Annotated in this window: 61 protein-coding genes (2 of these 61 running past the window's edge); 38 read left to right on the forward strand and 23 right to left on the reverse strand. The window is 32.9% G+C overall.

Annotated features, from left to right (window positions below; genetic code table 11):
- From DMB68_RS12595 to DMB68_RS12635, 9 genes are all read left to right on the forward strand, one after another.
- Window positions 1–1,089: the 3' portion of an energy transducer TonB gene (locus DMB68_RS12595; RefSeq protein ID WP_110347002.1), read on the forward strand. Its footprint begins 1,053 nt before the window's first position; 1,089 of the gene's 2,142 nt are visible here — the last part of the coding sequence; its start codon lies beyond the left edge, outside the window; the stop codon is at window positions 1,087–1,089.
- 157 nt (window positions 1,090–1,246) lie between these two features.
- Window positions 1,247–2,149: a heme o synthase gene (gene cyoE, locus DMB68_RS12600; RefSeq protein WP_110347003.1), complete on the forward strand. Its 903-nt coding sequence runs from the start codon at window positions 1,247–1,249 to the stop codon at window positions 2,147–2,149.
- Between the two features lie 2 nt (window positions 2,150–2,151).
- Window positions 2,152–2,739, forward strand: coding sequence for a cytochrome c oxidase subunit 3 (locus DMB68_RS12605; RefSeq protein ID WP_110347004.1), 588 nt, complete (start codon window positions 2,152–2,154; stop codon window positions 2,737–2,739).
- 42 nt (window positions 2,740–2,781) lie between these two features.
- Window positions 2,782–3,768 carry a cytochrome c oxidase subunit 3 gene (locus DMB68_RS12610; protein WP_110347005.1) on the forward strand — a complete coding sequence of 329 codons (987 nt, stop codon included), beginning with the start codon at window positions 2,782–2,784 and terminating at the stop codon, window positions 3,766–3,768.
- Between the two features lie 18 nt (window positions 3,769–3,786).
- Complete coding sequence (locus DMB68_RS12615; RefSeq protein ID WP_110347006.1) at window positions 3,787–4,137, forward strand: cytochrome C oxidase subunit IV family protein; 351 nt, start codon at window positions 3,787–3,789, stop codon at window positions 4,135–4,137.
- A gap of 78 nt (window positions 4,138–4,215) precedes the next feature.
- Window positions 4,216–4,872 (forward strand): hypothetical protein, encoded by a 657-nt coding sequence (locus tag DMB68_RS12620; RefSeq protein WP_110347007.1) that lies wholly within the window; start codon window positions 4,216–4,218, stop codon window positions 4,870–4,872.
- A 12-nt stretch (window positions 4,873–4,884) separates the two neighbouring features.
- Window positions 4,885–5,574 (forward strand): SCO family protein, encoded by a 690-nt coding sequence (locus DMB68_RS12625; RefSeq protein WP_110347008.1) that lies wholly within the window; start codon window positions 4,885–4,887, stop codon window positions 5,572–5,574.
- Window position 5,575: 1 nt separating this feature from the next.
- The gene (locus DMB68_RS12630) at window positions 5,576–6,118 is read left to right on the forward strand and encodes a DUF420 domain-containing protein (protein ID WP_110347009.1); all 543 of its coding nucleotides are present in this window, start codon (window positions 5,576–5,578) and stop codon (window positions 6,116–6,118) included.
- Window positions 6,108–6,398 carry a hypothetical protein gene (locus DMB68_RS12635; protein ID WP_110347010.1) on the forward strand — a complete coding sequence of 97 codons (291 nt, stop codon included), beginning with the start codon at window positions 6,108–6,110 and terminating at the stop codon, window positions 6,396–6,398. Before DMB68_RS12630 ends, DMB68_RS12635 begins: the two co-directional genes overlap by 11 nt.
- Here DMB68_RS12635 and DMB68_RS12640 read toward each other — a convergent pair.
- Both DMB68_RS12640 and DMB68_RS12645 read right to left on the reverse strand, forming a co-directional pair.
- A complete protein-coding gene (locus DMB68_RS12640) occupies window positions 6,395–6,991 on the reverse strand; it encodes a hypothetical protein (RefSeq protein ID WP_110347011.1) in 597 nt (198 codons plus the stop codon). The two genes, DMB68_RS12635 and DMB68_RS12640, sit on opposite strands and share 4 nt — an antisense overlap.
- A gap of 33 nt (window positions 6,992–7,024) precedes the next feature.
- Window positions 7,025–8,431 carry a DUF4403 family protein gene (locus tag DMB68_RS12645; RefSeq protein WP_110347012.1) on the reverse strand — a complete coding sequence of 469 codons (1,407 nt, stop codon included), beginning with the start codon at window positions 8,429–8,431 and terminating at the stop codon, window positions 7,025–7,027.
- A 173-nt stretch (window positions 8,432–8,604) separates the two neighbouring features.
- Between DMB68_RS12645 and DMB68_RS12650 the strand changes: the two genes are divergently transcribed.
- The 7 genes from DMB68_RS12650 (at window position 8,605) to tsaB (ending at window position 16,689) form a co-directional block, all read left to right on the forward strand.
- Window positions 8,605–9,306 (forward strand): ABC transporter ATP-binding protein, encoded by a 702-nt coding sequence (locus DMB68_RS12650; protein ID WP_110347013.1) that lies wholly within the window; start codon window positions 8,605–8,607, stop codon window positions 9,304–9,306.
- Window positions 9,299–10,543, forward strand: coding sequence for an ABC transporter permease (locus DMB68_RS12655; protein ID WP_110347014.1), 1,245 nt, complete (start codon window positions 9,299–9,301; stop codon window positions 10,541–10,543). Before DMB68_RS12650 ends, DMB68_RS12655 begins: the two co-directional genes overlap by 8 nt.
- A 2-nt stretch (window positions 10,544–10,545) precedes the next feature.
- Window positions 10,546–11,811: an ABC transporter permease gene (locus DMB68_RS12660; protein ID WP_110347015.1), complete on the forward strand. Its 1,266-nt coding sequence runs from the start codon at window positions 10,546–10,548 to the stop codon at window positions 11,809–11,811.
- Between the two features lie 39 nt (window positions 11,812–11,850).
- On the forward strand, window positions 11,851–12,972 hold the full coding sequence (locus DMB68_RS12665) for an efflux RND transporter periplasmic adaptor subunit (protein WP_110347016.1): 1,122 nt from the start codon (window positions 11,851–11,853) through the stop codon (window positions 12,970–12,972).
- A gap of 83 nt (window positions 12,973–13,055) precedes the next feature.
- A complete protein-coding gene (locus DMB68_RS12670; protein WP_110347017.1) occupies window positions 13,056–14,438 on the forward strand; it encodes a TolC family protein in 1,383 nt (460 codons plus the stop codon).
- A 6-nt stretch (window positions 14,439–14,444) separates the two neighbouring features.
- Entirely contained in the window at window positions 14,445–15,737 is a 1,293-nt protein-coding gene (locus DMB68_RS12675) for an efflux RND transporter periplasmic adaptor subunit (protein WP_110347018.1), read from the forward strand.
- Window positions 15,738–16,017: 280 nt separating this feature from the next.
- Entirely contained in the window at window positions 16,018–16,689 is a 672-nt protein-coding gene (tsaB, locus tag DMB68_RS12680; RefSeq protein ID WP_110347019.1) for a tRNA (adenosine(37)-N6)-threonylcarbamoyltransferase complex dimerization subunit type 1 TsaB, read from the forward strand.
- Window positions 16,690–16,694: 5 nt separating this feature from the next.
- Here the strand turns inward: tsaB and DMB68_RS12685 are convergent, their stop codons facing one another.
- A complete protein-coding gene (locus DMB68_RS12685) occupies window positions 16,695–17,507 on the reverse strand; it encodes a mechanosensitive ion channel family protein (protein WP_110347020.1) in 813 nt (270 codons plus the stop codon).
- A gap of 209 nt (window positions 17,508–17,716) precedes the next feature.
- On the opposite strand from DMB68_RS12685, the gene DMB68_RS23670 reads away from it, so the two are divergent.
- Complete coding sequence (locus DMB68_RS23670; RefSeq protein ID WP_231131648.1) at window positions 17,717–17,920, forward strand: hypothetical protein; 204 nt, start codon at window positions 17,717–17,719, stop codon at window positions 17,918–17,920.
- A gap of 214 nt (window positions 17,921–18,134) precedes the next feature.
- Here DMB68_RS23670 and DMB68_RS12695 read toward each other — a convergent pair whose 3' ends face one another.
- A complete protein-coding gene (locus DMB68_RS12695) occupies window positions 18,135–19,034 on the reverse strand; it encodes a NifU family protein (RefSeq protein WP_110347021.1) in 900 nt (299 codons plus the stop codon).
- Window positions 19,035–19,168: 134 nt separating this feature from the next.
- Between DMB68_RS12695 and DMB68_RS12700 the strand changes: the two genes are divergently transcribed.
- Together DMB68_RS12700 and DMB68_RS12705 are read left to right on the forward strand one after the other, a co-directional pair.
- Window positions 19,169–20,158: a PorP/SprF family type IX secretion system membrane protein gene (locus tag DMB68_RS12700; RefSeq protein WP_110347022.1), complete on the forward strand. Its 990-nt coding sequence runs from the start codon at window positions 19,169–19,171 to the stop codon at window positions 20,156–20,158.
- A gap of 13 nt (window positions 20,159–20,171) precedes the next feature.
- Window positions 20,172–20,690 carry a gamma carbonic anhydrase family protein gene (locus tag DMB68_RS12705; RefSeq protein WP_110347023.1) on the forward strand — a complete coding sequence of 173 codons (519 nt, stop codon included), beginning with the start codon at window positions 20,172–20,174 and terminating at the stop codon, window positions 20,688–20,690.
- Between the two features lies 1 nt (window position 20,691).
- Here DMB68_RS12705 and DMB68_RS12710 read toward each other — a convergent pair whose 3' ends face one another.
- The 5 genes from DMB68_RS12710 to DMB68_RS12730 form a co-directional block, all read right to left on the reverse strand.
- Window positions 20,692–21,411, reverse strand: coding sequence for a LytR/AlgR family response regulator transcription factor (locus DMB68_RS12710; RefSeq protein ID WP_110347024.1), 720 nt, complete (start codon window positions 21,409–21,411; stop codon window positions 20,692–20,694).
- Between the two features lie 114 nt (window positions 21,412–21,525).
- Window positions 21,526–22,638 (reverse strand): sensor histidine kinase, encoded by a 1,113-nt coding sequence (locus DMB68_RS12715; protein ID WP_110347025.1) that lies wholly within the window; start codon window positions 22,636–22,638, stop codon window positions 21,526–21,528.
- Window positions 22,639–22,974, reverse strand: a complete 336-nt coding sequence (locus DMB68_RS12720; RefSeq protein ID WP_110347026.1) for a DUF4907 domain-containing protein — start codon at window positions 22,972–22,974, stop codon at window positions 22,639–22,641.
- Window positions 22,964–23,971 carry a Kelch repeat-containing protein gene (locus DMB68_RS12725; protein WP_110347027.1) on the reverse strand — a complete coding sequence of 336 codons (1,008 nt, stop codon included), beginning with the start codon at window positions 23,969–23,971 and terminating at the stop codon, window positions 22,964–22,966. Before DMB68_RS12725 ends, DMB68_RS12720 begins: the two co-directional genes overlap by 11 nt.
- A gap of 16 nt (window positions 23,972–23,987) precedes the next feature.
- Window positions 23,988–24,827, reverse strand: a complete 840-nt coding sequence (locus DMB68_RS12730) for a hypothetical protein (RefSeq protein WP_110347028.1) — start codon at window positions 24,825–24,827, stop codon at window positions 23,988–23,990.
- Between the two features lie 232 nt (window positions 24,828–25,059).
- Between DMB68_RS12730 and DMB68_RS12735 the strand changes: the two genes are divergently transcribed.
- Entirely contained in the window at window positions 25,060–26,379 is a 1,320-nt protein-coding gene (locus DMB68_RS12735; protein WP_231131649.1) for a DUF4270 family protein, read from the forward strand.
- Window positions 26,380–27,615 (forward strand): PorV/PorQ family protein, encoded by a 1,236-nt coding sequence (locus DMB68_RS12740; RefSeq protein WP_110347030.1) that lies wholly within the window; start codon window positions 26,380–26,382, stop codon window positions 27,613–27,615.
- 3 nt (window positions 27,616–27,618) lie between these two features.
- Here DMB68_RS12740 and murI read toward each other — a convergent pair whose 3' ends face one another.
- The 8 genes from murI to DMB68_RS12780 all read right to left on the reverse strand — a co-directional run bounded on the left by murI (window position 27,619) and on the right by DMB68_RS12780 (window position 36,206).
- Complete coding sequence (murI, locus tag DMB68_RS12745; protein WP_110347031.1) at window positions 27,619–28,395, reverse strand: glutamate racemase; 777 nt, start codon at window positions 28,393–28,395, stop codon at window positions 27,619–27,621.
- Window positions 28,396–28,746: 351 nt separating this feature from the next.
- Entirely contained in the window at window positions 28,747–29,250 is a 504-nt protein-coding gene (locus DMB68_RS12750) for an OmpH family outer membrane protein (protein ID WP_196783703.1), read from the reverse strand.
- A gap of 14 nt (window positions 29,251–29,264) precedes the next feature.
- The gene (locus DMB68_RS12755; protein ID WP_110347033.1) at window positions 29,265–30,266 is read right to left on the reverse strand and encodes an OmpH family outer membrane protein; all 1,002 of its coding nucleotides are present in this window, start codon (window positions 30,264–30,266) and stop codon (window positions 29,265–29,267) included.
- A 40-nt stretch (window positions 30,267–30,306) separates the two neighbouring features.
- Window positions 30,307–33,042 (reverse strand): outer membrane protein assembly factor BamA, encoded by a 2,736-nt coding sequence (bamA, locus tag DMB68_RS12760; RefSeq protein WP_110347034.1) that lies wholly within the window; start codon window positions 33,040–33,042, stop codon window positions 30,307–30,309.
- Window positions 32,975–33,715: an isoprenyl transferase gene (locus tag DMB68_RS12765; RefSeq protein ID WP_110347035.1), complete on the reverse strand. Its 741-nt coding sequence runs from the start codon at window positions 33,713–33,715 to the stop codon at window positions 32,975–32,977. The genes bamA and DMB68_RS12765 overlap by 68 nt, the downstream gene beginning before the upstream one ends.
- A 1-nt stretch (window position 33,716) precedes the next feature.
- Window positions 33,717–34,400 carry a type IX secretion system protein PorG gene (gene porG, locus DMB68_RS12770; RefSeq protein WP_110347036.1) on the reverse strand — a complete coding sequence of 228 codons (684 nt, stop codon included), beginning with the start codon at window positions 34,398–34,400 and terminating at the stop codon, window positions 33,717–33,719.
- A 173-nt stretch (window positions 34,401–34,573) separates the two neighbouring features.
- On the reverse strand, window positions 34,574–35,461 hold the full coding sequence (locus tag DMB68_RS12775) for an NAD kinase (RefSeq protein ID WP_110347037.1): 888 nt from the start codon (window positions 35,459–35,461) through the stop codon (window positions 34,574–34,576).
- Window positions 35,462–35,546: 85 nt separating this feature from the next.
- Window positions 35,547–36,206 (reverse strand): CBS domain-containing protein, encoded by a 660-nt coding sequence (locus DMB68_RS12780; protein ID WP_110347038.1) that lies wholly within the window; start codon window positions 36,204–36,206, stop codon window positions 35,547–35,549.
- Between the two features lie 116 nt (window positions 36,207–36,322).
- Here DMB68_RS12780 and DMB68_RS12785 point away from each other — a divergent pair, with 116 nt between their 5' ends.
- From DMB68_RS12785 to DMB68_RS12815, 7 genes are all read left to right on the forward strand, one after another.
- Window positions 36,323–37,036, forward strand: coding sequence for a pyridoxine 5'-phosphate synthase (locus DMB68_RS12785; RefSeq protein WP_110347039.1), 714 nt, complete (start codon window positions 36,323–36,325; stop codon window positions 37,034–37,036).
- A gap of 128 nt (window positions 37,037–37,164) precedes the next feature.
- Window positions 37,165–37,929 (forward strand): alpha/beta fold hydrolase, encoded by a 765-nt coding sequence (locus tag DMB68_RS12790; RefSeq protein ID WP_110347040.1) that lies wholly within the window; start codon window positions 37,165–37,167, stop codon window positions 37,927–37,929.
- Window positions 37,930–37,982: 53 nt separating this feature from the next.
- Entirely contained in the window at window positions 37,983–38,330 is a 348-nt protein-coding gene (locus DMB68_RS12795; RefSeq protein WP_110347041.1) for a phage holin family protein, read from the forward strand.
- Window positions 38,331–38,437: 107 nt separating this feature from the next.
- Window positions 38,438–39,763 carry a trigger factor gene (locus tag DMB68_RS12800; RefSeq protein WP_110347042.1) on the forward strand — a complete coding sequence of 442 codons (1,326 nt, stop codon included), beginning with the start codon at window positions 38,438–38,440 and terminating at the stop codon, window positions 39,761–39,763.
- Window positions 39,764–40,121: 358 nt separating this feature from the next.
- Window positions 40,122–40,796 carry an ATP-dependent Clp endopeptidase proteolytic subunit ClpP gene (gene clpP, locus DMB68_RS12805; protein WP_065452078.1) on the forward strand — a complete coding sequence of 225 codons (675 nt, stop codon included), beginning with the start codon at window positions 40,122–40,124 and terminating at the stop codon, window positions 40,794–40,796.
- Window positions 40,797–40,978: 182 nt separating this feature from the next.
- Window positions 40,979–42,211 carry an ATP-dependent Clp protease ATP-binding subunit ClpX gene (gene clpX, locus DMB68_RS12810; protein ID WP_110347043.1) on the forward strand — a complete coding sequence of 411 codons (1,233 nt, stop codon included), beginning with the start codon at window positions 40,979–40,981 and terminating at the stop codon, window positions 42,209–42,211.
- Between the two features lie 73 nt (window positions 42,212–42,284).
- Window positions 42,285–42,938 carry a murein L,D-transpeptidase catalytic domain-containing protein gene (locus tag DMB68_RS12815; RefSeq protein ID WP_110347044.1) on the forward strand — a complete coding sequence of 218 codons (654 nt, stop codon included), beginning with the start codon at window positions 42,285–42,287 and terminating at the stop codon, window positions 42,936–42,938.
- A gap of 140 nt (window positions 42,939–43,078) precedes the next feature.
- Here DMB68_RS12815 and DMB68_RS12820 read toward each other — a convergent pair whose 3' ends face one another.
- Complete coding sequence (locus DMB68_RS12820; protein ID WP_110347045.1) at window positions 43,079–44,044, reverse strand: GlxA family transcriptional regulator; 966 nt, start codon at window positions 44,042–44,044, stop codon at window positions 43,079–43,081.
- Between the two features lie 130 nt (window positions 44,045–44,174).
- Between DMB68_RS12820 and DMB68_RS12825 the strand changes: the two genes are divergently transcribed.
- From DMB68_RS12825 to serB, 8 genes are all read left to right on the forward strand, one after another.
- Window positions 44,175–44,585 carry a VOC family protein gene (locus DMB68_RS12825; protein ID WP_110347046.1) on the forward strand — a complete coding sequence of 137 codons (411 nt, stop codon included), beginning with the start codon at window positions 44,175–44,177 and terminating at the stop codon, window positions 44,583–44,585.
- Between the two features lie 21 nt (window positions 44,586–44,606).
- Window positions 44,607–45,011 carry an SRPBCC domain-containing protein gene (locus tag DMB68_RS12830; protein ID WP_110347047.1) on the forward strand — a complete coding sequence of 135 codons (405 nt, stop codon included), beginning with the start codon at window positions 44,607–44,609 and terminating at the stop codon, window positions 45,009–45,011.
- Window positions 45,012–45,419, forward strand: a complete 408-nt coding sequence (locus DMB68_RS12835; protein WP_110347048.1) for a DUF1801 domain-containing protein — start codon at window positions 45,012–45,014, stop codon at window positions 45,417–45,419.
- Between the two features lie 21 nt (window positions 45,420–45,440).
- Window positions 45,441–45,845, forward strand: coding sequence for an SRPBCC family protein (locus DMB68_RS12840; RefSeq protein WP_110347049.1), 405 nt, complete (start codon window positions 45,441–45,443; stop codon window positions 45,843–45,845).
- 226 nt (window positions 45,846–46,071) lie between these two features.
- Window positions 46,072–46,479, forward strand: coding sequence for a VOC family protein (locus DMB68_RS12845; RefSeq protein WP_110347050.1), 408 nt, complete (start codon window positions 46,072–46,074; stop codon window positions 46,477–46,479).
- Between the two features lie 2 nt (window positions 46,480–46,481).
- On the forward strand, window positions 46,482–46,919 hold the full coding sequence (locus tag DMB68_RS12850) for an SRPBCC family protein (protein ID WP_110347051.1): 438 nt from the start codon (window positions 46,482–46,484) through the stop codon (window positions 46,917–46,919).
- Between the two features lie 75 nt (window positions 46,920–46,994).
- Window positions 46,995–47,441, forward strand: a complete 447-nt coding sequence (locus DMB68_RS12855) for a VOC family protein (RefSeq protein WP_110347052.1) — start codon at window positions 46,995–46,997, stop codon at window positions 47,439–47,441.
- 145 nt (window positions 47,442–47,586) lie between these two features.
- Window positions 47,587–48,816 carry a phosphoserine phosphatase SerB gene (gene serB / locus DMB68_RS12860; RefSeq protein WP_110347053.1) on the forward strand — a complete coding sequence of 410 codons (1,230 nt, stop codon included), beginning with the start codon at window positions 47,587–47,589 and terminating at the stop codon, window positions 48,814–48,816.
- A gap of 335 nt (window positions 48,817–49,151) precedes the next feature.
- Here serB and DMB68_RS12865 read toward each other — a convergent pair whose 3' ends face one another.
- Complete coding sequence (locus DMB68_RS12865) at window positions 49,152–49,667, reverse strand: hypothetical protein (protein WP_110347054.1); 516 nt, start codon at window positions 49,665–49,667, stop codon at window positions 49,152–49,154.
- Window positions 49,668–49,720: 53 nt separating this feature from the next.
- Window positions 49,721–51,229, reverse strand: coding sequence for a GH3 auxin-responsive promoter family protein (locus DMB68_RS12870; protein ID WP_110347055.1), 1,509 nt, complete (start codon window positions 51,227–51,229; stop codon window positions 49,721–49,723).
- A gap of 236 nt (window positions 51,230–51,465) precedes the next feature.
- Here DMB68_RS12870 and DMB68_RS12875 point away from each other — a divergent pair, with 236 nt between their 5' ends.
- Window positions 51,466–52,260: a DUF2797 domain-containing protein gene (locus tag DMB68_RS12875; protein WP_110347056.1), complete on the forward strand. Its 795-nt coding sequence runs from the start codon at window positions 51,466–51,468 to the stop codon at window positions 52,258–52,260.
- Window positions 52,261–52,495: 235 nt separating this feature from the next.
- On the forward strand, window positions 52,496–53,575 hold the full coding sequence (locus tag DMB68_RS12880) for a glycosyltransferase family 9 protein (RefSeq protein WP_110347057.1): 1,080 nt from the start codon (window positions 52,496–52,498) through the stop codon (window positions 53,573–53,575).
- Between the two features lie 45 nt (window positions 53,576–53,620).
- On the opposite strand, the gene DMB68_RS12885 is transcribed toward DMB68_RS12880, so the two are convergent.
- From DMB68_RS12885 to sppA, 3 genes are all read right to left on the reverse strand, one after another.
- Complete coding sequence (locus DMB68_RS12885) at window positions 53,621–56,251, reverse strand: AsmA-like C-terminal region-containing protein (protein WP_110347058.1); 2,631 nt, start codon at window positions 56,249–56,251, stop codon at window positions 53,621–53,623.
- Between the two features lie 165 nt (window positions 56,252–56,416).
- Window positions 56,417–57,364, reverse strand: coding sequence for an alpha/beta hydrolase family protein (locus DMB68_RS12890; protein ID WP_110347059.1), 948 nt, complete (start codon window positions 57,362–57,364; stop codon window positions 56,417–56,419).
- A 7-nt stretch (window positions 57,365–57,371) separates the two neighbouring features.
- Window positions 57,372–57,671 carry the end of a signal peptide peptidase SppA gene (sppA, locus tag DMB68_RS12895; protein WP_110347098.1) on the reverse strand. Its footprint extends 1,458 nt past the window's final position, so 300 of the gene's 1,758 nt are visible here — the last part of the coding sequence; its start codon lies off the right edge, out of view; the stop codon is at window positions 57,372–57,374.

Genomic DNA, 57,671 nt, shown 5'->3' on the forward strand with positions numbered 1-57,671 from the left:
TATGATTTTCCTTTAGCCGAAGCGAACATAACCTATACTCCAAGTAAATTTTTTGATTTTCAATTAGGGTATGGGAGAAATTTTATTGGTGATGGATATCGGTCTTTATTAGAAAGTGATGGAGCAAGTCCGTATCCATATTTTAAAATCAATACTACTTTTTGGAAAATAAAGTATACCAATACATATATGTGGCTTAAAGATGTTCGTCCTGATGTTACGGTTGATAAGACCTATGCTTCAAAATATATGGCAAATCATTATCTGAGTTGGAATGTATCAAACAAACTGAACTTAGGTTTCTTCGAATCAGTAGTCTGGACCGATACCAATAACAGAGGGTTTGATGTGAATTTTGTCAATCCAATTATTTTTTATCGTTCTGTAGAATTTTCGTCGTCCTCTAAAAGTGGAAATGCTCTTTTAGGAATCACATCTAAATTTAAATGGAATAATAATGTGAATTTATATGGTCAGTTTTTAATTGACGAGTTTTCATTTGGAGATATAAAGGCAGGTGATAATAGCTGGAAAAATAAATTAGGATACCAGTTAGGAGCTAAATATTTTAATGCTTTTAAAATTAAGGATTTGCTTCTTCAGTTAGAATACAATCATGTTCGTCCTTATGTGTATTCCCATAGTGCGGTTATTACTAATTATGCCCATAATAATCAGAGTATAGGACACCAGTGGGGCGGTAATTTTGAGGAGTTCGTTGCTATCGGACGTTATCATAAAGGCCGTTATTTTGCAGATGCGAAGCTTACTGTTGGGAAAAGAGGTCTCGATTTTGATACAGCAGAAGATTCCTTTAATTACGGAGGAAATATTTACAAAAGTTATGATCAAAACAGACCTTATGATGCTGGTGTAAAAGTAGGTCAGGGCAACAAAACAAATATTTTTATTGCTGATATTCAGGGTGGCTATTTGATAAATCCAATGACAAATTTGAAGCTTTTTGGAAGTTTTATCTATAGAAATTTCGATCCGATGCAAAATACGACAACCACTTTTAAGCAAAGTACGACATGGTTTACAATTGGATTGCGTTCGGATGTCTTTAATTGGTATTTTGATTATTAATATTTAATAAGATTTTTCAAGGTAATTGTGTTAAAGATTGCCAAGTCCTTATTTTGCAAAGGTTTTATTGAAAAAATCTAATTTTATAGTCCAGAATTCTATAATCTAATTTGTACATTTGCACCACTCAAAAAAAAATAGACAAACACTTACCGTATTGAACGCTACTAAAAATACAGTTTCACTTAAATCAATATTTCTGGATTTCAAAGAAATTACTAAGGCTGGTTTGGCTATAAGTGTTTTGTTTTCATCTATCGCAGGTTATTTGTTAGGTGTAAACAATGAAAATCCTTTTGAATGGAGTGTTTTAGCTGTTTTAATGGTTGGAGGATATTGCATGGTTGGGGCTTCAAATGCTTTTAATCAGGTAATCGAAAAAGATATTGATTCTTTAATGGATCGTACCAAAAACCGTCCGGTTCCTTCAGGGCGTATGTCTCCAAAAGTGGCTTTGCTGGTTGCCGGTGTACTGACAGTTATTGGTATTGCTTTATTGTATACGATAAATGCAAAATCGGCGATGTTTGCGGCAATTTCAATATTTTTATATACAAGCATTTACACACCTTTAAAAACGGTGACCTCATTATCAGTTTTTGTAGGGGCTTTTCCTGGTGCAATACCTTTTATGTTAGGGTGGGTTGCAGCAACAGGAGAATTTGGGATAGAAGCAGGTACGTTATTTTTAATTCAGTTTTTCTGGCAGTTTCCTCATTTTTGGGCTATTGGCTGGTTTTTATATGAAGATTATGAAAAGGCTGGTATTTTTATGCTTCCAACAGGAAAGAAGGATAAAGGGACAGCTTTACAGGTTATGTTATATACGATTTGGCTCATTATAGCGTCATTATTGCCTGTTTTAGGATACACAGGACAATTGTTTATTTCGCCAATCGCAGCAGTTTTAGTTTTTTTGCTTGGTTTGTGGATGTTGTTTTATGCGGTACGTTTGTATCAATTAAGAACGGCAAAGTCTGCAAGAACCTTAATGCTGGTTAGTGTTTCGTATATTTCTTTATTGCAGATTGTGTATATAGTAGATAAATTTTTAAGATAGTTATGGAAATGACAATGAAAATAAGTGATGAACAAGTGCAAAAATCAAAATCTGCAAAATTGATTTTGTTATTCGCAATGGTGAGTATGACCATGATGTTTGCAGGGCTTACAAGTGCATTTGTAGTAAGTAAATCGAGAGCAGACTGGTTGAAGGATTTTCAGATACCAACTGCATTTTATTTTAGTACAGTAGTTATTATTGGTTGTAGTGTTACTTTTTATTTAGCAAAAAAAGCAATTGAAAAAGGAAATAGAAATGCAACTTCTACGTTTCTTTTAGGGACATTTGCTTTGGGAATTGCTTTTGTGGTTTTACAATTTAGAGGTTTTGGACAAATCATTGAAAGTGGTTTTTATATGACAGGACAAGGTAGTTCAATTACTACAACTTTTCTTTATGTAATTGCGCTAATGCACCTATTACACTTAGCTGGCGGATTAATTTCACTTTTAATTATAATTTATAATCATTTTAAACAAAAATACAATCCGACCCAAACTCTTGGAATAGAACTAGGTGCGATGTATTGGCACTTTTTGGACTTATTGTGGGTATTATTATTTTTATTTTTATATTTCTTTAAATAAGAAAAAAACGTAAATTTGGGAACTTTTTAACGAATATCTTTTATGGGAGCGACAGTTACTACTGCAAATAACAACGAAAAAACTTGGGGAGGCGGAGAAGACATCCAGCCATTAGGAGCAAGTTATGGTAAAATGATGATGTGGTTTTTTATCGTATCAGATGCTTTAACATTCTCTGGATTCCTTGCGGCTTATGGTTTTTCTAGATTTAAATTTATTGAAACATGGCCATTGGCTGACGAAGTGTTTACTCACTTTCCTTTTATGCACGGTGTTTCGGCTCCGATGTATTATGTAGCCTTAATGACTTTTATTTTGATTTTTTCATCTGTAACAATGGTTTTAGCTGTTGATGCAGGTCATCAATTAAAGAAAACAAAAGTTGCCATATACATGTTCTTAACTATTATTGGAGGTTTTATTTTCGTAGGTTCACAAGCCTGGGAGTGGAAAAACTTTATTAAAGGAGAATATGGTGCAGTAGAAACATCAGGAGGGAGTTTGTTGCAGTTTGTTGATGCAAGTGGTAAAAGAGTAGCTTTGGCAGATTTTGCAGTGAAATTACCGGAGCAAAGAGAAGCTTTGACAAGAAGCCACTCAACTTGGTTTGTTGAAGACGCTGAAACACAACCAACATATACAGTTGCAGAAGTTCAGGCTGGTTTTAAAGCACATCCTGAATTATTAATAAGAACAGAACAGCTTACTGCTAAAAAGAAAAAAACAGTATTGACAAGAGCAGAATCTGAGTCTCGTTTAGGTACTGCAAAATATGTTGTAGAAGGAGCAAACCTGACAAGAAATGAATATGGAAGTAAATTGTTTGCTGATTTCTTTTTCTTTATTACAGGATTCCACGGTTTCCACGTATTTTCCGGAGTTATCATTAATATCATTATATTCTTTAATGTATTATTAGGAACTTACGAAAAGAGAAGAAGCTACGAAATGGTAGAGAAAGTTGGGTTATACTGGCACTTTGTCGACCTTGTTTGGGTATTTGTATTTACAGTTTTCTACTTAGTTTAATTTTAGATTTTAATTATTATGTCACACGAGCACGTATCAAATACAAAAAGAATCTGGTTTGTTTTTGCATTACTATCAGTAGTAACTACAGTAGAGGTTATCCTTGGTATTTTAAAACCTGAATCATTAGAGTTTAATTTCTTTATAGGTTTGAATTTGTTAAACTGGATTTTCTATATCCTGACAATTTTCAAAGCGTATTATATTGTATGGGCATTTATGCACATGGAAGGTGAGAAAAGTAGCCTTAGATGGTCTGTTGTTTCGCCTGTTATTTTCCTGGTTTTATATTTATTGTTTATTCTACTTACAGAAGGACATTATATTTATGGGGTTTTTAAAGATTCTACTATTAAATGGAATTTTTAACATGATATTAATTCGAAAAGAGGCTCCGTTTAACGGAGCTTTTTTTATTTTTGTACTTCAATAACTTTTGTACTTATAATGAAAAAAAATATAGTTCTCTTTGTACTTTTTGTTTTGCCAATTGTAGCCTATTTATTTTTTGCTTCGGGTGTCAATAGTTTTACAACATTACCTGTTATTACACCAAAAATTGCTGATTTTGGTAATTGGAAATCTCTAAATAGCAAAAAAGTTTCACTTGATAAAAAGATAACTGTTTTAGGTTTTTCTGGCTCTGATATTTTGAATAACAGGGGGAATTATTTCAATTTAAATGAAAAAATTTACAAGCGTTATAATGGTTTCGAAGATCTTCAGTTTGTAGTTTTATGCCCAATTGGAACTGAGAAAGAAGCTCAGAAAATCATAGATGCCTTATCACCTTTTACAGATGTGAAAAACTGGAATTTTGTTTTTGCATCAAATGAAGATATTCAAAAGTTTTATGATCAATTGCATTTAAAAGGAAAACTGGATAAAAACCTTGGTACTTCTAATGTTTATATTGTAGATAAAGAAAGAAATTTAAGAGGTAGAAAAGGTGTTGCCAAAGATCAAAAAGAAGAATATAAAGAAGGTTATAATACCTTTCATCCTTCTGAATTGAGCAACGAGATGTTAGATGACTTTAAGATTATTTTGTATGAATATCGTGCAGCTCTTAAAAAGAATCATAATGCTACTAAACAACTTTAAATTGAAATTATAATGTTTAAAAATAAATCATATATCGGAATTTCGTTTATCATTTTAATTTTTGGAATTTATGCTGTGCCTAAAATTGTTGACAGAATAAAAAATGGTGATGTTGTCAAAGGAAATCGTCTTGATAATGTAGGTTTAAAAGAATCTAAATCAGATGCAAAATTAGTAACAATAGGACCAGCTCCTAAGTTTGAATTGACTAATCAGGACAATCTGAAAATTTCTAATGAAAGCTATAAGGGAAAAGTATATGTATTGGAATTTTTCTTTACTACCTGTCCTTCAATTTGCCCAAAAATGAATTTGAGTATGTTGGAGATTGAAAAAACTTTTTTTGGAAATCCAAACTTCGGAATCGTTTCAATCACAATCGATCCTGCACATGATACTCCTGATGTGCTAAATGATCATAGAAAATTGTTAGGTGTCAAATCTTCAACATGGAACTTCCTGACTGGAGATAAAGAAACTATTATGGATTTGTCCAACGAAGGATTTAATTTGTATGCAGGAGAAAATGCAAAAGTAAACGGTGGTTTTGAGCATTCCGGACTATTTGCATTAATTGATAAAGAAGGAAATATTCGTTGTAGAAAAGACGAATTTGGAAATCCGATTTTATATTATGACGGATTAGAAAAAAAAGGTGTTAGAGACATTCAGGAGGATATTAAAATATTATTAGAGGAATAAAATGGAAGATCATTCATTAGAAAAAAAATACAACAAGTTTATTATCGCTGTTTCAATTGTTATTCCTGTTGTGGTGGCCATTTTATTTGGTGTAAAACTTAAAGATTTTGGGTATAATGTTGAGCCACTTTCATTTTTGCCTCCTATATATGCTACAACAAACGGCATTACAGCGATTGTTTTAATTTTGGCTGTAATTGCTATTAAAAAAGGAAATCAGAAACTACACGAAGGTTTAATGACGACTGCCATTGCATTGTCTGTTGCTTTTTTGGTTATGTATGTAGCTTATCATATGACTGCTGATTCTACTAAATTTGGAGGAGAAGGCGCTATAAAATTGATTTACTTATTTATTTTATTAACTCATATTGTATTATCAATTGCGATTATACCTTTGGTTTTAATTACTTATGTAAGAGCATTGGCACAACGTTTTGACAAACACAGAAAAATAGCAAAAATCACTTTTCCTCTTTGGCTGTATGTTGCTGTAACTGGTGTAATAGTTTATTTAATGATTTCTCCTTATTATGCACACTAAAAATAATAATATTCAAAACGTAAAATCCAAATTGCTTCGCCAGTTCGCTAATGCTCGTGTCCAGACTTTTGTTTTTGGAGTTTTACTTTTCCTTATGACAGTTTCTTCAAATGCTCAGTGTGCGATGTGCCGTGCTGCGCTTTCCGGTGAATCAAATATAAAAAGAGCTGAAGCTGTAAATGATGGAATCGTTTATTTGATGGTAATTCCTTATTTGCTTGTAGGTATAATTGGAGTTTTAATTTATAGAATGTATCAATCAAAAAAGAAAGAAGCTTAGTTTGTGTCATCTTCGGTTTCGCCACAATAATCATTGTAGTAATAAACCATTTCGGGAATATTTTTTTTGTTAAACTTCCCGTTATTAATTTTTTCAATTATTTTTTCGCAATCTGCAAAATATATTTTTGAACGAAATTTAAAACTAAAAGAAATATCTGTTGCTAATTCAGCATTTTTTCTTTTTACATAAAAAGTTTCTTTTAAATCCTCAGATGAAGAACTGTAAATAGTTAAGCCATTTTGAAATATACCTCCGTTATTTCTATAGACTGATTTAGAATACTTGTATAAAGTCAGTTTTCCTTCTTCGACAACTTCCATTATTTTTGGATTTGTATTTTTGTCAAATTTGACATATTCATATTTTTCAGAATAGCCATATCCCGAAAAAAGTAATCCTTTAGTGATGTCATAGCTCCATTTACTTGGATTGTCTTCTTGCTTGACCTTAAAATAAATAGTGTTGTTTCTAATTTCTCCAAAACCTTTCACAGAACTACTGTCATTAAAGAGAATGGTAGCTTCTCTGTAATCTTGACTAAAGGTAAAATTAATGAAAAATAAAAATAAAAGTTGAAGTAGTAGTTTCATGTAAAAAAAGATGATTTTGTTTTTGCTTATAATTTACTTCAAACCATCAACGGCAACATTTACTGTTCCGTTTATTTTGATAAAAGCAATAATAGCCTGATTAGTTAATTGAATTTTATCAAATTGAATATCTTCCATTTTTCCATTAATAAAAACACCAGGCATTGGTGAATAATTTTTAAGGTAAGCTGCCATGTTTTTTTTGCCTTCTTCTAAATTTGGTTGTATAGAATATCGGCAATTTTGTTCCATTTTTTTCAAAATCATACCCTGTGCCAACCAATTTGCAGCTCGCATTAATTTACTTTTTGTGTCTAAAACATAATCGAGCTTGTCAAAATAAATTTCTTTTGTCTGAGGATTATATTGAGGAAATCCATTTAAGTAAATAGTTCCGTTAACAGACCCTAAAACATCAAGTGCAATAACCATTTTTCCGTCTTTGTGCCAGATTTCAACATTCTTTACGGTAATCTTTTTATTTCCGGATCCAAATTCCTGTCCTGCAAAATTTTTGGTCATGATTTTTGAAGCGTCAACATAACTTGAAATTGCGGCAATATTGGCTGTAATCTGATTTGGGATTTTAGTTACGGGTTTTAAGACAATTTTGGAGGCATTAAACTTAGATTCTGGCTGTTTTCCAACAATAGTTTCCATATTGCACTTTATTCCCATATCAAGCAAAAACAAATCATTTTTGAGTTTTGCATTTGTTGAATATACTTCTAAAGGAACAATTCGTAACCAGCTTTCATAAGTGTCACTCATTTGAAAAGGAGTGCATATTTTTTCTAAAGCGGATAAAACATTTGGTTTAAAATCCATTGATTTTTCTATAGCTTCATCTATGCTTTTTTCAATTTTTGATTTGAAAACAGAGATTGCCGGGTTGGCTAAATAGGTTATAGGCATGTTTTTTCCTAAAACGGTCATCGTTGGACTTTCATTCCAGTCAAGAGATTTGAATTCCGTTTTTGTATTGAGTTTCCAATTCGTTAAAGCAACCTCGCTCGATAAAGTAATTATGCCGTTCAGGTTAAACTCACGGGTATCATAAAGTTCAACACCAAGTTTTTTAGTACCAATTCTATATTTGACATTTACTTTTAAGGGTAAAATGGTTTTTATCCTTTTATCAGTATTTGTCGGATCATTTTGAATTTTTATTGGAGCTTGTTTCCAAATTTTCATTTCAATGTCGTCATCTACAATATTATTATCTTCGTAAATCAATCCGTTTAAAAGAGTGTTCGTTTGATTTTCAACATCTTTTAATTTTACAGTGATTGGCAAATTAATGAACGAAGGGCTGCTGTCGTAAATTAACGGACTTGCGTCATCCGGTTCAGGTTTTAAAGTAGTCAGCTTTTGAGAAGTAGAACAGCTAACCAAGAATGTTAAGATTATGGAAAGAACTAAAAAAGAAAGAAATTTCATTTGAACGGTTTTTAATGAGGTAAAATTAAGAAAACAATTATATTCTTTGAAAAAAGTGTAACAATTAATGAATAAAGTAGTCTTATTCTAAAAGTCAGACAAAATTTATTAACTTTTTCTTACCATAAATACGTAATTAAAATGTTATTATTGTCTTAAAATTCATCGGTATTATGATTGAAATCAAAGATTTGCATAAGTCCTATAAAATGGGGAGTTCAGAATTACATGTGTTAAAAGGTATAAATTTTAATATAGAAGAAGGAGAACTTGTTGCCATAATGGGATCTTCAGGATCCGGAAAATCGACACTTCTTAATATTTTAGGTATTCTGGATGAAGCAGATTCAGGAAGTTATATATTAGATAAAACTCCGATAAAAAAACTTAACGAAACGATTGCTTCAAAATATCGAAATAAGTTTTTGGGATTTGTCTTTCAGTCTTTCAATTTAATAAATTATAAGACAGCATTAGATAATGTTGCAATGCCCTTGTATTATCAGGGGATCAAGAGAAAAGAACGTTATGAAATTGCGATGAAATATCTCGAGAAGGTTGGTTTAGGATCCCATTCACATCATTTGCCAAACGAACTTTCGGGGGGGCAAAAACAACGTGTGGCAATTGCAAGAGCTTTGGCATCCAATCCCAAAGTTTTATTGGCAGATGAGCCAACCGGAGCTTTAGATACTAAAACTTCATATGAAGTCATGGAACTTATTCAGGGAATTAATGATGAGGGAAAAACAATTTTGATTGTTACTCACGAACCTGATATTGCCGCAATGTGCAAAAGAAATGTAGTCCTGAAAGACGGATTAATCATTGACGATAAAAAAGTAGAACAAGTTAGAGCTTCATCTTATGTTTAATATTGAGCGTTGGCAGGAAATTTTTGAAGCAATCTCGAAAAACAGGTTAAGGACATTCCTTACCGGGGTTTCTGTAGCATCAGGGATATTTATTTTAGTGATTTTGCTTGGTGCGGGAAAAGGGCTTCAAAATGGAATTGAAAGACAATTCGAGAACGATGCTGAAGGAATAATTGAAGTTTGGTCTAATGTAACAACAAAAGAATATAAAGGTTTAAATCCAGGAAGGCAAATTCAGCTAAGAAATAGTGATTATGAACTTCCTTCAAAAAAATATAACGAAGAGATTAACAAAAAATCATCTACGCGAAATACCTGGGGCGGGACTATTACGTATGGAAAAGAATCTGGCAATTACCAATTCAGAGGTGTTGGGCCTGATTATTTAGCTATTGAAAATGCAACAATTATTAAGGGACGTTTTTTAAATGACAATGATTTAAAGAATAATGAAAAGGTGGTTGCGATTGGTTTAAAAGTCAAACAGGATTTATTTAAAGAGAGTGATCCTATTGGGAAAGTAATTTTAGTGAACGATGTTAATTTCAAGGTAATTGGTGTGTTTACAGATCCTTCAGGAGAAAGAGAAGAATCGAGGGTATATATGCCAATGACTACTAATCAACGTGCTTTTGGTGCTGGAGATAAAATCAGCGGAATGATGTTCGTTTTAAATAAAAAAGCGAATTATGACGAGGCTTTGGCTCAATCTAAAAAATTTACAGAAGGGATAAAAGAATTGTTAAAAAGTAAAAATATTATTGCTCCTAATGATGACAGCGCAATAGGAGTTTATAATTCTGTTGAAGAAGCCAAACAATTTTATGATCTGAACCTTTACATAAGATTGTTCTTTTGGTGGGTTGGTATTTGTACAATTATTGCCGGTGTAGTTGGGGTAAGTAATATCATGCTCATTATTGTGAAAGAAAGGACTAAAGAAATTGGAATCAGGAAAGCGTTAGGTGCATCGCCATTTTCTATTATTTCTATGATACTTCACGAATCTATTTTTATTACCACTATTGCGGGTTTTACAGGGCTACTGGCTAGTTTGCTATTGCTCGAATTTGTTGGTCCGATGGTGCAAAGCGAATATTTTAGAAATCCTGAAGTCGATTTTAGTGTCGCTTTGACAACACTTGTTTTACTTGTATTTGCAGGGGCAATAGCCGGGTTTTTCCCCGCATACAGAGCTGCGAAAATAAGACCTATTGTAGCACTTAGAGATGAATAGTTATGTTTAAAAAAGATAATTGGGACGAGATTTTACAGGCTTTGACGGCCAATGTGTTCAGGACAATTCTGACTGCATTTGGGGTGTTTTGGGGAATTTTTATTTTGGTAATATTACTTGCTGCAGGAAATGGTCTGGAAAATGGTGTTAAAAAAGGTTTTGACGGGATAGCTACAAACACGATGTTTATGTGGAGTCAAACCACATCAAAAGCCTATAAAGGTTTGCCAAAAGTGCGTCGTTATGATTTTAGAAATAGTGATGTAGCGTCTTTAAAAGAAGCTTTTCCGGATTTGTTATATGTTTCACCACGAAATCAATTAGGTGATTTTAATGGGACAAATAATGTGGTTCGGGGAACAAAAACTTCGGCATTTACTATTTATGGTGATTATCCTGAATTGATTAAGCAGCAGCCAATGGATATTATTAAAGGACGTTTTTTAAATCAGCAGGATATTCAGGAAAGAAGAAAAGTTGCAGTCATTGGAAAAGGTGTTATCACAGAACTTTATGGAAAAGAAGAAGAAGCTGTTGGAACCTATGTAAAAATCAACGGGATTAATTTTATGGTTGTCGGGGTTTATAATTCTAAACAACAAGGAGGAAATGCTGAGCAGGAACAAAAAAATATCTTTATTCCTTTTACAACCTTTCAGCAGGCCTTTAATTATGGGGATAAAGTAGGGTGGATGGCGTTAACGGCAAAAGATGAAACATCTATTACAGATTTAAAACCAAAGATTTTAGAGAAAATAAAGGCGCTTCATTCTGTAAATCCTGCAGATGAAAGAGCGGTGGGTAATTTTGATTTATACGAACAGTTCAATAAAGTACAAAGTCTTTTTAATATTTTAAAAATCATTGCTTATTTTGTAGGAACTTTGGTTTTGATTTCAGGTGTAATTGGTATTTCGAATATTATGCTCATTGTAGTTAAAGAACGTACCAAAGAAATAGGCATTCGTAGGGCTTTAGGTGCTACTCCTGCTGCTATTAGAGGTCAGATTTTGTCAGAATCTATATTTTTAACAATCATTTCAGGGATGTTGGGTATCGCCGTTGCTACGGGAATTATTGCACTATTAAATATGGCTTTAGATTCAATGCCTCCAAACAGTAATACAATGTTTGCAAATCCTAGTGTTGATTTAGGAGTTGTATTTGTCGCTTTATTAATATTAGTAGGATCAGGGTTACTGGCTGGGTTAATACCGGCACAAACCGCAATTAATGTAAAGCCAATTGACGCTTTACGAACAGAATAAATTATCAGTCAAAATATAATCGAATTAAACAAAATCAAAATGAAAAAAGGAGTAACCGTAACCATTTTAATCTTTATAGCTATAGTTTTCTTTGGTGCACTTTACTATTTGTATGCAAAGAATCAGGAGTCGCCAGTTGTTTTCAAAACTGAAAAAGCTGAAATTAAAACGATTGTTAAAAACACTATTGCAACCGGAAATATTCAGCCCGATGAAGAGGTATTAATCAAACCAAACATTTCAGGGATTATTGAAGCAGTTTACATTAAAGCCGGTGAAAAAATCAAAGCCGGAGACATGATTGCGAAAATCAAAGTTGTTGCAAATGTATCTAACGTGAGCAGTACTCAAAATCAGGTTCAGACAGCTAAAATTGCGTTAGATAATCAGGAAAAAATTTATCAAAGACAAAAAACATTATTTGATAAAGATGTAATTTCTGCAAATGATTTTGATGCAGCCCAATTGGCTTACAAACAGGCAAAACAAAATTACCAATCAGCAAAACAAAGTCTGGATATTGTAAAAACAGGAACAACATCATCATTAGGAAGTTATGCAAACACGCTGATTCGTTCTACGGTAAACGGAATGATATTAGATGTTCCCGTGAAAGTTGGAAATCAGGTTATAGAAAGTAATAATTTTAATGAAGGAACTACAATAGCAAGTGTTGCTGATGTAGGAAGAATGATTTTTGTTGGGAAAATTGATGAATCAGAAGTAGGTAAAATAAAAGAAAAAATGCCAATTGAGATTACAGTCGGAGCTATAGAAAATAAAAAATTTACAGCAGTTTTAACCTATATAGCTCCAAAAGGGGTGGTTGAAAACGGAGCGATTCAGTTTGAGATTAAAGCTTCTTTGGAGAATAAAGATGCTACTTTTATCAGAGCAGGTTTAAGTGCAAATGCTTCTATTATTTTAGAAAAAGCAAATAAAGTTTTAGCAATTAAAGAGTCATTGGTTCAGTTTGATAAAAAAACTCAAAAGCCTTATGTTGAAATTGAAACAACTCCTCAAAAGTTTCAAAGAAGAGATGTAGTTTTGGGAGTAAGTGACGGGATTTATGTTCAGGTAAAAAGCGGTGTTAAAGCTTCTGATAAAATTAAAATCTGGAATCAGGGATTGATTAGCGAAGGAGAAGGTGAAAAGAAATAATTTGATTGTTTAAAGAGATTTGGGTTTATAAAAATGTTAAATTTGCACAGTGTTTTTTTTGCTGTGCTTTCATTTCAAAATGTATGAAAATAAATAAATATAATAGTCTTATTTTTGCTATCCTTTTTGGGTTTGGATTATCAGCTCAGGCGCAAACAAAAGTATGGACACTGGAAGAATGTGTACGATATGCACTGGATAATAACATCACAATAAAATTATCGGAATTAGATGTTAAAAATGCAGCAATTGATAAAAAAGATGCCTTCGGAAATTATCTTCCTTCTGTAAATGGAAATGCTCAGCACTCGTGGAATATTGGCCGAAATACCAATCCTATTACCAATGCTAATACAACAGAGACCACACAGTATACTCAATTAGGAGTCAGTGCAGGTGTAGATATCTACAAAGGTTTGCAAAATCAAAATATTTACAGGAGAACAAAGCTTTCTATTATAGCATCTCAATACCAATTGGTTAAGATGCAGGAGGATGTTTCACTAAATGTGGCTAATGCGTTTTTGGAAATTCTGTTTAATAAGGAAAATTTAAAAGTAAGAAAAGAACAATTAGCGATTGACGAAAAACGCTTTACACGCTCTGAAGAAATGGTTAATGCTGGAACCATACCGCGTGGAGATTTATTCGATTTAAAGGCTACAGTTGCAACCGATAAACAAAATATTATTGTTGCTGAAAATACGCTGTTAATTTCTAAATTGAGTTTGGCTCAGTTGTTACAATTGAAGGATTTTACAAATTTTGATGTTGTTGATGATACAAATGTTAAGGATGAAAACGGAATCTTGTTGCAAAATCCAGTTGATATTTATAATAAGGCTAAAGAAATAAGAACAGATTTAAAAATAGCACAAACCAATCTGGAAATTGCTGAAAAAAATGTTGTTATTGCAAAAGGAGCTTACCAGCCTACACTTTCAGGTTTTTATGGTTTTAATACAAGAGCCGGCTATAGTGATCAGGTTAAATTCGATGAAAACAACATTCCCTATACTACTGGCCCTGATCCGGTATTTCAACAATTTAGTGACAATAAAGGTCACAACTTTGGGCTTCAGTTAAATGTCCCGATTTTTAATGGGTTTTCAGTTAGAAATAACGTAGAGCGCAATAAAGTAAGTTTAGAAAAATCTAAAATAGATCTGGAGCAAAAAAGCTTAGATTTACAGCGTAATGTTTATACTGCTTTTACGGATGCCAAAGGGGCATTAAATGCATACGAATCTTCAACTGTCACTTTAGAAGCAAGACAACAATCCTATAATTATGCTAAAGAAAAGTACGATGTAGGTTTAATGAATTCATTTGATTTTACTCAAGCACAGACACTGTTAACAAATGCGCAATCAGATGTTATCAGAGCGAAATACGATTATATGTTCAAAATAAAAATACTTGAATTCTACTTCGGAATTCCAATTGTTCCAATTATCAAAAACTAATTTATTATGTCAAAAAAAACAATTTATTTCTTAATTGGTGGTGCGTTAATTATAATTGCAGCCTTAGTAGGACTTTCGAAATCGGGAGTGATAGGAAATAAGGACGAAGGCAAAGAAGTAGAAATATCAAAAGTAGTAGCCTCCACAATTGTTGAAACGGTTTCGGCTACAGGGAAAATTCAACCTGAAATAGAAGTTAAAATTTCACCGGAGGTTTCGGGCGAAATTATTTTATTAAATGTAAAAGAAGGGCAGGTAGTTAAAAAAGGTGATTTATTGGTAAAAATAAATCCGGATTTATATACCTCAAGTTATAATCGTTCTGTTTCTAATTTATCAGGAACTAAAGCTGGCCTGACACAATCTGAGGCTAGTTTTAAAGAGGCAAAAGCGAATTATGAGCGTAATAAGACGCTGTATGATAAAGGTGTAATTTCAAAATCAGACTGGGATAAGGCAATTGCTTCTTTTGAAGTGGCTAAAGCGACCAGACAAAGTTCTTACTATAATGTTCAAAGCGCTTCTGCATCTGTAAATGAAGCAAAAGACAATTTAGGACGTACTACTATTTATGCTCCTGCTGATGGAACTATTTCAGTGTTAAATGTAGAATTGGGAGAACGTGTTTTAGGAACGCAACAAATGGCTGGAACCGAACTTTTGAGAGTTGCAAACCTAAATAACATGGAAGTTGAGGTTGATGTAAATGAAAATGATATCGTTAAAATAAAAATTGGAGATGAAGCCAATGTTGAAGTTGATGCTTATCTAAAAAAGAAATTTAAAGGTGTTGTAACCAGTATTTCTAATTCTGCCAGTACAGCCTTGACATCAGATCAGGTGACTAATTTTAAGGTAAAAGTTCGTATTTTAAAAGAATCATATCAGGATTTATTGGAAGGTAAACCAACTACGTATTCGCCTTTCAGACCTGGAATGACCGCAACAGTTGATATTATTACAACTACTAAAACTAATGTTTTGGCTGTACCAATCAGTTCTGTTGTAGTAAAATCAGATACAACAGCTGTTAAAGATTTTAAGGTTGAGGATCCGAACGAAGATAAAAAAGCAACGCCAAAAAGCGATAAAAAATTCGAATGTGTTTTTGTAAAAGTGGGTGACAAAGCAAAAATCAGAATTATCAAAACCGGAATTCAGGATGATACTAACATCGAAGTAATGTCAGGATTAAAACCGGGTGATGTTGTTATCACAGGACCTTACACGACTGTCTCTAAAGAATTAAATTCCGGAGATAAGGTAAAACTTAAAAAAGCTGAAGTTGCCAAAAAATAAAATAGTTATATGATTTCACTATGTGGAAGCCCTCCGGCAGGTTTTATGATGGCATTTATTATCGGACTTATTCTGACTGTAATCTTCCTCTTTATTAGTCATTATAAAGTGTATAATAGTCAATATTATAAAGAAGAGTATGTTTATTTTTCCGTCTCTAAGAAAGTAGTGCTCTATGTGAGTTTTCTGGCGATTAATGTATGTATTTTGCCGTTTTTACTTTTTATATGTGTTTTTCTTTTTTCGTGATTTTATCAAATAATAATTAAAATAAAAAATTTTGTCTTTTATTCTCAATATCGAAACCGCTACCAAAAACTGTTCAGTATCAATTGCTAAAGAAGGTAAAACTATTATCTTCAAAGAAATTGCGGAAGAAGGTTATTCGCATGCCGAAAAACTGCATGTTTTTATTGAAGAAATAATCGCCGAATCCGGGATTTCTGTTCATGATTTAGTGGCAGTTGCTGTAAGTCAGGGCCCTGGTTCTTATACGGGATTACGTATTGGGGTTTCAGCAGCAAAGGGATTGTGTTTTGCTTTAAATATTCCATTGATTGCAGTAGATACTTTACAAACTTTAGCATCTCAGGCTAAAGTTTCTGACGGCAAAATAATTCCAATGCTGGATGCAAGAAGAATGGAGGTTTACAGCGCAATTTTCAGTGCTGACTTAAAAACTGAAAGATCAATTCTCGCAGAAGTAATTGATGAAAATTCATTCATAGATTTTACAGAAACGCTATATTTTGTTGGTGATTGTGCAGAAAAGTGCAAGACAGTTTTAACTAAAGAGAATTTTGTGTTTTTAGAAGATGTCAAATATCCTTCGGCTGACGCAATGAGTACAATCAGTTACGATAAATATCAAATAAGCGACACTGTAGATGTCGCTTATTTTGAACCTTATTATTTAAAAGATTTTATGATTGCTCCTCCAAAAAAGCAATAATTTTTTTATTTCTGCAGCGTGTAAGGCTGAATTGCAATGCCTGCTTCGTCTAATGCTGTTTTGCAATTCTCTAAAGTTTCAGAAAAAACAGCTCCATAGTTTTCATTTTTCGCCCATGGTCTTACTGCGAATTCTACAGAACTTGCTGTTAGATTTTTCACAAATACTTCAGGTGCCGGAGTTTTAAGGACTTTTGGATTCTTAATTAAAACATCCAACAATATATCCTTCGTTTTTTTAATATCTGAATCATAAGAAACTGCAAAAGTCAAATCAGCTTTTCGTTCACCCTGCATTGAATAATTGATTATATTACCATTAGATAAGGCTCCATTTGGTATAAAAACAGTTTGATTATTGCCCGTAAGTAATTTTGTAACAAAAATTTGAATCTCTGCAACTGTAGCAATAACACCTTGTGCTTCGATTGTATCCCCTACTTTAAAAGGCTTAAAAAGAATAATTAGCATTCCGCCAGCAAAGTTTGAAAGCGAACCTTGTAGTGATAAACCCACAGCTAATCCCATTGCTCCTAAAATAGCAACAAATGATGAGGTCGGTACCCCGAGATTTGAAATAACTGTTATAAATAATAAAATTCGTAAAGCCCAGAGTAATATATCAGCAAGAAATTTAGATAAGGTGGGGTCTAAATTTCTTTTTATCATTACTTTTCTAATGATCCTGTTTGTCAGTCTAATAGCGTAAAGACCGATAAATAAAATTAAAAAAGCAGAAATTAATTTTGGAGAATAATCAAATAATAAATCAATAAATCGGGTAGCGTAATTACTGAGTTGAGCTGAGTTAACGTTCATGTTTTAAAAATAAAAAACCTTCTCATTGAGAAGGTGTATTAGTTTTGCAAATATAAAAAATTGCCATAACAAAAAATAGTTTTTAATGGTTATAAAGATATAACTGTTATGAGTCAGTTTCGGTTATTGCTTTCTCACTAATATCTACTACGGTATCATAAACCATTGGCTGAGTATCATCAGCTTCTACACTCTCTTTCACTGAATCAATGATGTCATTTATAGAGTCTGTTGCTTTTTCTACATACTCGCTTATTATATCTTTTGCCTTGCCGGCATATTCAGATGCATCTTCAAATATGGGTTCAGATGCTTCTTTAACTTTACTTAATGTTTCCTCGACAAAAATTTCTGCTTTTTCAATTTATGCTGTTGTGGTTTCTTCGATTTCCGCACCGATGTTTTCTGTTTGATTCAGATCTGCATTGGAATCTTTAGTTTTGCTTAGTAGATTTTTTAAAAACGATGATAATCCCATGTTTGTAAAATGAATTAGTTAGGATACAATATTAATTATTTTACTTAAATATTAGATGGTTTTTTTGATAAATTATTGAAAATAAGAAAGGTATAAAATTAAAAAAAGCGCCATTAATGACGCTTTAGAAATATAAATTAATTGTTTTTTTAAGCGTTTAAAGCTTCTACAGTAATTTTATCATCATTTAACATGCTTTTTAGCATATTTTCAATACCACTTTTTAAAGTAAATGTTGAAGATGGACAACCGCTGCAGGCTCCCTGCAAAATTACTTTTACAACTTTATTATCTTCATTATAAGAATCAAAAGCAATATTTCCGCCATCTGCAGCAACAGCCGGTTTTACATATTCTTCCAGTATGTTAATGATTTGTTGAGAAGTGACATCTAATTTGTCAAACGCTTCGTCTTTGGTTATATCATTTTTAGTGGCAGTTTCAATTAAACTTTCGTCTAAAACAGTTCCTCCATTTTCAATAAATTGTTTAATAAAAGTCCTCACTTCTAATGTGATTTCCTGCCAGTCATTAATATCATATTTTGTAACCGAAATGTAATTTTCATCAATAAAAATTTCTTTAACATACGGAAATTTGAATAATTCTTTCGCTAAAGGAGAAGAAGCAGTCTGGTCGATATTTTTGTATTCAACAGCATTTCGGGTAAGCATTCTGCTTACAACAAATTTCAGCGCTGCCGGATTAGGTGTTGTTTCCCCATAAACAGTAATAGGCTGTTTTTTAGGTTTATTTTCATCAATATTTATAATTGTGCCACCTTTAGCCAAAAAAGCTTCAATTTGGTCTGCAACTGCATCCTGGACATCTTCCCATTCTACAATACTGAATCTTTCGATAGCAATAAAATTCCCTGAAATATAAACTGTTTTCACAAATGGCAGGTAAAATAATTGTTGTGCCAATGGTGATGATTTTGCTTCATCGATATTCTTGAATTCAAAATTTTGATTTTGAGTAATGAAATCATCAAATTCAAATTTTATGATTGTAGGGTTTTGAGTTTCTTTTATAGTGATTTTTGCCATGTCTGTATATTTTTTGTAAATTTAATAAAGTTATTTTCTACTAATGGCTATATTTGGTTTTTTAATAAAATAATTAAGATTCTTTTTGTAGTCAATCTTGTTAAAATCTAAAAAGCATCTAACATACTTCTTGCATGAAATTGAAAATCAGAATCTTATTTATTTGTGTGCTTACTTCACTTTATTCTTATTCACAGGAAGGAATTCCGGTATATTCGGACTATTTGTCGGATAATTATTATTTGATTCATCCCTCTATGGCTGGTGCTGCAAATTGTGCTAAAATAAGACTGACAGCCAGAAAGCAATGGTTTGGACAGGATGATGCCCCGTCTTTGCAGACCTTAAGCTTCAATGGAAGAATAGGTGAAAGATCAGGTGCAGGTATCATTGTTTTTAATGATAAAAACGGTTATCATTCACAAAAAGGTGCAAAACTTACTTACGCTCATCACATTATGTTTTCAAGAAGTGAACTCGATTTAAACCAGCTCTCTTTTGGTATTAGCGGAGGTGTAATTCAGAGTCAGCTGGATGAAACATCGTTTGGAGGGGTATACGACCCAATCGTTTTTAATTCAATTCAATCAGATTCTTACTTTAATGTTGATGTAGGAGCTTCGTATAATTTTTTGGATTTTTATGCTCACGCAACTGTTCAGGGACTTATCGAAACCAGAAGAAAATTATATACGGATTATGAGAGTGATAATTTGAGAAAGTTTCTTTTGAGTACAGGTTACGTTTTTGGAAAAAGTGAAAATATTACCTGGGAGCCCTCGATTTTATTTCAGTATTTTGATCAGACGAAAGAAAAATCTATTGACCTGAATTTAAAAGCTTACAAAAATATGGACTTCGGAAGTATATGGGCTGCATTGTCTTATAGAAGAAGTTTTGATGGTTCAAGGTATAATACTGGAACCGGAGTCAGTGATCAAAAATTACAGTATATAACTCCAATTATTGGCCTTAATTATAAAAAATTCATGTTTGCCTATACGTACTCAAATGTTACAGGAGATGTGAAATTTGATACTGGTGGATATCACCAGATTACGCTGGGAATTAATTTGTTCTGTACCAGAGAGCGTTACGATTGTAAATGCCCGGCTGTTAATTAAATTTAAAAATAGTATGTTGATAAAGGCTGTAAACGGTAAATCTCCCGTTATTCCTGAGGATTGTTATGTTGCCGAAAATGCAACTATTGTTGGAGATGTAGTTTTTGGAGATTCATGCAGTGTCTGGTTTAATGCTGTGATCCGCGGAGATGTTAATTTTATTAAAATTGGCAATAAGGTCAATATTCAGGATGGGGCGATTATACATTGTACGTATCAAAAACATCCCACAATTATTGGCAATAATGTTTCAATTGGACACAATGCTATTGTACATGGCTGTACTATTCAGGATAATGTTTTGATTGGAATGGGAGCGATTGTAATGGACAATTGCGTGGTAGAAAGTAATTCGATTATTGCTGCCGGTGCGGTTTTAACACAAAATACAGTTGTAACTTCGGGAAGTATTTATGCTGGTGTCCCTGCCAAAAAAGTGAAAGATATTGATCAGTCAGATTTTGCAGGAGAAATCGAGCGCATCTCCAATAATTACGTCATGTATTCTGGCTGGTTCAAAGACCAAGAATAAATTATAAATTGATTCTTTCGAAAAAAGCATTTTTATAGCTTTCGCTAATTGGAATTCGTTTATCACTAATCAAAACCTTATTTTTTTGTATTGATTTTACATGTTTGATATTGATGATATAGGATCTGTGAATTCTAGAAAATCCTTTGCTGAAAAGTAAATTTTCTAATTTTATCAAACTAATTAGGGTCAGGGTAAATTTATTATCTGTAGTGTAAATTTTCACATAATCTTTTAAACCTTCAATAAATAAAATATCTGAAAAATTCATTTTCACATTTTCATATTCAGCTCTCACAAACATAAAATCCTGTTCTAATTCAGGAACAGTTGTGTTTTCAGAAATAGTCTGAACTGCAACAGTTTGGGGGGCTAAAATTTGTTGTGCTCTTACTACCGATTTTAGAAACCGGTGAAAAGGAATTGGTTTTACCAAATAATCTACTGCACCCAGGTTAAAACCTTCGACAGCATAATCAGAATAAGCTGTTGTAAAAATAATTAAAGGTTTTTTTTCGATAGTATTTAAAAACTCAATCCCTGAAAAATGGGGCATTTGAATGTCAAGAAAAATTAAATCTACATTGTTTTGATTAATAAAAGATACTGCATCAATAGCATTGTTGAAAGTGCTGATTAATTCTAATGAATCAACTTTGTTAACAAAATCTTTTAGCAAATCTACTGCTAAAGGTTCATCATCTATAATTACACATTTCATCTCTTTAGTTTTTAAATTTTAATAAATAGTAGGTCAAAAGTAGCTTTAAACGAAAGACTTACATTTTAAAATTTAGTTAAAATATTGAGTAAGTCTATTGGTTTGATACTGATTTTAATGAATATCAGTCTGAATTTTATCTAATTTCAAATTTAGATGTACACGATAATACTGACCGTCCTGTTTTATTGTCAATTCATGTGCATTTGGGTATAATAAATCAAGTCTGTTTTGAATGTTTGCCAATCCGATACCCGAATTTTCAGGATCTTTTACATAGTTTTCGATTGTATTTTCTATCCAAAAATCGAGATTATTATCAAGAATAATAATCTTAATTTTCACATGAGTAGCTCCTTTATAATCTGTTCCGTATTTAAAAGCATTTTCAATAAATGAAATTAATAATAAAGGCTCGATAAATTTATTTTTAGTATCGCCGTGAACATTTATAACTATGTCTTCAATATTGTTGAGCCTTAATTTTTGTAATTCAATATAATTTTGGATATAATTGATTTCTTTTTCTAAAGCCACCGTTTTATTATCTGTTTCATAAAGCATATACCGCATTAGTTCAGATAATGTCACGATGGCATCAGGGACCAAATCAGATTTTTTGTGAGCCAGTGAATAGATACTGTTAAGGGAATTAAACAGAAAATGTGGATTAGTCTGTTTTCGTAAATAATTCAGCTCTGTATTTGTTCTGTGTGTTTCGGCAATTAATTTATTTTGCTGATTTTGATAAAATTCCGTTAAGGTTCTGATAATAGCACTAATGGCAGTGATTAAAAGATAGAAAAATGAAGGGCCTATTTTAAAAAAAAGTGGTTGTCTTGCTCTTATTACTTTTATGTTTCGGCCATCTTTAATAAAATCAGCATTAGGCGGCAACATCTTAGGCGACATCATATTATGTGTCCGTAAATGATTAAATTCAGGAATAAAATAATTAATCCTGATTATCATAAAAAGGAAAATCAGTGTCAGAACAAAAATGAAATAAAGCCAGTATTTTTTTTCTAAAAGTAAAGCAGGTACCAGATAAAAATAGTTCAGATAAAACAAAATGATCCCAGTTCCCCATTGTACATAAAAATCATTGTTGATTTTAAAAGGGCTTTCGTAAAATTGAATCAATGATGTCAATATAAAGAAAGTCCATATAGTAACATGGAATAAGACTTTATTTGAATTTGTATTTTTTAGAGCACCGATATTCATTTACATTTTTATTTTTAATAAAATTAAATCATTTTTGGTTACCGATGGAGATATGTTTTGATTGAGTTTTTCGACTACTAAACCAGCGACTTTTAATGCATCATCTTCAGAACTAAAACTTTTAGTTTTACTAATTGCAGGAATCATAGTCTGTTTGATTAAAATTTTATCTTTATATGAAATTGTATAGCCCCAGCCGGATGTTGTTTTTATAGATTCGGTTTGAAGAATTTCTTTTTTTGAACAAGATGATAACCACAGGAAAAATGAAATAAAAAATAAATTCTTCCAGAATAATTTCTGGAAGAATTTGGGATTTGGGGTATTAATTGTCATCGTCATTTTGTTCTTCAAGAGGTTTAAATTCCCAGGAATCATCAAAATAAGCAGAACCTATTCTGCCCAGCATTAAAAACCCTCTGTTATTAATTGCAAAGCCTACAGCATCAGTTCTTGCAGCTCCTTCAAGAGCTGTTCTCTCAACCCAGATATCTGTTGAAGGATTATATTCCCATACCGTTTTAAGGCCTTCACCACCTACAACATAACCCAATCCGTTTAAGCTGAAACTGGATGCATTTGTACGGGTTATTGCATAGTCATTGTTCCAACTGTAATCATCATCATCGTCCTGATCAATATCACGTTTTCTGGTCCATACATCTGTTGACGGATCAAATTCCCAAAAATCTACCTGATTGGTTCCGTTGTTGACACCAGTTCCTAAATAGGCTTTGTCATTGATAACAAAAACAGTGGCATGACGTCTTTTGTTTCCGCTAAATCCGCTAACAAGTGTCCATGTGTTGTCTGTATCGTTATATTGATAAAAATCTTTCAGATAGTTTCCATCATAACCTGTTCCAAAATAGGCTTTTCCGCCCACCTGAAAGCCAACTGCTCCGTAACGTCCTGTGCCTCCAAAGTCGGCCTTCACTTCCCAGCTATTGCTCACAGGATCATATTGATAGAAATCTTTAAGTTTGTTAGTTCCATCATATCCAAGACCAATGTATCCTTTGCCATTAAGTTCAAAACTTGATGCAGAACTTCTCCCTATTCCTGTGAAATCCGCTTTTTGTTCCCAGTAATCTCCATTGGAATTGTAAGCCCATAAATCTTTTAAATATTCGTCTCCAGTATAACCTGTTGTAATATAAGCATAATCTCCAATAACAAAGCTGGCGGCACTTGATCTGGCTGGCCCGTCAAATGCAGATTTTTTAATCCAGTTCCCTATTAATTCATCCTCTTCATCGTCGTTGCTACAGCCTGTAAAAAACAGACCGGAAAACAGAGCCGCGAATAATATTCCTTTTTTTAAATTATTCATAGTGTATTAAATTTATTTATTGTTTGTATTTGATCCCAATGCTTAAAATATACCCGTTACCGGTATTAAAATCGTATAGTTTGTGGTTGTTATCGTCCAGGAGATTGTATTTTTTGTCAAAATCATAACCTGCTTTAAAGTTTATAAACCAGTTTTTATCCATGTTTCTTTCATATTCAAATGCAGTTGTCATTTGCGATATCCTAATTTTTGCTGCGTTGCTATATAAATCAGTTGATTGATCCAAGTTGTAAAAACTACCGTTGAAACTATTGCCCAGACTAAATTTGTTTCGCTCATTATTTGAATAAGATATTTTTGAGTCTGGAAAACCTATTAAAATATTCATCTGATTTGTTTTACAGGAAAATGATACTATAGGAATGAATTTAGGTAAACCAAATACTGTTGATCTTTCGAATCCAATGTTTAAATCTGTTCCAGAAGTTAATTTATGAGAGAACTGAAAACGTCCTAAAATGCTCATGTCCGAGATATCTAAATTTTGTTGAAAATTGACTGTCGGTGTAAGTGCTAAACTTAATTTGACAGCATCAGAAATTTTATGTGAAACTTCAAATTTGTTTTGAATTAGATTAAACTGATTCTGATTTTCAAAATTTTCATAAGCTCCTGCTTCATACTTTATTTTAAGATTTGTGTATGTTGTTGTGTTTGTAATTTCATTTTTATTGTTTATTTTTTTTGTAACAGATATGTATGTGCTAGCTTCATTGAAGCTAATTTCCTTTGTTGGTCCAGTCTTTAAATTAAAATCTACAGAAAGCTTTTCCTGGGCTCTCATCGCAAAAGTGAAAACTAAAAACACCAACCAAACTAAAACCTTTATTTTCATTATTTATTTAATTGATTCAAAAGTAGGGGGCAGACCTTTTTAAAAAAAAGAAGATATATGTATGGAGGTTTCTGATAGACTAAATGGCGATTTTACAGGTTTAATGGAATATTGATCTTCCATTATCGATTGTAGATGAATTTATGCTGTCTATAGGTTAAAAATGCTGAATTGTATATGTTATAGTGTTCTCCAGAAATGTGCCTTTTATATTTGTCCAAAAAATTGGATTATGTATAAATATATATTGATGTTGTTTTTTACCCTTGCAATGTTTTCATGTGGTACAGATACAGATGCCGGAGAGTTTGTAGTTGGATCTGATTATTTATCAGTAAACAATAAGGTGATTTTAATTGATACTGTTACAGTAGAAATGTCTACCATAAATTTCGACTCTCTTATAACATCTAATCAAAGTAAGATCCTGGTTGGAAACTATGATGATCCTCTTTTGGGCAAGGTAAAATCAAACAGTTATTTTCAATTGGCATCAGATTCGTATTCATTAATCAGTACTACAGATACAGAATCGGCAAACTATGTTTTCGATTCTATTTCCATGATTTTAAAATATGATAATTATTATTATGGGGATACTACTAAATTACAGACATTTAATATTCATCGATTACTTCAGAAGGTAAAACCAAATACAGATGATGATTTCTTTTATAATAATTCGGCTTTGAGTTACAGTTCTGAGAGTTTGGGGACTATTTCATATAAACCGAGACCTGTAGAAAAAGATTCTATCAATATTAAAATGGATGCTGCTTTTGGGCAGGCACTTTTTCAAAGATTTAAGCAAAGGGATATTACAGATTTCGATAATTTCACAGAATATTTAAAAGGATTGGTACTTGTTCCGTCAACTGAAAATTCTTCAAGTATTATTGGTTTTGGATTAACAAGTAAGGTGCGGCTTTATTATTCAAAATACCTCGGAGATGATATCGATTCCTATGTGAAAGACTTTACTATTGTAGATGCGACTAAGCAATTTAATGCTATATCATTGGACAAGACAGGTACGTTGATTCAAAATTTACCTGCTTCTAATAGTAAATTATCCAGTTTATTGACAAATAATCAGAGTTATATACAATCGGGAACGGGAGTAGCGTGCCGAATTGATTTTCCAAACATAAAACAGCTTAAATATATATCGGATAAAGGTGCTATTGTTGATGCTCAATTGATTTTAAAACCGGTTAATAACACATATTCTGAGAAATTTCCTTTGTCTGATTCGTTACGTGTGTATGTTGCTGATAAACTGAACAGGATTAGCGGTACCTTGAATACAACATCGGGTACTCCCTTATATGCTCTGTTAAACAAACAAAGCGATGAATTCAATGAAAATGTTGGGTATTCATTGTCAGTTGGTGGCTTTCTGCAAAAGGAAATGCTAAAACAATCAGATTCCAGGTCTTCGCTGGTTTTTGTTTTGCCAAATATTTACAAGGCAGTTAACAGGCTTGTTTTGGGTGATCAGAAACATCTGAATAATAAAATTCAATTGAAAATTTATTACCTCTCTTATTAAATGAAAAATAAAATCGCCTTTTTAAGTTGCTTCATTTTAATGTATGTAACCTCTTTTTCGCAAAGTATTTCCAGCTCTCCTTATTCATTGTATGGTTTAGGGAGTTTATATGATGCTGATTATGGTTCAATTCCTTCTATTGGTTCTTCCGGAATCGCCCTTCCTTCAGATACTTTTATCAATAATCTGAATCCGGCTTCATTAGGTTATGTACCATTGAATCATTTTATGTTTGAAGTAGGTGGTAAGGCGATTGGAACAACTTTTCAGAGCAGTTCTAAAACTGAAAAACGCAATAATTTTCAGTTTTCACATATTGCGTTTGCATTTCCGGTGACTAAAAATTCGGCATTTAGTATAGCTTTACGACCATATTCAAGTGCTTCGTTTAAAATTTCAGATTTAAAATTGCCTATTTCGAATACTTCAGAATATTATACTTTAAATGCAGAGGGATCGGGAGGATTAAATAATTTTGATTTTTCATACGGGTATCGTGTTAGCAAAAAACTATCACTTGGAGCTACGGGAACCGTATTGTTTGGAAATACTACTGATGAAAGAAGTTATATAATTTCAAATTCACTTACCACTATTAATAAAAAAACAACTTATAGTGGTTTACGGGCAACTTTGGGAACTCAGTATAAAATTGATTCGACCTTTACCGTTGCATCAACGATTAAATTGCCTACTCAGGTGAAGGCTTCTAAGGTTCAGTCAGTAGAGAATATTAATAATTCAAATGAGAGTATTATAGAGTCAGATGTGGCTTCTGATACGGATGATTATTACATGCCTTTAGAAATAGGTTTTGGTATTAGTAAACGATTCAAAAACAATTTGACCATGACCCTGGATTATGAAAAAAGTTTTTGGAACGACACGAATCAATCAGAATTATATGGCGATTTTGTTAATCAGGATCGATTTGCTATGGGGTTTAGTTTTAGAAAAAATAAAAATATCAGAAGTTATTGGGATGGTGTTCAATATGGTGCAGGATTAAATTTTGATACCGGTTATCTCGAAGTAGATGGAAAGAGGGTCAATAATGCCGCAGTTTCTATTGGAGTTTCCTTGCCGGTTGATAATACTTTTTCGGTTCTTAATGTTTCATATTCTTATGGACAAAAAGGCAAAATTGGAGAAGGATTAATAAAAGAAAATTACCATAAATTATCTCTTAATTTATCATTGGACGGAATTTGGTTCGTCAAGCGAAAAATAGAATGATGGTTAAAATTCCTTTTGAATAACGTCGTATTTATTATTTAAAATTGATTTTAAAACAAAAGGGTTTGAATTGACATAAAAGACAGGTTCGCTTTTTTCAGCATCAGAAAAACCTACTTTTTCACGTAAAATGTTTTTGGTTTGTCTGGCTACTGCTTCTCCCGAATCAATTATTTGAATATGTTCAGGTAATATTTTTTGAATCTGCGGAATTAAATAGGGATAATGACTGCATCCTAAAACCAGATAATCAATATTGGCATCGATCATAGGTTGTAAGTACGATTCTAATAATTGTGTCATTTCCGGAGAATTCAGATTTCCATCTTCAATAAGCTGAACTAATCCATAGCCCACTTGCTCTATGATTTTTGTATCATGAAACATTTCAGCAGTTTTGTTAAACAGTTCACTATTTAGGGTTCCTTTCGTGGCTAAAATACCTATTACCTGTGTTTTCGAATTATGAGCGGCTGGTTTAATAGCCGGTTCAATCCCGATAAATGGAATGTCATAATTAGCTCGAAGTTCCTGAATAGCATTTGTAGTAGCTGTATTACACGCAACAACAATTAATTTACAATTATTCTCTATTAAAAAATCTACGTTTTTTTTGCTTAAAGCAACAATTTCTTCCTTAGATTTTTGACCATACGGAGCATTTTTACTATCCGCTAAATAAATGGTTTTTTCGTTTGGAAGCAATTCGTGAATGGCGTTCCATATTGAAGTTCCTCCAATTCCCGAATCAAAAACGCCTATAGGATTGTTGTTTGTCATAAAACAAATTTACATTTTTTTCAAAATCTAAATTCGTACTTTTTATTGAATTTTTGAGTTAAATAAATTAGAAATTTATTCGGATGTAGTGTCTATTTTAAACCAATCTTGTAATATTTCGATATATTTATCATGAAATCAAATTGGCTTTTGTTTTTTAATTTACCTATATGATTGTGATTGATTGGAGAAGATAATTATGAAAGAGTAGTTAAATGTCCTCCTCATAACGAACCAGCCTTTGGTGGTGTTTGTAATCATACCGATGAGATTTTAATTAAGATAATAAAATTATAAAACAAAAATGGCTCAACTTAAGTTGAGCCATTTTTTGTATAAGAAATTTGTTTCTTAGAATCCTAAATCTTTTTTAACATCAGCAGTAATGTTTGGACCATCAGCTAATAAAAGAGTTGAACCGTCTAACACGTATTGGAAACCTTTTGCTTTTCCAATTTTTTGGATAGAAGCTCTTACTTTTTCCATTAATGGTTTTACTAAATCAGTTTCTTTTTGCTGTAATTCTTTTTGAGCATTGTCTCTGTAATCCCCAATTCTTTTTTGCATATCCTGAACTTCTTTAGCACGCTCAGTATTTACTGCTTCAGTTGCTGTTGCAGATTCAGCATCATACTTTTTGATTTTTGTTTGATATTCTTCAATCATTTTTTTGTATTCAGCATCGTATGTTCCGCTTAATTTTTGTAATTGAGTTTGAGCATCAAGCATAGCAGGCATCTTCGACATAATCTCGCTAACATCAACATGAGCTGTTTTAGCCTGCGCATTCATTGTATTGTTTGCAGTTAAAATAAGCACTGCAGCAATTACTAAAGTTTTGATTTGTTTCATCATTTTAAAAATATTAATTAATTATTGGTCGTATTTGATTTTTGTGTTTCGGCTTCTTTAGCTTTTTTAGCCGCTTCTCTTTCTTCTAAGATTTTCTTCCTTTTTTCTTCTAATTCTTTTTTACGCTGATCATAAAGTTTCTGCCGTTCTTCGGCCTTATTAACTATAGGTTCAGCTGTTGTTTTAGTTTCTGTCGTTGTTGGAGTTGTAGCAGGCACAGCCGTTGTACCCTCTGTTGTTTTTGCAGTTTCAGAAACCGTGCCATTTTTTTTGGCAGCTTTTTCAGCAGCTATGGCATTTCTTTTATCTTCGTATTCTTTTCTTTTAGCTTCTTGTTCTAATTTTCTGTCGGCAACTAGTTTTTCTCTTGCAGCTTTTCTTGCATCCAGGGCTTTTTGTCTGTCTGCCATTGCCGGATTTTCATCGATTTCATTTTCGCGATTTTCTTTGGCCTCTTGTTCTTTTAATTGTTTTTTCGTGAGCTGTTCTCTCTTGTCTGTTCTATTTAGAATGCGAATGACCTGATCACTTATATCAAATCTCTTTGCTGAAAAAAGCATGGTTAAATCAGATGATTTATCAAAAATAAAATCATAATTTTTTGCTTCTGCTATATCCTGAACAGCGGTAAAAACCTGATCTTGTATAGGTTTTGCGAGAGTTGCTTTTTGATGCATTAAATTCCCGTCAACTCCAAATTGTTTTTGCTGATATTCCAGCATTTCATTTTCCAGAAATTTAATTTCTGTTTCCCTTTCCTCGATAAGCTCTTTTGTTAGTAAAGCCTTTTCAGTTTTTAGATTTTCTTTTAATTTATTTATTTCTAATTTTTTGGTTTCAATTTCCTGCTTCCATTTAGTAGCTTTTAAGTCTAATTGAGATTTGGCTTCTTTGTAATCAGAAACATTTTCTAAAATATATTCCATGTCAATGTAGCCAATTCTGGTAGATCTTGTCTGTGCCTCACTTGTATTTGCTACAATCAGGGCTAAAAATATAAATAAAAATTGTTTTCTCATACCATTGATTTATTTCTAATTTTAACCAAATATCATATTTTTAAAACTGTTGTCCAATAATAAAGTGTATTTCCTGACCATGTGCTTTGGTTTCACCTGGCTGTGCATCAAATCCATAACCAAAATCTATACCCAATAATCCAAATGCAGGCATGAATACACGTAAGCCAAAACCAGCTGAACGATATAGGTCAAAAGGATTGTAGTTTTTAAATCCATCATATGCAGCACCTGCCTCTAAAAAGGTTAAGGCATAAATAGATGCTGATGGTTTAAGCGTAATTGGATAACGTAATTCCATAGAGAATTTATTGTAAATCGTAGCTCCAACTTGTTGTCCGTATCTTAGATCGTCTTTATCTTCTATGATTGGAGTCAAAGAGTTATTTTCATATCCTCTTAATCCCACTGTTTCTCTACCATCCATTGAGTAGTTAGCCATACCGTCACCACCTAAATAAAAACGTTCAAAAGGAACAATACCTCTATCCTGATTATAAGCCCCCATGAAACCAAATTCAGTTAATGTTCTTAAAACTAATTTACCATATACTTTATTATACCAGTCTGCTTTAAATTTAATTTTATAATATTCAAGCCAGTTGTATTTTTGCTGATCTACTTTTGCATCATCAGTTTTTGCTTCCTGGTAGGTGCTTACTTTGTTTCCACTTGTGTCAATATAATCCCCAGGATTCACAATTACACCATCAGTTCCATTATAAGTTGTTGTTGATTTTGCTTTGTTTTCTTCTTTTTCCCCTAAAGTAGAATAATCAATACCATTAAATAAAGAATAAGGAGGCGTCACTTTTGCAGAAACACTAAATTCTGAACCATAATTTGGGAAGATTGGATTAACCCCTTTATTACTTCTTGTTAATCCAATAGTGTAGGCAAGGTTTCTTGATGTTCCGTTACCAAATGTAAATAATCCGGTAAAATAATTATTCAAATCATAATGCTGGTAACTTACAGACTGAGATAATACGAAATAATCATCAGGAACAGTTAATCTTTTAGCAAGTCCAACTTGTAAAGTCAGGATGTTAAAGCTTTGGCTCTTATCTACATTACGACCATAACTGTAATTAAATTGTTTACTGTACGAAATTGACGAACTAAATTGTACCGGTCTTTTTCCTCCAAACCAAGGCTCTGAGAACGATACGCTGTAAGTTTGAAAATAAGTGCTTCCTTGTAAACGCAGGGATACTTTTTGACCATCTCCCATAGGTAATGGTTTATAGGCTTCCTTTTTAAACATGTTCCTTGCTGAAAAGTTGTTGAAAGACAATCCTAAAGTTCCTATGAAACCGCCACCGCCGTATCCTCCTTGTAATTCTACCTGGCTGGAGCCTTTTTCAACTAGATTGTATTCAATATCTACAGTTCCGGCTGCGGCATCTACATTTTTAAATTTAGGATCAATTGCTTCAGGGTCAAAAAAGCCTAGTTGTCCAATTTCACGAATGGTTCTCACCAATAATTCTTTACTATATTTTTCACCAGGTTTAGTTCTTAGTTCACGGTAGATAACGTGGTCATTCGTTTTATCATTTCCTACTACAGATATTTTGTTGAAATAAGCAATAGGACCTTCGGTAATTCTAATTTCAAAATCAATAGTATCATTTGCCGTTTTGACCTCTACAGCATTTATATTTGAAAATAAATATCCGTTATTTTGGTATAAATTAGTAATATCCTCACCATCTGGTTTGGTTTTATCTGCGATTCTTTTTTCCAATAAAACCCCATTGTAGGTTTCTCCCTTTTTAATTCCTAAATAACGATTAAGCTGTTGATCAGAGTAAACGGTATTTCCTAAAAATTTAATATTTCCGAAGTAGTATTTGTTTCCTTCTTCAAGATTAATTTTAATGGCCAGCATGTTTTTTTCTTTATTATAGGTGACAGAGTCATATATAATACGTGCATCACGATATCCTTTTTCTTTATAAGATGCAATAACTTTTTCTAAGTCGGTTTTGTATTTTTCAGGAATAAATTTTGAAGCTTTCAGGACACGTAATATGTTTTTTTGTTTCGTGTCTTTCATGGCACTTCTTAACTGGTTGTCTGTTAGTTGTTTGTTGCCTATGAAATCTATACTGCTGATTTTTACCTTATCACCTTTATCTACACGAACCAGCATGTTTACGTTGTTTCCTGCAATAGTATCAGGAGTAGTTGTAATAGTAACTTTTGTGTTGTAAAAACCTTCTTTTTTATATTTGTTTTCGATGTAATTTTTTGTCGTAGTGATTAGATTTTCGTTTACAATCTTGCTCTTTGTTAGATTGTTGTCTTTTATAAGACCTTCTACCTTACTCTTTTTAATACCAACAAACTTTACTTCGTTTAATTTAGGAAGTTCAATTATATTTAAGTCTAAATAAATACTGTCATTTTCGACTTTATTTACGTAAAATGCAATTTCATCAAAAAGCCCAAGCTTTCCTAATTTTTTAATTGCACCACTAATTTCCTCACCTGGAACAGTAATTTCCTGTCCTTTTTGCAAACCAGAAAATGTTACAACGGTTTGTTCATTGAAGCTTATTTTACCAACAACAGAAACTTTTGCAAGAATGTATTTTTTTCCCTGATCAAAAGGAATTCTTTCTTGAGCTTTTATTTGAGAAAAACTACCCAGAATAAGCAGGGTAAGCATTATTTGTAATTTTTTTTGCAACACTAAAGTATTATTTAATTTGTTCACTGGTTTTTCCAAATCTACGTTCTCTTTTTTGATAACTAATGATAGCCTCATATAAATGTTGTGCTTTAAAGTCTGGCCAGAGTACATCAGTAAAATATAATTCTGAATAGGCTATTTGCCATAGCAGGAAATTACTTATTCTGTGTTCTCCACTTGTTCGTATTAATAAATCTACGTCAGGTAAATTTTGCGTGTAAAGATGCTCATTTATAATTGAATCGTCAATAGTGTCTATTGAAATTATATTATTTTTAACTTTATCGCTAATCACTTTTACGACATTGATCAATTCTTCTCTGGATCCGTAACTTAAGGCTAATGTTAGTGTTAGGCCGGTATTGTTTTTCGTCTGTTCGATTGTCTCTCTTAGCTGTTTTTGAGCAGATTCAGGCAACTTATCAAGATTACCAATAGCAGTAAGTTTGATATTGTTTTGCTGCATGATAATTTGTTCATTTTTTAAGGAACTAATCAATATTTTCATTAATGCTTTTACTTCTAATTTTGGACGATTCCAGTTTTCTGAAGAAAAAGTATATAGCGTAAGAAATTCAATATCAAGTTTAGTACATGTTTTGATAATTTCTTTTACTGAATTACTGCCGTTTTCATGTCCAAAAACGCGAAGAAAGCCTTGTTGTTTTGCCCAACGACCATTTCCGTCCATAATAATGGCAATGTGTCTGGGTAAGTTTGTCTTATCTATAGATTCTAATAAATTCATTTTATTCTGCACAATAGCAAGGTTTTTGTCCAAAGGTATATGTTAATGTTACTCCTGTAAAAACATACCAGTCATTATTATTTAAATTACCAAATCGATTATTTGCAAAAGAGTCATCTTCAGGATTGCTTCCGTCTACGTTGTCTGTGAAAGTGTAACGTGCTCCAATCTCTGCTGCTAAAACAAAATTTCTGCTGATGTTTGATTTAAATCCTAATATTATAGGTATAGCAAATGAACCGGATGTCTTGTCTTTTTCAGTTATTCCGTTTTCTACATATAATTCATCATATCTAAAATAATTTATACCTGAAAAGATATAAGGTGTAATTTTTAAATCTTCATCATGTAAATTAAAGTCGAAGAAATTAAATTCCAATCCGGCAGAAAGTTCTTTTATACTATTTTTAAAGCTATATCCTCTGTTGAATCGACTAGGTTCTTCGGATTTTGAATCATTTCCTGTTACGGTTGATTGTGTATATGAAAATCTGTAAGAATGGCGTGGGCTTTTGTTCCATTTATATAAAATTCCAATGGCAAGATTTTCCGGAGCGATGTAGTTAGTCTTACCAACATCTCCAACAAAATTGCTTCCGCCAAGAAAAACTCCAATCTCATGTATTTGGGCATGGAGTGTTATAAAGGGGAAAAAACATAACAATAAATTAAAAATTTTCTTCATTTAATTCAAAATTGCGTGCAAATATAATAATTATCAATACGAATCAACGTTCCTTTAGCTAAATGTGTCTTTTTTTAAATTTACTGTATGATTTTGAGACATTTAATGAAGATTCGATATATGCAAAACGAGAAAAAGTACTAATATCGTATAGTTAAGATTTATAAAAGGGTTTAATTTCTTTTATCCTCTCCCCAAAGCATTTTTTTTCTTAGTGTTTTTAAGAAAGTTTCTCCTGGAATTTCAACCATTTTAATTTTAAAATCTGTTTTTTTAATAGTTAAAACGGATTCGTTTTTAATGGATGCAATTCTTGAATCCAATGATACTAAATATTGATCTTCTCTTCCGGAAACACGAAGTTTTATTTCAGTATCATCCGGTATGACCAATGGTCTTGCGTTTAAATTATGAGGGGCGATAGGTGTAATTACCAGGCTTTTTACATCGGGAGTTAGTATTGGTCCGCCACAGCTTAATGAATATCCTGTTGAGCCCGTTGGAGTTGATAAGATTAGTCCGTCTGCCCAGTATGAATTTAAATACTCATTGTTTAAATAAGTCTCAACGGTAATCATCGAAGTAGTGTCTTTTCGGCTAACTGTGACTTCGTTCATTGCAAAATTCAAATCATCTTCTATAGCCTCACTTTTTGGTTCGCAGGTAAGACTTAACAAGGTTCTTTCCGAGATACTGTAGTTTTTATCAATTACGAACTGCAAAAAACTATCAATACTTTCTTTTGGAACAGTAGCTAAAAAGCCTAATCTTCCGGCATTGATTCCTAAAATTGGCACTCCTGAGTTACGAGCAAGACTTGCTGCTCTTAAGATAGTTCCGTCTCCTCCAATACTAAGTAATATTTCAAAGCTGTTGTCAAGTTTCGTTTTTGCTGAAAAAGTTTTATATTCTTTTTTTATTAATTCTTTCTCATAAAGCATTTTTAGAAAGTTTTCTTCAATCACCATTTCGACATTATTATTGTTGAAAAACACAAAAATATCTTTGATAATGGGTTCGGTACTGTTTTGATAATACTGTCCGTAAATTGCTACTTTCATTTTATTAAGTTGGATAATGACAAAATTTGATAATGTGCCAATCTAAATTATATAATTGACTCATTTTCTAATTGCCACATTATAATTATATATTAAGGTATTTGTCTAAATAATCAGAACGTTCTTTTAGACTGTTAATGTAGGTGTCTTCCTGGTGCTCTGAAATAATTTCGTAATTGTACCTTCTAAAAGTCTGAATAATTTCATTCATTGGGCCAACACCAATTTTCACCGTAATATGAACATTTTCTAAATCTGCCTCAGATATAAAGCAGCCCAGAATTTTGCCATTATTGCTTTCTACGATTTGGGTTACCTGCCCCATTGAATAATCTAAAAGTCCTTTTTGAACAATAATAATACCGCCTTGTTCTTTTAAAAATGGAGTTTCCTGAAAAAATTTCATAATGTCTTCCATTTCATAATACCCAATGTAGATATTGTTTTCGTCAAGTACCGGAATTACATTCGTATGATTTTTAGCGAAAATTTCTAAAACGTCCAGCCAAATCATTGATTTTCGGGCAAAAAAGCGTTCTAAAGTATATTTGTAATCAATGATTGCTTTGTCAGTATCAAATGTTTCAACATCATCAGAAGCGATACTTCCTATGAAAATACCATTTTCTAAAATCGGGAAATGAGAAAAACTTAAATCGGCAAAAAAGTCCTGAACTGATGCTATCGTTTCCTGACTGTCGATTGCTCTAAAATCGTTGGTGATATAGTTGGTAATTTCTGTCATAAGTCGGTTGAAGATATTTGATGCAAAATAATCAAAAAATAGCAAAAAACGCTACGTTTTACTTTGTATTTTTGTCCTTACAAATATAATGTTATCAGAATTAATAATCTACTTATATGACAAAGTTAAGTGTAAATATCAATAAAATTGCTACCCTGAGAAATGCACGCGGGGGGAATGTTCCTGATTTATTAAAAGTTGCCACAGATATTCAGAGTTTTGGGGGTCAGGGAATCACGATCCATCCACGTCCGGATGAACGCCATATTCGTTATCAGGATGCGCGTGATTTAAAGGCAATTGTACATACAGAATATAATATTGAAGGAAATCCGCAGCATAATTTTATTGATTTGGTTTTAGAATGCAAACCGGATCAGGTAACATTAGTTCCAGACGCAATTGGTGCAATTACCTCTTCTGCCGGTTGGGATACTATAAATAATCAGGCTTATTTGGCTGAGGTTATTCAGGAATTTCAAAGAAACGGAATCAGAACTTCTATTTTTGTTGATCCGGTTTTGGAAATGATTGAAGGAGCAAAAAAAACAGGAACTGACAGAATTGAATTATACACGGAGGCTTTTGCTCACGAATACGATTTAGGAAATAAGAACGGAATTGATCCTTACGTCAAAGCGGCCGAATTAGCAAATGAATTAGGTTTAGGAATCAATGCCGGACATGATTTAAGTCTGGAGAATATTCAGTTTTTTAAACAAAATATCCCGGGATTATTAGAAGTATCTATTGGACATGCCTTGATTGCTGAAGCGCTTTATCTTGGTTTGGATAATGTCGTTAATATGTATTTGAATAAGTTAAAGTAAGGTTTTGTAAAGAGTTATTTCACATACGCAAAATTGCACAGAGATTCTCGAAGAAAATTTTGTGTTTCTCTGCGTAAAGTCTTTGTGAATCTCTGTGAAATGAATTTTTCTATAAAAAATAATATAAAATGTTATACTCAAAAATAGAAGGTGAAGGAAAACCATTCGTCATCATGCACGGATTTCTTGGGATGTCTGACAACTGGAAAACCCTTGCGGGACAATATGTAGAAGCCGGATTTCAGGTTCATATTTTGGATTTGCGAAATCACGGCCGTAGTTTTCATTCGGATGAATGGAGTTATGAAGCGATGGTTCAGGATGTATTTGAATATTGTCAGGCAAATCAATTGTCGCAAATTGATATACTTGGACATTCTATGGGTGGAAAAGTAGCAATGCTTTTTGCAACTACACATCCGGATTTAGTCGATAAATTAATTGTGGCAGATATTGGTCCGAAGTTTTACAAACAGCATCATCAGGATATTTTGGCAGGATTAAATGCAGTTGATTTTTCTGTAAAGCCAAGCCGAAATGATGTTGAAGCAATTTTGGCGCAATATGTGCCTGATTTTGGGACGCGCCAGTTTTTATTAAAAAATCTATATTGGAAAGAACCGGGACAATTAGCTTTTAGATTCAATCTGGAAGTTTTTAATAATAATCTGGATGCTATCGGAAAACCTTTGGCAGACAATTTAATTTTTAACAAACCAGCCTTATTTATTCGGGGTGGAGATTCGGGCTATATTCCTGACTCTGATATTGAAGATATTCAAAAGCATTTTCCGGATTTAAAATTAGAAACAATTCCAAATGCCGGACACTGGCTTCATGCCGAAAACCCGAAAATGTTTTTTGAGTTGACTAATGCGTTTTTGAAATCTTAATTTCGGATAAAAATTTTAGTACTTTTATTAAAAATTTAAAAAATAAATAAACCATGAAATTATTACTTAGACTCCTTGTTACTGCCGCTTTGGTTTTGTTGCTGTCGAATCTTTTGTCCGGTGTGCATGTTGCCAGTTTTGGTACAGCCGTAATTGTTGCAGTAGTTTTAGGATTATTAAACCTGTTTATTAAACCTATCTTAGTAGTGCTGACCTTGCCGGTTACTGTTGTTACATTAGGCTTGTTTTTACTCGTTATCAATGCACTTATTATTTTATTGTGCACCAAAATAGTTGGAGGCTTTGTGGTCGATTCGTTCTGGACGGCATTAATTTTCAGTGTGATTTTGTCCATACTTCAATCGATCACTTATAAAATATTAGGAGACGATAAAAAATAAAACGCAAAGTGTAAAACACTTCAAATACAATAAATTAAAAACTTGGTTGGGTTGCAAAAATTTTATAATTTTGCAACCCAATTTTATTACGTAAATTAAAGAAGAAGATGGATATTAAAAGAGTAGCAATAGACGCTGTAAACGAGATAATTGTATTGAACGTTGTTCATATGGATTACAAAGGTCAGGTGGCAAAAAGAATCAACGAAAAATTGCCTTTGGCACAAGTAAAAGGTTTTAGAAAAGGACAAGTACCAAAAGATCTTGTTGAAAAACAATACGGAAAAGGTATTAAACAAGAAGAAATTAAAAAAGTAGTTGATTTGGCTTTAGAGCGTTACATTCAATCTGAAAGATTAAATCTTTTAGGAACTCCTCTTGCTAAAGAAAACGAAAACTTTGACTGGGATGCTGAAGAGTTAACTTTCGAATACGAAATTGGTTTAGTGCCAAATTTCGAAATTGATCTTGAAGCAAAAAATGATATCGTAAAATATGTAGTTACTGCTGATGATAAATTAATCGACGGACAAGTTGAGCGTATCCAAAAGCAATTTGGAAAAGCAAATCCGGTTGAAAAAGTGACTGCTGATTCTGATGTTACAGGAACTTTCGCAAACGCAGAAAACGGAATCGAAAACAAAACAACTTTTTCATTGTCAGTTTTCAAAGATAAAAAAACAGCTGATTTATTTATAGGTAAAGAAGTTGGTGATGTAGTTACTGTAAATACAAAAGGTTTATTTGAAGACGATCACCAATTAATGGATTACTTAAAAGTGGGTCACGACAATGTACACGATTTAGCAGTTGATGTAGCTTTTACAATCGAAGCAATCAATGTTTCTGAGCCGGCAGAATTAAACCAGGAATTATTTGATAAACTTTTTGGTGAAGGAAAAGTAGCTTCATTAGAAGATTTGAAAGCTAAAATCAAAGAAGATGCTGAAGCACAATTCGCACAGCAGGCTGACCAAAAATTATTATTGGATGTTCAGGATTTCTTAATCGAAAACACAAAATTTGATTTACCTGCTGAATTCCTTAAAAAATGGTTACAGACTGTAGGAGAGAAACAACTTTCTGCAGAAGAAGCTGAAGTTGAATACGCAAGATCTGAAAAAGGTTTACGTTTCCAATTGATCGAAGGAAAAGCTATGGCTCAAAGCAATATCCAAATTACATTTGAAGATTTGAAAGCTTTTACATCAAACGCAATCAGACAGCAAATGGCTCAATTTGGACAAACAAATCCAACTACTGAAGAAGTAGAAGGAATTGTGGCAAGAGTTTTATCTAATCAGGAAGAAGTGAAAAGACTTTCTGAGCAGGTTGTGGCAGCTAAATTGTTAGATTTGTTCAAAGAAAAAGCAAATCCAACGACTAAAGAGGTAACTTATGATGAATTTATTGCTGCGTCTTACGGAGAATAATTTCTGAAAATTAAGTATATATAGAGCGTCACGGATATTTTCCCTGACGCTCTTTTATTTTTTTATTTCATCTGAAGAAAATTTTTTTTTGATGTGGGTTTCAATTTATTTTTTATTACTTTTCAGAAGCTAATCCAGCTATCCGTTACAAGTTTTTTCATTGCTGCCTTTTTTTGTAAGGCAAAAAAAGAGCTTCCGCCGGTCGCTTTTTTTTACCAACAAAAAATAGTTGCCATTTCAAAAAACTTTTCACTGCTATCTGGGCTAAATAAGACAAATTGACACATAGGTAATAAAGGTACAACCTTTGATGGAAGAATAATATATAGGTATAACATAAACTTAGAACACTTAAAATATGAACTACGGTAAAGAATTCAAAAAATTTGCTACAAAGCACCAGGGAGTAAACGCCATGTACTATGACAAAATCGTAGCGGCAATGAACCCAACCAATATGACTCCATATATTATTGAAGAGCGCCAGTTGAATGTTTCTCAATTGGATGTTTTCTCAAGATTAATGATGGACAGAATTATCTTTTTAGGAACAGGTATCGATGATCAGATCGCCAATATCGTTCAGGCACAATTATTATTCTTAGAAAGTGCCGATGCATCAAAAGATATTCAAATTTATCTAAATTCTCCTGGTGGAAGTGTTTATGCAGGATTAGGAATTTATGACACCATGCAGTACATCAAGCCTGATGTTGCCACAATTTGTACAGGAATGGCAGCTTCTATGGGGGCAGTTTTATTATGTGCAGGAGCTGCAGGTAAACGTTCGGCTCTGCCACATTCAAGAGTTATGATTCACCAGCCATCCGGAGGAGCTCAGGGAGTTGCTACAGATATGGAAATCAACTTACGTGAAATGTTGAAACTGAAAGATGAATTATACAACATCATTTCACAGCATTCAGGACAATCTTTTGAAAGAGTACACAAAGACAGTGAACGTGATTACTGGATGAAAGCTGACGAAGCAAAAGAATACGGAATGATTGATGAAGTATTGAGAAGAGGATAATATTCTCTTAAGGTTAAAATTTTGTTTCAGGTTTCAGGTTTCAAGTTCATTAAAGCAACTTGAAACCTGAAACCTGAACTTGAAATAAAGAATAAAAGTTAAGAGGTTGCTAAGTTTTTGAGGTTTAAATATTAAAATATCATAAACTTAGTATCTTTGCAGCTTAGTAACTTAAATAAAGAATGGCAAAAGTAGTATTAGAATGTTCGTTTTGTGGAAGAAAAAAGCCAGAAACTAATTTATTAATCGCCGGAATCAATGCACACATTTGTGATAAATGTATTGAGCAGGCACACGGAATTGTTTTAGAAGAATTAAAATCCAGCGGAAGTGCCAAACTGGTTGGGGACTTAATCTTAAAGAAACCAAAAGAAATCAGAGCCTTCTTAGATCAATATGTTATTGGACAGGATCAGACAAAGAAAGTAATGTCGGTTGCGGTTTACAATCATTACAAACGTTTAATGCAACAGCAACTGGATGACGAAGTAGAGATTGAAAAAAGTAACATCATCATGGTGGGTCAGACAGGAACAGGAAAAACATTAGTAGCAAAAACCATTGCAAAAATGCTGGACGTACCTTTGGCAATCGTTGATGCAACTGTGCTTACAGAAGCAGGTTACGTAGGAGAAGATGTAGAAAGTATTTTAACTCGACTTTTACAAGCTGCAGATTATGATGTAACCAAAGCTGAACGTGGAATCGTATTTATTGACGAAATTGATAAAATTGCCCGTAAGAGCGATAATCCGTCTATAACACGTGACGTTTCGGGAGAAGGTGTTCAGCAGGCTTTACTTAAATTATTAGAAGGAACAGTTGTAAACGTACCGCCAAAAGGAGGACGCAAGCACCCGGACCAGAAATTTGTTGAAGTGAATACTCAAAATATCCTTTTTATCGCCGGTGGAGCTTTTGATGGTGTTGAGCGTATTATTTCAAAACGTTTGAACCGTCAGGCAGTTGGATATTCCACTTCTAAGAATGCTGACAATATTGACAAAGACAATCTATTGCAGTATATAATTCCGAAAGATATTAAAGACTTTGGATTAATTCCTGAGATTATTGGTCGTTTGCCGGTTTTAACGCACATGGATCCTTTAGACAGAGAAACATTGCGTGCCATTTTAACACAGCCAAAAAATGCCTTGGTAAAACAATACCAAAAGCTGTTTTTAATGGATGAAGTAGAATTTAATATTACAGATGAAGCTTTAGATTTTATTGTGGATAAAGCTTTAGAATACAAATTAGGCGCCCGTGGACTGCGTTCGTTATGTGAAGCAATTTTAACAGACGCTATGTACGAATTACCAAGTTCTGAGGATAAAGTTCTGTCAATTGACAAAGATTATGCAGAGCATACGTTGAGTAAAAATTTATTGAAGCGTATGGAAATTGCTTCATAATTTTAAACAATATTTTTCTAAACCTGTTCATTTTGAACAGGTTTTTTTATGCCTTTTTGTGTAAATTGCAGGTATGAAAAAAATAATTTTTATAATTTTTGTAGCTCTGTTTTATTCTTGTAATCCTAAAGAAGACAAACAAAAGAATGTTTCGGCGAATGAATCTAAAAGCGAAATAGCTGCTAAAGATAAACTTACTGCAGAGATTGATTACAACAATTACTACAAAGAAGCTCAGCAATATTGTAAAAATAATAATCTGAATCAGAATCAATTTATATTGATTGATTTAGGTGTACATTCAGGTTTAAAAAGATTTTTTGTGTATGATTTTACGAATAAAGAAATATCAAAATCATATATAGTAAGTCATGGTTGTGGTGCCAATGAATGGGGCAGAACGAATTCAAAAGATGATGCGCCAATTAGCAATGAATTCGATTCGCATTGTTCTTCGCTTGGCAAATATGTGATTTTAGATCGAGGAGTAAGTCAGTGGGGGATTAAAGTCAATTATATTTTAAAGGGAAAAGAAAAATCGAACTCGAATGCAGAAAGCCGTGCCATAGTTTTACATTCCTGGGAAGCAATTCCTGATAATGAAGTTTTTCCTGAAGGAACACCGGAAGGCTGGGGTTGTCCGGCAGTTTCAAATGAAAGCATGAAAGAAATTGACGAACTTTTGAAAACAAATAAGAAGGTTTTGATGTGGATTATTAAGTCATAATTGTCTCCTGTTATGAAAATAAAACCTCTGTTTTAGCCCTGATCGAAGTGACATCCTCTGACTGCGGGGTTCGCAGGCAGAGATATAGCGTAGAGCAGGACAGGAGGTTCTTGTGAAAATGATAATTTCTGCTCCTGAAATTACTGAACCCTGAATTTCTCCCGATATTCAATTGGTTTCATGCCAACCATTTTATAAAATACTTTTCTAAATGCTTTTGGGTCGTTGTAACCCGTTTTTTCGATAATCTCTGAAATCGAAAGCTGGGTCTGTTCCAGGTATTTTTTTGAACTTTCAACTCTTATGTTTTGCAGATATTCGATGGGCGGAATTCCTGTCACTTGTTTGAATCTTCTTGTCATATTTCGTGTGCTTGTTGGAATATCTTTGGTGATTTCTTCTAAAGTTTCTATTGTACTGTATTCATTTTCAATTTTTTGCTGCAATCGGGCAACTAAACTGTCATTGTGTAAATGATTAGGTCTGAAAGTACTGAAATAGCTTTGTTTGTAACGGTTTAAGTCAATTGAAAATATTTTTGCAATTTGTACGGCAACTTCGTTTCCGCAATATTTCTGAACCAAAAGGATTAATAAATGAAACGTTGAGGTAGAGCCGCCGCTGGTGTATAAACTTCCATCTGCGGTTAAGGTTTCCTCTGATTTTAGTTTAACCAAAGGAAAAGCTTTTGTAAACGCACTACAGGCATCAACGTGCGTGGTCGCCAGTTTTTCGTTAAGTAAGCCCGAAGCGGCAAATAAAAATGCACCGGTGCAAAAACTGGCCAGTTCGGCCCCGGATTGATGCTGTTTTTGAAGCCACGGAATAAATTTCCGATTCTTCTTAATCATTTCACTCATATCATCGGTAGAAAAAGCCGGAATCAAAATGAGTTCTAAATTTTCGTCAGAATCCTCAATTGAATTCACTTCATAACCAAATAAATGTTTGTGATTGATTTGCTCATCCGATTGAAATAGCATTATTTCAAAAGGTTTTTCAGCTTCCTTACTTAATTTATTAGCTGTTTCAAAAACTTCTAAAATTGCAGCGATGCTTAATAATTTATAGTCGTGAGGTACAATTAAACCTGTTTTCTTGCTCATGATTTTTCATTTTTCAATATTACGAAGATATGCATTTTGTCTTAAATGACCCTAAAGTTGACTTTTATTGTAGTTTAAAGCTGGTTTTGAAATTTTAAATTTGTTTTAAATAATTTGTAATTTTAATACTATGAAAACAAAAATTTTCTTAAATCTTGCTGTAAAAGATTTAAATAAATCAATATCATTTTTTACACAGTTGGGTTTTTCGTTTGACCCAAAATTCACAAATGAACAAGGAACTTGCCTGATAATTGGTGAAAATATATTTGCAATGCTTTTGGTAGAAGAATTTTTTAAAACATTTACTCAAAAAGAGATTTGCAATACAACAACAAGTACAGAAATGATTGCCGCTATTTCTGTTGAAAGTAGAGACAAGGTGGATGAAATTATTACAGCAGTTGTTCAGGCTGGCGGTAAACTACACAATGAAGCTAAAGATTATGGATGGATGTATCAAAGAGATTTTTTTGATTTAGACGGACATCACTGGGAGATTTTCTTTATGGATGAAAGCCAGATTCCGCAAGAAGGCTAATCTTTTAATTTAGATATTCATATGATAACAGTACAAACTATTGTGAATGCAATAATTGAAAAAGTTTGGGAATTCTGGACGAATCCAAAACATATTCAGAAATGGAACAATCCTACTGATGACTGGCATACGCCAGCTGTAGAAAATGATGTGAAGGCCGGAGGTAAATTCAAATATACAATGGCAACAAAAAATGGAAGTATTTCTTTCGATTATGAAGGAATTTATACTAAAGTCGACAAATTTTCAGTTATTGAATATCACCTTGTTGATAACAGGACAGGAAGTATTCGGTTTGAAATTCAGGGAGATAAGGTGAAAATTACAGAAATATTTGAACCTGAAAAGGCCCATCCTGCAAGTGAGCAAAAAGAATTCTGCCAAGGGGTTATTGATAATTTTAAAAAGTATACTGAAGCTAATTAAATGGTAAAGCAATCAAATAAAAGCAGTGAAGTAACTGAGTTTTTAAATCAACTAAGTCATCCGTTCAGGAATGAGATTGAGGAATTGAGAGGTTACATTTTAGCATCAAATAAAGATCTGACTGAAAATATTAAATGGAATGCACCGAACTATTGCTTCGAAAACGAAGACAGGATGACCATGAGAATCCAGCCCATGACCACAAAAGTGCAACTGATTTTTCACAGAGGAGCAAAAAAACAAGAACAGCCAAAAGACAGATTGATTGCCAATATAAGTAAAATGCTAGTCTGGAAAGAAAACGACAGGGCCATCATAACTTTTAAAAATTTCCACGAGATTGAAAATGGAAAAGACGAGTTGGAGAAAATTATAAACGAATGGATAAAACCAACGAAAAACAAGTAAAATTTTAAATAGAGAACTACAATGATTACAGTAAAAGCAACAATCAAAGCATCAATAGAAAAAGTTTGGAATTTCTGGAATTCTCCTGAACATATTACAAAATGGAGTTTTGCATCACCGGACTGGCATACTCCTTATGCAGAAAATGATTTGCGAGAAGGCGGAAAATTCAAATCGACTATGGCAGCAAAAGACGGCAGTATGAGTTTTGATTTTGAAGGAGAATATATTTTGGTAAAACAAAACGAAGCAATTGAATACATTATGGCTGATGGAAGAAAAGTCGAAATTAGTTTCAATGAAATTCCAAACGGCGTAGAAATAATAGAGAGTTTTGATCCAGAAACACAAAATCCCGAAGAAATGCAGCGCGGAGGATGGCAGGCGATTCTGGATAATTTTAAAAATTACGCAGAAGCTAATTAGGTTCAAAGCTAGAGCTGGAGAAGGTTCAAAGATTAGCTTAAATTATATGTTTAAAAAAACATTTAAAAACTCAATGTCAGGCTGAGCGGAGTTGAAGCCTTCGTTTTCATAAGCCTTCGACTCCGCTCAGGATGACAATTGTAAAACTAAAGCCCAAAGTTAAATGAGCTTATATCACTTATATGGTAAAAAATAAATAAATATCTAACCAACAAAATTCAAAAAAATGACAAAACAAATATGGTTGAATCTTCCTGTAAAGGATGTAGCAAAAGCGAAAGATTTTTTCTGGAAAATAGGTTTTTCGTTCAATGAGCAGCACGATACCCCAACTTCAACTTGTATGGTCGTAGGTGAAAGACATTTTGTAGTAATGCTTTTCGAAGAATCAGTCTTTACAGGTTTTTCACAAAACGGTATTGCAGATACTAATTCAAGTTCTGAGGTTTTGATTTCGATTGATGCTGAGAGCAGGGAAGAAGTAGATGAAATGGCTAAAAAAGTACAGGATGCCGGCGGAACTGTTTTTGCAGCTCCCGCAGAAAGTCAGGGCTGGATGTACGGTTGTGGTTTTGCAGATTTAGATGGCCATCGTTGGAATGTCTTATTTATGGATTTTAGTAAATTATCGTAATTATGGAAACATTAGAATTTAAAATCAGAATCAAAGCGTCGCCGGAAAAAATCTGGTCTGTTTTATGGGATGATGAAACGTATAGAATATGGACAGGTGCTTTTTGCGAAGGTTCATATGCAGTAAGCGACTGGAATGAAGGTGATAAAATACATTTCATGTCTCCCAACGGAGAGGGAATGAACAGTATTATCGAAAAGAAAATTCCAAATGAATATATGGCTTTTAAGCATATTGGAGAAATAAAAGATTTTAAGGAACTGCCTCTTAACGAAGAAACCGAAAAATGGAGCGGTTATATGGAAACATACCGGCTAATTCCAGACGATGAGTTTACAGATTTGGTTTCGTATGTAGATGTAATCGAAAAACATATTGACTATTTTAAAGATGCTTTTCCAAAAGGTCTGGAATCAGTTAAGGAACTTTCGGAAAAATAAAATAGCAAATGTCAATTGCAAAAAGCAATGTCAATTGTAATCAGAATAAAAAATAAATAATAAAAATATCAAATCATGGCGAAATCAGTAAATACCTATTTAATATTTAATGGAAATTGCGAAGAAGCATTTCTATTTTACAAATCCGTTTTTGGAGGAGAATTTCAATATATTGGAAAATATAAAGATGCACCTCCGGAGGACGGTGGTGAAGCGCTTTCAGAAGAAGATTCAAACCGCATTATGCATGTTTCACTTCCAATTGGCAACACAGTTTTAATGGGAAGTGACAGCCATCCAAAATTTGGAGATGTAGGTTTTGGGGATAATTTTTCAATTTCGATCAGTGCAGAAAGTACTGAAGAAGCAGATACAATATTTGGCGGACTTACAGCTGGCGGAAGAGTGGATATGCCAATGCAGAAAACTTTTTGGAGTCCTTACTTCGGAATGCTAAAAGATAAATTTGGAGTAAACTGGATGATAGATCTTGCCGAATGTGATGAAGACAATAAAAGTTAGGTTATTTTAATACCTGAACATAATTGTTAAATAACCTGAAAAAGCACATTGATTTGTGCTTTTTCGTTATAAAAAAGAAACAATATACTTTTATATCAGCAATAGATTACCGATTTTTGTCGCTTCTTAAATCAACAAGGATAAAATGGCAAAAGACGATAAGGAAATTATTTTATTAAAAGTTTCAGGACACGACAAACCGGGTGTTACAGCGGGTTTAACCACAGTATTAGCAGCTTATGATGCTGTTATTTTAGACATAGGCCAGGCCGATATTCACGATACATTATCTTTAGGGATTTTATTCGAAATCGAAGCCGGCTCCAGTTCCGGACCTGTTTTAAAAGACCTTTTGTTTAAAGCTTACGAACTCGAAGTAAAAGTTAAATTCATTCCGATTTCCGTTGAAGATTATGAAACCTGGGTAAAATCACAATCCAATCAGCGTTACATCATTAATATTTTAGGAGAAAAATTAACGGCCGTACAATTAGCTGCCGTAACTAAAATAATGACAGACCAAAACCTGAACATTAACTCCATTATCAGATTAACAGGAAGAACTTCTGTTGTTGAAAAAGAAGAGTATCCGCGTTCCTGCATCCAGTTATCCGTTACCGGCGAAATTGTAAACAAGATCGAAATGACTGCCAATTTTATGGCAATTTCCAGAACCTTAGATGTTGATATTTCCTTTCAGGAAGACAATATTTACAGACGAAACAGACGTCTGGTTTGCTTCGATATGGATTCTACATTAATCCAGACAGAAGTAATCGATGAATTGGCCGAACTAAATGGAGTAGGCGAGCAAGTGCGTGCCATTACAGAATCTGCCATGAACGGCGAAATTGATTTCAACGAAAGTTTCAAAAAACGTATGGCTTTGCTGGAAGGTTTGAGCGAAGACGTTTTACAAAAAGTTGCTGAGAATCTGCCAATCACAAAAGGAGCACACCGTTTGATGAAAGCTTTAAAATATTACGGCTATAAAACTGCGATTCTATCTGGAGGATTCACTTATTTTGGAGAATACCTGCAAAAAGAACTGGGTATCGATTATGTTCACGCTAATCAGTTAGAAATTAAAGATGGTAAATTAACCGGTAAATATATAGGTGACATCGTAGATGGTATCAAAAAAGCAGAATATCTAACTGCCATTGCCGAAAAAGAAGGAATCCACATCAACCAGACCATTGCGGTTGGAGACGGAGCAAACGATCTGCCAATGATCAACCTTGCCGGTCTAGGAATTGCTTTCCATGCCAAACCAAAAGTAAAAGAAAGCGCATCAAATTCAATTTCGAGTTTAGGTCTCGATGGCGTGTTGTATTTATTAGGATACCACGATCGATATATTGATATGATGTAAATAATAGAATAACACAATGTTTGTCATTCTGAGGAACGAAGAATCTCCGCAAGTAACTCGACAATCAAAATAATAAAAAAACCTTAGTTAATCATTTGGCTAAGGTTTTTTTATGGGCATGTCCCGCCGAAAAAGCGGGTCGGGCTATCCGTTCTAATCTTTTTGTTTTTAAAGAAAAAACAAAAAGGATTTCCACTACTATCCCTCATGCGATTTAGTGGAATTAGCGTTTTTAAAACGATTAAATTGGCAGACAATTTTTGTGCTAGTGCAAACGTCTCGCCATAAGGTTTCGAACACTTAGGCTGGGGCGCTCGCGCCAGCATGTCGTTTTTTTATTCTTCGGAATATATAAAGTGTAGCGAACCAATTTTCATTCGCTTTTCAAATTTTTGTTTTTCAAAATATTGGTTTGTTGGAACATTTAATTCGATAGTATCTCTTTCTAGTTTTCTTTCAATTTCTATAGAATATTTATTTCCAATTTTTTTGTTTTCTGGGAATTTCAATTTTGTAATTTTTCCTGACAATAAGTATTCTTTTTGAGGTCCAATATTTTTGTTTATAAGCATTAGTATTCCTTGGAATGAAGTAAATGTTATAATTGTCATTACTATAAATGTAAAAGTATTTCTCCAAATCGCTATCACTATAGTTGTTTTGTAGCCAAAACTTGAATGATAAGCATAATAAAGAGCAAAAATAATAGTCGGTATTGTACACCATTCAAACGTTGTTTTCATCGTTTGACTTACAGAAATAAAATCAACAGAATAAATTCCATATATGCCAAATATTAAAAAAAATATAAATGGAATAATTAGTTTAAAATCTTTCTTTGTAATTGTCATATTTTGACAAATCTTACTATTAATAGATATAAAAGTTTTATAGGCTTCAAAACCTACATCTCCTTCAACTGCTCCAAATAATCCCTCTGATTTGAAAGCCTCGGAATCTTATGCTGTCCGCCTAATTTGTCTCTTTCCTTCAGCCAGTCATAAAATAAATTTTCTCTCGCAACATTAATCACCAAAGGATTTAAAGTCATATTGTTGTAGCGTTTCGCTTCGTAGTCAGAGTTTAAAGTCTGTAAAGTTTCATCAAGCACTTTTTGGAAAAGCCCAACATCAGCAGGTTTTTTCTTGAATTCAATCATCCATTCGTGTGCCCCTTTTTCTTTGTCCTGCATAAAAATTGGGGCAACGGTATAATCAATCACTTCGGTTTGAGTGATTTCGCAGGCTTTGGCAATCGCCTGATCAGTGTTTTCGACCATCAGTTCTTCGCCAAAAACATTGATATGATGTTTAGTTCTTCCTGTAACCCTTATTCTGTATGGATTCAATGATGTAAAACGAACTGTATCTCCAATTAAATAACGCCACAATCCGGAATTGGTAGTAATAACAATGGCGTAATTTTTATTCAGCTCCACATCTGCCAAACGAATCACTTTTGGATTTGGAGTATCAAAGGTGTCCATCGGAATAAATTCGTAGAAAATGCCATAATCCAGCATCAGTAATAAATCACTGGAATTATTTAAATCCTGAATAGCAAAAAAGCCTTCAGAAGCATTGTAGATTTCGTAGTATTTAAAATCCTTGCTTGGAAGGATATTTTTGTATTGTTCTTTGTATGGAGAAAAACTCACACCACCATGGAAATAAACTTCCAGATTAGGCCATATTTCTAATAGATTTCCTTTTCCGGTATCTTCTAAAACGCGATTCATTAAAACCAGCATCCATGAAGGAACTCCGGCAAAACTCGTTACATTTTCGGTTTTGGTTTCATTGATGATGGCTGCAATTTTGCTTTCCCATTCGGTCATCAGTGAAGTTTTACTGCTGGGCGTACTGCTGAATTCAGCCCAAATAGGCATGTTTTCAATCAGGATCGCTGATAAATCTCCAAAGAAAGTATTATTGTTTTCGTAGATCTGGGAACTCCCTCCAAGGCGAAGACTTTTCCCTACGAACAGCTGTGAATCTTCATTATTGTTCAAATACATACAAAGTAAATCTTTACTGCCTTTATAATGGCAATCTTCAAGAGCTTCATTGCTTACGGGAATAAATTTACTTTTAGCGTTAGTAGTTCCGCTCGATTTTGCAAACCATTTTATAGGTGTTTCCCAAAAAACACCCTGTTCACCCTGACGGGTACGTTCAATTAAAGGCTGCAATTCCTCATATCCTGAAACCGGAACTCTTTCTGCAAAAGTTTTATAAGAGTTGATTGATGCAAAATCATATTGTTTTCCAATAATCGTATTTTCTGAAGCCGTCAATAAATTATGCAGTAGCTCTTCCTGAACTTCGTTTGGATATTTTAAAAAAAGTTCAATTTGATGTATTCTTTGTTTGAGAACCCAGGAAGCAAACGAATTTATTATGGATATAGGCATGTGGAATTTTAGATTTTAGATTGCTGATTTTAGATTTCAGATTTTGGTTAATGCAAAATCAGGAAATTTAAAATTTGAATATTGATAACAAATAGTAACTTTGGCATTATATCAAAAATAGTGTTTTTTTGCAAAAAACAATTTATTTACAACAAAGATTCCGTTTCAAAAATTCCATTTCTAAGAGTGAAATTTATATTCCTCAGAGGAAAGTTAAATCAGCAATCTAAAATCTTATGACCTACCAAGGAGTACTCACAAAAATGCAAACCGAACTCGGAAATCCAATTCAATATTATCTGGTTTTTGAAGATAGTTTTTTGAACATGAATCAGTTATTGAATAAGGAAATCGAAATTAATTTTGCAGGTTACCAATGTTTGAATTGCTGCAAAAAGAAAAAAATATTCCGTCAGGGATTTTGCTATGATTGCTTTTATTCAAGCCCGGCAGTTGGAGACTGGATTATGAGACCTGAACTGAGTACGGCACATTTAGGAATCGCAGACCGTGATTTAGAGTATGAGCAAAAGGTTCAGTTGCAGCCCCATGTAGTTTATCTGGCTGTAGCAAGCGAAATAAAAGTGGGTGTTACCCGAAAAACACAAGTGCCGACCAGATGGATTGATCAGGGAGCCAGTCAGGCAATTGCTGTGGTTGAGGTTCCAAACCGATATCTGGCGGGAATCACTGAGGTTGCCTTAAAAAACCATTATACAGATAAAACAAATTGGCGAAAAATGCTTCAAAACCCAACAGCAACTTTTGACCTGATTGCTGAAAAAGTCAAAATAGAAAGTTTGATTCCGGCAGAAGCTCAGGAATATTTTTATAGTCAAAAAAGTGATGTCTACGATTTGCAATACCCGGTTTTAAATTATCCTGTAAAAGTGGCAAGTTTAAATTTAGATAAAACACCATCATTTCAAGGAAAGCTGATTGGAATCAAAGGTCAATATTTGATTTTTGAAAACGGAACTGTTTTTAATGTGAGAGGTTCTGAAGGATATTTAGTGACAATATCAGTATAATTTTTTACGAGTTTAAAATATAAAGAAAAATGCTTTGTTGATTACAAAGCATTTTTTTTATTAAGTATTTGATAATGAGAAATTTGTTGTGGTTATTTTGAAACATTTGGTTACAATTTTATAATGATTACTTATTGAGTGATTTATATTTTTAAAAGATTGAGGAATTAGCTTTGTAAAAGTTACAAGATTGATTCTCTTTTAAAATATTGCAAATCAGATTAATTAGTATAAAATGGGAGCTTTAAGTAAAATAAATGTTTTGAGACGTGGATTAATGCGTACTCTGACAAAGAATATTGGAAAATCAAATGCTGAACAAGGCATTACTCTGGTAAACAAAAATGATATCAAAAGGATTTTAATTTGCAGACCAAATGCGCGATTAGGAAATCTTCTATTGATTACGCCTTTTGTTCAGGAATTAGAAGAAATGTTTCCGAATTGTAAAATTGATTTGTTTGTAAAAGGGTTTTTAGCTCCGATTATTTTCGAAAATTATAATTCTGTAGACAGGATAATCAAATTACCTAAAAAGCCTTTCCGTAATTTATTAAAATATTTTTCAGTCTGGATTTCTTTAAAAAAGTACAAGTATGATATTGCCATAAATGTAGATTATGGTTCTTCTTCAGGTCGTTTGGCAACAAAATTTTCAAATTCTAAATTTAAGTTTTTTGGCGATTTACCTTTTTCAGCCAATTTATATTATGGAGATTATGCGCACATTGCTAAATATCCTATTTATCATTTTCGGGATTACGTTACCAAATTAGGCTTTGAGAAAAGAGAAAATCATATTCCTTCCTTAGATCTAAAATTAAATTCTAAGGAAATTGCTCAGGGAAGGAAAATACTAGGCAATTTGGTTAAAAATGATAAAAAAACAATTTGTGTGTTCACTTATGCAACAGGAACAAAATGTTTATCAGAATGCTGGTGGGAAGATTTTTACAACAGTTTAAAATCTGAATATCAAAACTATAATATCATTGAAATTCTGCCAGTAGAAAATGTTTCCCAAATTGGTTTTAAAGCACCAACATTTTACAGTAAAGATGTTCGTGAAATTGGATCCGTAATTGCGAATTCCAATTTGTTCATAGGAGCAGACAGTGGAATTATGCATTTGGCGAGTGCTGTTCATACACCAACTGTAGGATTGTTTTCGGTTTCAAATTTAAAGAAATATGAACCTTACGATAATAACAGTATTGGAGTAGATATAAATAATTATGCTGAAAAAGATTATTTTAAAATCTTTGATATTATTTTAAGTAATGGAAGGGCGCGGATATACTCTGAAGCAATTTAAAAAGATAAAAAAGGTCAATCGGAAGATTGACCTTTTTTGTTTTAATTATTTTTTCTTCTTAAACAAGCCATTCAATAAATCGCTTGCTTTCGCTTTGACTTCTTCATTCGTTTTTGCCTTATTTTCAGTAGCAGTTTTTGTGGTGTCTTTTGATTTGGTGTTCTTGTTAAGTAAATCGGAAAGAGCGGCTGTACCCTTTTGGGTTAGTTTCTCCTTTTGTTGACTTACTACCTGACTGGTAAGATTATTAATCGCTGTTTTAGTATCTAAAGCTACTTTAGGGTTTGAAAAGTTACCTGTTATCATACCTGAAATCGGAATATTCTCCAATTTAGCCGCATCAGCCGGAGATAATTTAGAAAGGAAAGCATTTGCTTCTTTACCTAAATATTTTGCCGGAACATCTAATTTTATATTATAATTCATATTCTGGTCAAAACCATGTGTTCCGTCAATGGTTGCCTTGATATCCTGATATTTTATATCAAAAGGTTTTACTTTTACTTTACCGTCTTCAAAAGCTAAAGCCATTTTCAGGTCGTTCAAATTCAGTTTATTTACATCAATAAAATTTATTTTTGAACTTAAGGAATTCAACAAAGTCGAATTTTTTGCATTTACAGTTGTAGAAAGCAGTTGTCCTAATAAATCTCCTGAAAGTGATTTTAAATCCGGTGTTAATTCTTTTGCATCGAGATTTCCGTTTAATTTGATAGTTGAATTCAATTTACCATTAATAATTCCTGCAATTGGTGCAATTTTTTTCATCATATCCAATTGCGTAAAAGTTTGTGCAATATCGACCTGATTGAACCCTAAATTCATATCGAAAGTAGGAACTTTTGCTTTTGTAGAAACCGTTCCGGTCAATCCGATAGATCCTCCAAAAATGGATGTTTTGAAATTTTCTAAAGTTGCTTTTTCATCCTTGATAATTAATTTTCCGGAAACGGCAGTCAGTTTTAAATTATCATATAAAACTGTATTTGCTTTTGCATTTAAAGTACAATTTAAGAAAGCCGGAATTTTCATTGCCTCTGCAGGTTTTGCAGCTGTTTTTGTTTCAGTCTTTGCTTCACCGCCTGCAGTAGTATTTTTTGCAGGTTCTCCTGAAGTCATAAAATCATCAACAGCCAACTGGTTTGAACTCATATTGAAGTTTCCTTTCAGTTCTTGTTTTTTAAACATAAAACCATAGAAATTCTCCAAAACTCCGTTAATGGCAATATCACTTTTTCCGGTAGTGGCATTAAACTGTTTTAAGTTAATTCTACTCGGGTTAAATTCAACCAAAGCAGTGCTGATGTTCATGGATTTATTATTTTCATCCGTATATTTGAATCCGGATAAACTCATCGTTCCCGCATTTTTGATGTTTTCGTATTGGCTTTTCTCTACAGAAGCCATATCAAAGTTCGTAGTTACATCAGCTTTTAAAATACCCGCTAAAGGTTTATCTAGTTTGATTGGATAGGCTTTTGAAAGATTTGCTAGATTGATCGTGCCTTTTAAAGCAGCATCAACAATCGGATTTACAGTTATGTTTTTTACATTCGCTTTAGCGCTAAAAACATCCTGATCGATTCTAAAAGAAAGTTTGTCCAGATTTACATAAGTATCGTTTAAAATACCGGTTTCATTGATGATTTTTGTATCAATCACGATATTCTGAACTGATTTTGGCAAATTCGGATATTGAAATGAAGCATTATTTGATGCAATTGCAATATTGAATTTCGGAACAGTAGTTTCTGTTAATTCACCTTTAGCAAAACCAACAATAGTAAAGTCTCCGGTTGTTTTTACGCCATTCAGACTTGATGCATAAGCTGAAGGAATTAACCCTAAGAAGTTTGTAAACGATGAGGTCGGAGTCTTAAATTTCAAATCATAAATCTGTGCTTTTTCAGCCATCTGAATAAATCCGTCAAACTCCAAAGGCAATTGATTTATTAAAGCTTTGTTTTCCTTAAACGTGTATTTGCTTTTCTCTAAATCAATTCCTAAAACAGCATCCAGAGTTAGTTTTACATTTTTAAGGTAATTCATTTTATCCATATCCAACGAAACATTGGCTGTGGTTTTTGTATTTAAATCCAGCTTAGAATTCGTAAAATCACCGGTTCCTTCATGATTCAGGCTGTCTATTACCATCTTGATTTTTGAACCCTGATCGATATATCTGAAAGTGAAATTCTCAATTTTATAATTCTGGATTTTTAAAGAAAGCGGATCACTTTTTTTATCTTCTTTTTCGGTTTCTTTTTTATCTTTTAAAGCAATGTCAAAATTTCCAACACCGTCTTTGTTGAAAATAATATTTATCAAACCGTTTTGAGAGCTGATCCCTTCAATGTTCAAAGGTTCTTCTTTTCCTTTAAAGAGTTCCTTGATACTCATTTTTAAATTCAGTTCATCAAGCGAAACCAAAGTGTCTCCTTCAAACGGAGCTTTGTTGATAATGACCAGTTTTTCAATCGAAACATTGGCGTTTGGAAAATTTTTAAACAAACTTAAATCGGCTTCGGCAAAACTAACTTTTGCATCAACATTCTCGTTGATTGCATCGGCAATTTTTGCTTTTATCTGATCTTTAAATAAATAAGGAATTGCGAACAAAGCCGCAACAAACACTACCAATACAATAGCAGTTATTTTTAAAATTTTCTTTAGCATATTAATTTGATTTGAGGGTTTAACATAATCAACTCATACAAAAATAGTTTTTTTGTTTCAGTCTTCAGATTTAATTATATTTAAAAACAGCAAGAATCGTTCCTGATTTAAATAAAAAATCCGTTTGAGTTTATTATTCAAACGGATTGATTTTAATTTTTATTGTTACTTCTGAATAAAGGAAACTATTTTAGAAATCAGCGTTTCAGAAACAGGAAGGTTTTCATTATTGTAGCTTTCTAAATTTGCCTGTTGGTCGCCTTCAATAACTTTCAGGATATGATTCATTTTATCAATGATTAACAATTCTGAATTTGTATTTGCTTTGGATAAATTTTCTGCGTCCTGAACGGTTACTTGTAAATCGTTGTTTCCCTGCAAAATTAAGATTGGAACTGTAAGTTTCTTTATTTCTGTCTGCGGATTGTATTTGAACCAGGAAATTAAATAGGGCTGAACGCTTGGTCTGAAAAGAGAATTAAGCATCGGGTCAACATTCTTTACTGTTTTACCGTTTTTTAAACTGTCAATAATAGGAAAAGTCATGTCTTCAATCTGTTTCATTCCTTTTGCAGAAATCTGAGATTTTAAGATTTTATCTGCCGCATCTCCCGCACCGGCAACAGAAACAAATTTGTCTGCTTTTGCACCGGCAATCATTCCAATTAAGGATCCTTCGCTGTGACCAATTACAATTACTTTAGAGAAACGTTTGTCCTGTTTTAGTAAATTAATCCAGCTTTTGGCATCCTCGGTATAATTTTCAAAAACCAATTCTCCTTCTGATATTGCGGCTGGCTTGCTCTCGCCAACCCCTCTTTTATCATAGCGTAATGATGCAATTCCGTTTTTTGCCAAAGCTTCGGCAAGCATTTTTAAGGAATTGTTTTTCATCATCGGATTATTTCCGTTTCGGTCTGTTGGTCCTGAACCTGCAATAATTAAGGCAACAGGGCATTTTTTGGATACATCCGGAATTGTCAGCGTACCATATAATTGATCGGTATTTATCTTTAAAATAACTGGAGATTCCTTAAATAGAATATCTTTTTTATCCTGAGCATTGACAAAACTCAGAATAAAAACGGTTAAAAGCAGGATTATTTTATTCATTCTGAAATTATTTGATGTTGATACTATATGGCATTATCGCCTGAGCTCCTTTTAACTTTTGAAGCCTTTTAATGTGCTCAATAAGCAAATAATTTTCTTCGCCAATTTTTTCTTTTATGAATGCTTCTTTTGACTGAGCGAAAGGAAGACCTGATAAAAGATCATTAAAATTCTTCTCGTATTCAGGATAATTTTGTGTACTGTATGATTTTATTTTGGCTATTTTGGCTGCTTCAGCTATAGCGTCATTCAAACCTCCAATTTTATCTACTAAACCAATTTTTAAAGCTTCAGATCCTGACCATAC

The sequence above is a fragment of the Flavobacterium hydrophilum genome (assembly GCF_003202405.1).
Lineage (GTDB): Bacteria > Bacteroidota > Bacteroidia > Flavobacteriales > Flavobacteriaceae > Flavobacterium > Flavobacterium hydrophilum.

Coding starts and splice junctions, on each gene's coding strand:
- DMB68_RS12875 (WP_110347056.1), top strand. CDS start 51,466: ATGACCTACCAAGGAGTACTCACAAAAATGCAAACCGAACTCGGAAAT.
- DMB68_RS12755 (WP_110347033.1), bottom strand. CDS start 30,266: ATGAGAAAACAATTTTTATTTATATTTTTAGCCCTGATTGTAGCAAAT.
- DMB68_RS12780 (WP_110347038.1), bottom strand. CDS start 36,206: ATGACAGAAATTACCAACTATATCACCAACGATTTTAGAGCAATCGAC.
- DMB68_RS12865 (WP_110347054.1), bottom strand. CDS start 49,667: ATGACAATTACAAAGAAAGATTTTAAACTAATTATTCCATTTATATTT.
- DMB68_RS12605 (WP_110347004.1), top strand. CDS start 2,152: ATGGAAATGACAATGAAAATAAGTGATGAACAAGTGCAAAAATCAAAA.
- DMB68_RS12880 (WP_110347057.1), top strand. CDS start 52,496: ATGGGAGCTTTAAGTAAAATAAATGTTTTGAGACGTGGATTAATGCGT.
- DMB68_RS12640 (WP_110347011.1), bottom strand. CDS start 6,991: ATGAAACTACTACTTCAACTTTTATTTTTATTTTTCATTAATTTTACC.
- DMB68_RS12675 (WP_110347018.1), top strand. CDS start 14,445: ATGTCAAAAAAAACAATTTATTTCTTAATTGGTGGTGCGTTAATTATA.
- DMB68_RS12835 (WP_110347048.1), top strand. CDS start 45,012: ATGGTAAAGCAATCAAATAAAAGCAGTGAAGTAACTGAGTTTTTAAAT.
- DMB68_RS12695 (WP_110347021.1), bottom strand. CDS start 19,034: ATGGCAAAAATCACTATAAAAGAAACTCAAAACCCTACAATCATAAAA.
- DMB68_RS12850 (WP_110347051.1), top strand. CDS start 46,482: ATGGAAACATTAGAATTTAAAATCAGAATCAAAGCGTCGCCGGAAAAA.
- DMB68_RS12665 (WP_110347016.1), top strand. CDS start 11,851: ATGAAAAAAGGAGTAACCGTAACCATTTTAATCTTTATAGCTATAGTT.
- DMB68_RS12735 (WP_231131649.1), top strand. CDS start 25,060: ATGTATAAATATATATTGATGTTGTTTTTTACCCTTGCAATGTTTTCA.
- porG (WP_110347036.1), bottom strand. CDS start 34,400: ATGAAGAAAATTTTTAATTTATTGTTATGTTTTTTCCCCTTTATAACA.
- DMB68_RS12670 (WP_110347017.1), top strand. CDS start 13,056: ATGAAAATAAATAAATATAATAGTCTTATTTTTGCTATCCTTTTTGGG.
- DMB68_RS12610 (WP_110347005.1), top strand. CDS start 2,782: ATGGGAGCGACAGTTACTACTGCAAATAACAACGAAAAAACTTGGGGA.
- DMB68_RS12725 (WP_110347027.1), bottom strand. CDS start 23,971: ATGAATAATTTAAAAAAAGGAATATTATTCGCGGCTCTGTTTTCCGGT.
- clpX (WP_110347043.1), top strand. CDS start 40,979: ATGGCAAAAGTAGTATTAGAATGTTCGTTTTGTGGAAGAAAAAAGCCA.
- murI (WP_110347031.1), bottom strand. CDS start 28,395: ATGACAAACAACAATCCTATAGGCGTTTTTGATTCGGGAATTGGAGGA.
- DMB68_RS12630 (WP_110347009.1), top strand. CDS start 5,576: ATGGAAGATCATTCATTAGAAAAAAAATACAACAAGTTTATTATCGCT.
- DMB68_RS12715 (WP_110347025.1), bottom strand. CDS start 22,638: ATGAATATCGGTGCTCTAAAAAATACAAATTCAAATAAAGTCTTATTC.
- DMB68_RS12720 (WP_110347026.1), bottom strand. CDS start 22,974: ATGACAATTAATACCCCAAATCCCAAATTCTTCCAGAAATTATTCTGG.
- DMB68_RS12705 (WP_110347023.1), top strand. CDS start 20,172: ATGTTGATAAAGGCTGTAAACGGTAAATCTCCCGTTATTCCTGAGGAT.
- DMB68_RS12790 (WP_110347040.1), top strand. CDS start 37,165: ATGTTATACTCAAAAATAGAAGGTGAAGGAAAACCATTCGTCATCATG.
- DMB68_RS12655 (WP_110347014.1), top strand. CDS start 9,299: ATGTTTAATATTGAGCGTTGGCAGGAAATTTTTGAAGCAATCTCGAAA.
- DMB68_RS12650 (WP_110347013.1), top strand. CDS start 8,605: ATGATTGAAATCAAAGATTTGCATAAGTCCTATAAAATGGGGAGTTCA.
- DMB68_RS12710 (WP_110347024.1), bottom strand. CDS start 21,411: ATGAAATGTGTAATTATAGATGATGAACCTTTAGCAGTAGATTTGCTA.
- DMB68_RS12750 (WP_196783703.1), bottom strand. CDS start 29,250: ATGATGAAACAAATCAAAACTTTAGTAATTGCTGCAGTGCTTATTTTA.
- serB (WP_110347053.1), top strand. CDS start 47,587: ATGGCAAAAGACGATAAGGAAATTATTTTATTAAAAGTTTCAGGACAC.
- DMB68_RS12660 (WP_110347015.1), top strand. CDS start 10,546: ATGTTTAAAAAAGATAATTGGGACGAGATTTTACAGGCTTTGACGGCC.
- DMB68_RS12625 (WP_110347008.1), top strand. CDS start 4,885: ATGTTTAAAAATAAATCATATATCGGAATTTCGTTTATCATTTTAATT.
- clpP (WP_065452078.1), top strand. CDS start 40,122: ATGAACTACGGTAAAGAATTCAAAAAATTTGCTACAAAGCACCAGGGA.
- DMB68_RS12765 (WP_110347035.1), bottom strand. CDS start 33,715: ATGAATTTATTAGAATCTATAGATAAGACAAACTTACCCAGACACATT.
- DMB68_RS12645 (WP_110347012.1), bottom strand. CDS start 8,431: ATGAAATTTCTTTCTTTTTTAGTTCTTTCCATAATCTTAACATTCTTG.
- DMB68_RS12700 (WP_110347022.1), top strand. CDS start 19,169: ATGAAATTGAAAATCAGAATCTTATTTATTTGTGTGCTTACTTCACTT.
- DMB68_RS12830 (WP_110347047.1), top strand. CDS start 44,607: ATGATAACAGTACAAACTATTGTGAATGCAATAATTGAAAAAGTTTGG.
- DMB68_RS12840 (WP_110347049.1), top strand. CDS start 45,441: ATGATTACAGTAAAAGCAACAATCAAAGCATCAATAGAAAAAGTTTGG.
- DMB68_RS12820 (WP_110347045.1), bottom strand. CDS start 44,044: ATGAGCAAGAAAACAGGTTTAATTGTACCTCACGACTATAAATTATTA.
- DMB68_RS12685 (WP_110347020.1), bottom strand. CDS start 17,507: ATGAACGTTAACTCAGCTCAACTCAGTAATTACGCTACCCGATTTATT.
- DMB68_RS12815 (WP_110347044.1), top strand. CDS start 42,285: ATGAAAAAAATAATTTTTATAATTTTTGTAGCTCTGTTTTATTCTTGT.
- DMB68_RS12825 (WP_110347046.1), top strand. CDS start 44,175: ATGAAAACAAAAATTTTCTTAAATCTTGCTGTAAAAGATTTAAATAAA.
- DMB68_RS12615 (WP_110347006.1), top strand. CDS start 3,787: ATGTCACACGAGCACGTATCAAATACAAAAAGAATCTGGTTTGTTTTT.
- DMB68_RS12800 (WP_110347042.1), top strand. CDS start 38,438: ATGGATATTAAAAGAGTAGCAATAGACGCTGTAAACGAGATAATTGTA.
- DMB68_RS12855 (WP_110347052.1), top strand. CDS start 46,995: ATGGCGAAATCAGTAAATACCTATTTAATATTTAATGGAAATTGCGAA.
- DMB68_RS12635 (WP_110347010.1), top strand. CDS start 6,108: ATGCACACTAAAAATAATAATATTCAAAACGTAAAATCCAAATTGCTT.
- DMB68_RS12775 (WP_110347037.1), bottom strand. CDS start 35,461: ATGAAAGTAGCAATTTACGGACAGTATTATCAAAACAGTACCGAACCC.
- DMB68_RS12730 (WP_110347028.1), bottom strand. CDS start 24,827: ATGAAAATAAAGGTTTTAGTTTGGTTGGTGTTTTTAGTTTTCACTTTT.
- DMB68_RS12890 (WP_110347059.1), bottom strand. CDS start 57,364: ATGAATAAAATAATCCTGCTTTTAACCGTTTTTATTCTGAGTTTTGTC.
- DMB68_RS12785 (WP_110347039.1), top strand. CDS start 36,323: ATGACAAAGTTAAGTGTAAATATCAATAAAATTGCTACCCTGAGAAAT.
- DMB68_RS23670 (WP_231131648.1), top strand. CDS start 17,717: ATGATGTCATTTATAGAGTCTGTTGCTTTTTCTACATACTCGCTTATT.
- DMB68_RS12740 (WP_110347030.1), top strand. CDS start 26,380: ATGAAAAATAAAATCGCCTTTTTAAGTTGCTTCATTTTAATGTATGTA.
- DMB68_RS12620 (WP_110347007.1), top strand. CDS start 4,216: ATGAAAAAAAATATAGTTCTCTTTGTACTTTTTGTTTTGCCAATTGTA.
- DMB68_RS12845 (WP_110347050.1), top strand. CDS start 46,072: ATGACAAAACAAATATGGTTGAATCTTCCTGTAAAGGATGTAGCAAAA.
- DMB68_RS12870 (WP_110347055.1), bottom strand. CDS start 51,229: ATGCCTATATCCATAATAAATTCGTTTGCTTCCTGGGTTCTCAAACAA.
- DMB68_RS12885 (WP_110347058.1), bottom strand. CDS start 56,251: ATGCTAAAGAAAATTTTAAAAATAACTGCTATTGTATTGGTAGTGTTT.
- bamA (WP_110347034.1), bottom strand. CDS start 33,042: ATGAGGCTATCATTAGTTATCAAAAAAGAGAACGTAGATTTGGAAAAA.
- DMB68_RS12795 (WP_110347041.1), top strand. CDS start 37,983: ATGAAATTATTACTTAGACTCCTTGTTACTGCCGCTTTGGTTTTGTTG.